At 39.1% G+C, this 57671-nt stretch carries 50 protein-coding genes, 1 CRISPR repeat array and 1 riboswitch (1 of these 52 running past the window's edge); of the genes, 36 read left to right on the top strand and 14 right to left on the bottom strand.

The annotated features are described in order from the left end of the window. The 9 genes from EXE10_RS11500 to EXE10_RS11465 form a co-directional block, all read left to right on the top strand. On the top strand, positions 1–99 hold the 3' end of the coding sequence (locus tag EXE10_RS11500; RefSeq protein ID WP_130113460.1) for a 2,3-butanediol dehydrogenase. The gene continues 960 nt to the left of window position 1, outside the view; 99 of the gene's 1059 nt are visible here — the last part of the coding sequence; the start codon falls outside the window, past its left edge; its stop codon occupies positions 97–99. A gap of 254 nt (positions 100–353) precedes the next feature. Continuing rightward, a riboswitch (guanidine-I (ykkC/yxkD leader) is annotated at positions 354–458 on the top strand. A gap of 28 nt (positions 459–486) precedes the next feature. Next, positions 487–1236 carry an urea amidolyase associated protein UAAP1 gene (locus tag EXE10_RS11495; RefSeq protein ID WP_130113459.1) on the top strand — a complete coding sequence of 250 codons (750 nt, stop codon included), beginning with the start codon at positions 487–489 and terminating at the stop codon, positions 1234–1236. Between the two features lie 18 nt (positions 1237–1254). After that, entirely contained in the window at positions 1255–1908 is a 654-nt protein-coding gene (locus tag EXE10_RS11490; protein WP_130113458.1) for an urea amidolyase associated protein UAAP2, read from the top strand. 2 nt (positions 1909–1910) lie between these two features. Beyond that, the gene (gene uca / locus EXE10_RS11485) at positions 1911–5516 is read left to right on the top strand and encodes an urea carboxylase (protein ID WP_130113457.1); all 3606 of its coding nucleotides are present in this window, start codon (positions 1911–1913) and stop codon (positions 5514–5516) included. 76 nt (positions 5517–5592) lie between these two features. After that, complete coding sequence (locus tag EXE10_RS11480; protein ID WP_130113456.1) at positions 5593–6687, top strand: HNH endonuclease; 1095 nt, start codon at positions 5593–5595, stop codon at positions 6685–6687. A gap of 376 nt (positions 6688–7063) precedes the next feature. Continuing rightward, positions 7064–7189, top strand: a complete 126-nt coding sequence (locus EXE10_RS22060) for a hypothetical protein (RefSeq protein WP_265937139.1) — start codon at positions 7064–7066, stop codon at positions 7187–7189. A 3-nt stretch (positions 7190–7192) separates the two neighbouring features. Then, a complete protein-coding gene (locus EXE10_RS11475) occupies positions 7193–7627 on the top strand; it encodes a CopG family ribbon-helix-helix protein (RefSeq protein WP_130113455.1) in 435 nt (144 codons plus the stop codon). Continuing rightward, positions 7620–9455 (top strand): allophanate hydrolase, encoded by a 1836-nt coding sequence (gene atzF, locus EXE10_RS11470; protein ID WP_130113454.1) that lies wholly within the window; start codon positions 7620–7622, stop codon positions 9453–9455. The genes EXE10_RS11475 and atzF overlap by 8 nt, the downstream gene beginning before the upstream one ends. Continuing rightward, the gene (locus EXE10_RS11465) at positions 9452–10474 is read left to right on the top strand and encodes an ABC transporter substrate-binding protein (protein WP_130113453.1); all 1023 of its coding nucleotides are present in this window, start codon (positions 9452–9454) and stop codon (positions 10472–10474) included. Before atzF ends, EXE10_RS11465 begins: the two co-directional genes overlap by 4 nt. 696 nt (positions 10475–11170) lie before the next feature. On the opposite strand, the gene EXE10_RS11460 is transcribed toward EXE10_RS11465, so the two are convergent. The 7 genes from EXE10_RS11460 to paaZ all read right to left on the bottom strand — a co-directional run bounded on the left by EXE10_RS11460 (position 11171) and on the right by paaZ (position 20427). Next, positions 11171–12049, bottom strand: coding sequence for an ABC transporter ATP-binding protein (locus EXE10_RS11460; protein ID WP_130113452.1), 879 nt, complete (start codon positions 12047–12049; stop codon positions 11171–11173). Then, positions 12049–12993 carry an ABC transporter permease gene (locus EXE10_RS11455; RefSeq protein ID WP_130113451.1) on the bottom strand — a complete coding sequence of 315 codons (945 nt, stop codon included), beginning with the start codon at positions 12991–12993 and terminating at the stop codon, positions 12049–12051. The genes EXE10_RS11460 and EXE10_RS11455 overlap by 1 nt, the downstream gene beginning before the upstream one ends. A 225-nt stretch (positions 12994–13218) precedes the next feature. Continuing rightward, on the bottom strand, positions 13219–14460 hold the full coding sequence (locus EXE10_RS11450; protein ID WP_130113450.1) for an OprD family outer membrane porin: 1242 nt from the start codon (positions 14458–14460) through the stop codon (positions 13219–13221). Positions 14461–14480: 20 nt separating this feature from the next. Further along, a complete protein-coding gene (locus EXE10_RS11445; RefSeq protein WP_130113449.1) occupies positions 14481–15851 on the bottom strand; it encodes an MFS transporter in 1371 nt (456 codons plus the stop codon). 681 nt (positions 15852–16532) lie between these two features. Continuing rightward, positions 16533–17186 (bottom strand): 3-oxoacid CoA-transferase subunit B, encoded by a 654-nt coding sequence (locus EXE10_RS11440; RefSeq protein ID WP_068975402.1) that lies wholly within the window; start codon positions 17184–17186, stop codon positions 16533–16535. 11 nt (positions 17187–17197) lie between these two features. Then, on the bottom strand, positions 17198–17899 hold the full coding sequence (locus EXE10_RS11435) for a CoA transferase subunit A (RefSeq protein WP_130113448.1): 702 nt from the start codon (positions 17897–17899) through the stop codon (positions 17198–17200). A 413-nt stretch (positions 17900–18312) separates the two neighbouring features. Further along, positions 18313–20427: a phenylacetic acid degradation bifunctional protein PaaZ gene (paaZ, locus tag EXE10_RS11430; RefSeq protein ID WP_130113447.1), complete on the bottom strand. Its 2115-nt coding sequence runs from the start codon at positions 20425–20427 to the stop codon at positions 18313–18315. Positions 20428–20687: 260 nt separating this feature from the next. On the opposite strand from paaZ, the gene paaA reads away from it, so the two are divergent. The 17 genes from paaA (at position 20688) to cas6f (ending at position 38449) form a co-directional block, all read left to right on the top strand. Further along, positions 20688–21629: a 1,2-phenylacetyl-CoA epoxidase subunit PaaA gene (paaA, locus tag EXE10_RS11425; protein WP_068975399.1), complete on the top strand. Its 942-nt coding sequence runs from the start codon at positions 20688–20690 to the stop codon at positions 21627–21629. A 67-nt stretch (positions 21630–21696) separates the two neighbouring features. Then, a complete protein-coding gene (gene paaB, locus EXE10_RS11420; protein ID WP_068975398.1) occupies positions 21697–21987 on the top strand; it encodes a 1,2-phenylacetyl-CoA epoxidase subunit PaaB in 291 nt (96 codons plus the stop codon). Positions 21988–21998: 11 nt separating this feature from the next. Then, the gene (paaC, locus tag EXE10_RS11415) at positions 21999–22754 is read left to right on the top strand and encodes a 1,2-phenylacetyl-CoA epoxidase subunit PaaC (protein WP_130113446.1); all 756 of its coding nucleotides are present in this window, start codon (positions 21999–22001) and stop codon (positions 22752–22754) included. A 26-nt stretch (positions 22755–22780) separates the two neighbouring features. Then, positions 22781–23281 (top strand): 1,2-phenylacetyl-CoA epoxidase subunit PaaD, encoded by a 501-nt coding sequence (gene paaD, locus EXE10_RS11410; protein WP_087552542.1) that lies wholly within the window; start codon positions 22781–22783, stop codon positions 23279–23281. A gap of 40 nt (positions 23282–23321) precedes the next feature. Beyond that, a complete protein-coding gene (paaE, locus tag EXE10_RS11405; protein ID WP_130113445.1) occupies positions 23322–24380 on the top strand; it encodes a 1,2-phenylacetyl-CoA epoxidase subunit PaaE in 1059 nt (352 codons plus the stop codon). A gap of 162 nt (positions 24381–24542) precedes the next feature. Continuing rightward, entirely contained in the window at positions 24543–25313 is a 771-nt protein-coding gene (locus EXE10_RS11400) for an enoyl-CoA hydratase-related protein (protein ID WP_130113444.1), read from the top strand. Beyond that, positions 25313–26104, top strand: coding sequence for a 2-(1,2-epoxy-1,2-dihydrophenyl)acetyl-CoA isomerase PaaG (gene paaG, locus EXE10_RS11395; protein WP_130113443.1), 792 nt, complete (start codon positions 25313–25315; stop codon positions 26102–26104). The genes EXE10_RS11400 and paaG overlap by 1 nt, the downstream gene beginning before the upstream one ends. 2 nt (positions 26105–26106) lie before the next feature. Then, entirely contained in the window at positions 26107–27672 is a 1566-nt protein-coding gene (locus EXE10_RS11390; protein ID WP_130113442.1) for a 3-hydroxyacyl-CoA dehydrogenase, read from the top strand. A gap of 12 nt (positions 27673–27684) precedes the next feature. After that, positions 27685–28896: a 3-oxoadipyl-CoA thiolase gene (pcaF, locus tag EXE10_RS11385; RefSeq protein WP_130113441.1), complete on the top strand. Its 1212-nt coding sequence runs from the start codon at positions 27685–27687 to the stop codon at positions 28894–28896. Between the two features lie 79 nt (positions 28897–28975). Beyond that, a complete protein-coding gene (gene paaK / locus EXE10_RS11380; RefSeq protein ID WP_087552547.1) occupies positions 28976–30286 on the top strand; it encodes a phenylacetate--CoA ligase PaaK in 1311 nt (436 codons plus the stop codon). 58 nt (positions 30287–30344) lie between these two features. Next, the gene (locus EXE10_RS11375; RefSeq protein WP_087552548.1) at positions 30345–31286 is read left to right on the top strand and encodes a PaaX family transcriptional regulator C-terminal domain-containing protein; all 942 of its coding nucleotides are present in this window, start codon (positions 30345–30347) and stop codon (positions 31284–31286) included. A 349-nt stretch (positions 31287–31635) separates the two neighbouring features. Then, positions 31636–32232: a DapH/DapD/GlmU-related protein gene (locus EXE10_RS11370; protein ID WP_130113440.1), complete on the top strand. Its 597-nt coding sequence runs from the start codon at positions 31636–31638 to the stop codon at positions 32230–32232. Between the two features lie 199 nt (positions 32233–32431). After that, positions 32432–33400, top strand: coding sequence for a type I-F CRISPR-associated endonuclease Cas1f (cas1f, locus tag EXE10_RS11365; protein WP_130113439.1), 969 nt, complete (start codon positions 32432–32434; stop codon positions 33398–33400). Then, positions 33397–35835 carry a CRISPR-associated endonuclease Cas3'' gene (locus tag EXE10_RS11360; RefSeq protein ID WP_130113438.1) on the top strand — a complete coding sequence of 813 codons (2439 nt, stop codon included), beginning with the start codon at positions 33397–33399 and terminating at the stop codon, positions 35833–35835. The genes cas1f and EXE10_RS11360 overlap by 4 nt, the downstream gene beginning before the upstream one ends. 1 nt (position 35836) lies before the next feature. Continuing rightward, the gene (gene cas7fv / locus EXE10_RS11355; protein ID WP_130113437.1) at positions 35837–36826 is read left to right on the top strand and encodes a type I-Fv CRISPR-associated protein Cas7fv; all 990 of its coding nucleotides are present in this window, start codon (positions 35837–35839) and stop codon (positions 36824–36826) included. 11 nt (positions 36827–36837) lie between these two features. Then, positions 36838–37848 carry a type I-Fv CRISPR-associated protein Cas5fv gene (gene cas5fv / locus EXE10_RS11350; RefSeq protein ID WP_130113436.1) on the top strand — a complete coding sequence of 337 codons (1011 nt, stop codon included), beginning with the start codon at positions 36838–36840 and terminating at the stop codon, positions 37846–37848. A gap of 10 nt (positions 37849–37858) precedes the next feature. Next, the gene (gene cas6f / locus EXE10_RS11345; protein WP_130113435.1) at positions 37859–38449 is read left to right on the top strand and encodes a type I-F CRISPR-associated endoribonuclease Cas6/Csy4; all 591 of its coding nucleotides are present in this window, start codon (positions 37859–37861) and stop codon (positions 38447–38449) included. 131 nt (positions 38450–38580) lie between these two features. Then, positions 38581–40050: direct repeats of the CRISPR family, unit length 28 nt; unit sequence GTTCACTGCCATGTAGGCAGCTTAGAAA. A 5-nt stretch (positions 40051–40055) separates the two neighbouring features. Here cas6f and EXE10_RS11340 read toward each other — a convergent pair. Then, entirely contained in the window at positions 40056–41315 is a 1260-nt protein-coding gene (locus tag EXE10_RS11340; protein ID WP_130113434.1) for an MgtC/SapB family protein, read from the bottom strand. Positions 41316–41487: 172 nt separating this feature from the next. On the opposite strand from EXE10_RS11340, the gene EXE10_RS11335 reads away from it, so the two are divergent. From EXE10_RS11335 to EXE10_RS11320, 4 genes are all read left to right on the top strand, one after another. After that, positions 41488–43245: a GspE/PulE family protein gene (locus tag EXE10_RS11335; RefSeq protein WP_130113433.1), complete on the top strand. Its 1758-nt coding sequence runs from the start codon at positions 41488–41490 to the stop codon at positions 43243–43245. A 147-nt stretch (positions 43246–43392) separates the two neighbouring features. Then, positions 43393–43752 carry a NirD/YgiW/YdeI family stress tolerance protein gene (locus tag EXE10_RS11330; protein WP_087552557.1) on the top strand — a complete coding sequence of 120 codons (360 nt, stop codon included), beginning with the start codon at positions 43393–43395 and terminating at the stop codon, positions 43750–43752. Positions 43753–43955: 203 nt separating this feature from the next. Beyond that, complete coding sequence (locus tag EXE10_RS11325; RefSeq protein WP_130113432.1) at positions 43956–44627, top strand: response regulator transcription factor; 672 nt, start codon at positions 43956–43958, stop codon at positions 44625–44627. Between the two features lie 64 nt (positions 44628–44691). Continuing rightward, positions 44692–46050 carry a sensor histidine kinase gene (locus EXE10_RS11320; protein WP_130113431.1) on the top strand — a complete coding sequence of 453 codons (1359 nt, stop codon included), beginning with the start codon at positions 44692–44694 and terminating at the stop codon, positions 46048–46050. Between the two features lie 173 nt (positions 46051–46223). Here EXE10_RS11320 and hemP read toward each other — a convergent pair whose 3' ends face one another. Further along, a complete protein-coding gene (hemP, locus tag EXE10_RS11315) occupies positions 46224–46394 on the bottom strand; it encodes a hemin uptake protein HemP (protein WP_004721884.1) in 171 nt (56 codons plus the stop codon). Between the two features lie 140 nt (positions 46395–46534). On the opposite strand from hemP, the gene EXE10_RS11310 reads away from it, so the two are divergent. Next, positions 46535–47446 carry an NUDIX domain-containing protein gene (locus tag EXE10_RS11310; protein ID WP_130113430.1) on the top strand — a complete coding sequence of 304 codons (912 nt, stop codon included), beginning with the start codon at positions 46535–46537 and terminating at the stop codon, positions 47444–47446. Between the two features lie 39 nt (positions 47447–47485). On the opposite strand, the gene EXE10_RS11305 is transcribed toward EXE10_RS11310, so the two are convergent. Together EXE10_RS11305 and mrcB are read right to left on the bottom strand one after the other, a co-directional pair. Continuing rightward, positions 47486–48055 carry a tetratricopeptide repeat protein gene (locus tag EXE10_RS11305; RefSeq protein WP_130113468.1) on the bottom strand — a complete coding sequence of 190 codons (570 nt, stop codon included), beginning with the start codon at positions 48053–48055 and terminating at the stop codon, positions 47486–47488. Between the two features lie 92 nt (positions 48056–48147). Continuing rightward, positions 48148–50541 (bottom strand): penicillin-binding protein 1B, encoded by a 2394-nt coding sequence (gene mrcB, locus EXE10_RS11300; protein WP_068975375.1) that lies wholly within the window; start codon positions 50539–50541, stop codon positions 48148–48150. A 157-nt stretch (positions 50542–50698) separates the two neighbouring features. Here mrcB and EXE10_RS11295 point away from each other — a divergent pair, with 157 nt between their 5' ends. Together EXE10_RS11295 and EXE10_RS11290 are read left to right on the top strand one after the other, a co-directional pair. Further along, positions 50699–51637: an NAD(+) kinase gene (locus EXE10_RS11295; RefSeq protein ID WP_068975374.1), complete on the top strand. Its 939-nt coding sequence runs from the start codon at positions 50699–50701 to the stop codon at positions 51635–51637. 2 nt (positions 51638–51639) lie between these two features. Further along, positions 51640–51906, top strand: coding sequence for a YeaC family protein (locus tag EXE10_RS11290; protein ID WP_068975373.1), 267 nt, complete (start codon positions 51640–51642; stop codon positions 51904–51906). Between the two features lie 96 nt (positions 51907–52002). Here the strand turns inward: EXE10_RS11290 and EXE10_RS11285 are convergent, their stop codons facing one another. The 3 genes from EXE10_RS11285 to EXE10_RS11275 all read right to left on the bottom strand — a co-directional run bounded on the left by EXE10_RS11285 (position 52003) and on the right by EXE10_RS11275 (position 54076). After that, positions 52003–52353: a hypothetical protein gene (locus EXE10_RS11285; RefSeq protein WP_130113429.1), complete on the bottom strand. Its 351-nt coding sequence runs from the start codon at positions 52351–52353 to the stop codon at positions 52003–52005. Between the two features lie 240 nt (positions 52354–52593). After that, positions 52594–53289 carry a hypothetical protein gene (locus EXE10_RS11280; RefSeq protein WP_130113428.1) on the bottom strand — a complete coding sequence of 232 codons (696 nt, stop codon included), beginning with the start codon at positions 53287–53289 and terminating at the stop codon, positions 52594–52596. Positions 53290–53374: 85 nt separating this feature from the next. Then, positions 53375–54076 (bottom strand): DUF3820 family protein, encoded by a 702-nt coding sequence (locus EXE10_RS11275; RefSeq protein WP_087552564.1) that lies wholly within the window; start codon positions 54074–54076, stop codon positions 53375–53377. Between the two features lie 355 nt (positions 54077–54431). Here EXE10_RS11275 and EXE10_RS11270 point away from each other — a divergent pair, with 355 nt between their 5' ends. The 3 genes from EXE10_RS11270 to rnk all read left to right on the top strand — a co-directional run. Beyond that, a complete protein-coding gene (locus EXE10_RS11270; RefSeq protein WP_130113427.1) occupies positions 54432–55670 on the top strand; it encodes an alpha/beta hydrolase in 1239 nt (412 codons plus the stop codon). A 187-nt stretch (positions 55671–55857) separates the two neighbouring features. After that, positions 55858–57111 carry a serine hydroxymethyltransferase gene (gene glyA, locus EXE10_RS11265; protein WP_130113426.1) on the top strand — a complete coding sequence of 418 codons (1254 nt, stop codon included), beginning with the start codon at positions 55858–55860 and terminating at the stop codon, positions 57109–57111. A gap of 162 nt (positions 57112–57273) precedes the next feature. Next, a partial coding sequence (gene rnk / locus EXE10_RS11260) for a nucleoside diphosphate kinase regulator (protein WP_130113425.1) occupies positions 57274–57671 on the top strand: 398 nt, incomplete at its 3' end.

Raw genomic sequence — 57671 nt, 5'->3', positions numbered from 1 at the left:
ATTACTCAGCGGATTGCTTTGGATGATTTGGTTGCAAAAGGCTTTGAAACTTTGATTCACAATAACGAGTCAGCAGTTAAAATTATTGTTCATCCTTGAGTCACGTCACAATTCTGATGTTTGATTTTTGAAATTATTTCATTTTGAAAATAACTAGTGTGTAAATTTCAAAATGGTGTGCTGAAATGACAAGGCACATCATTTTGAACAATTTAACTCAATTTTAATGACCCAAAAGTTGGCACATCAACTTTATTAAAATTTAAATCCTGCACCTGAATAGCTCAAAAAATACGACTAAAACAAAAAAACGTAATACTGAAATGGCACGCTATTTGCTAATTACTCATCATCATAAAGTGAACTAGGGTTCCGGCAGCGCAATGAAGATTGGCTGTGCTGTGACCGAGAGTTTACGGCTCAATTGAGCTACACGGAGGGATAAAAGCCCGGGAGGTTGGATTAACCTTAAATGAGGTAGAGCAAATGGGCGAACATGCAAATCAATATCGCGATAACAAAATCTTGTGGAGTGAAGTTTTACCAGGGGGGCATCATTGGTCGGGGCGAATTCAAAAAGGGACAGTACTCCAATTTAAATCATTAGGCGCAAATGCCAACGTATCATTCTTCTGTGTGAATGCAGCAGATCAATTAGAACGATACAACATGCCCGATAGCCTCAAAGGACAACATACGGCTTTTTTATCGACAGGTCATGCATTGTATTCAGATTTAGGGCGTGTTATGGCTTCGATCATCCATGATGATCAGGGTTGGAATGATGCTTTTTGTGGTGCGAGTCGTCCTGAATATATTAAAAAGCAGTTCGGAAGTTGTACCTTTCAAGATGCTCGAAATGAGATGTACCAAAGTGGCTTGGATGGCTTATTGGTCGAAATGGCGAAATTCTCACTCGCTCAAAAAGATTTGAGCGCCACTGTTAATTTATTTTCAAAAGTTACTCCCAATGATTGTGGTGAGTTGTCATATATCCATGCTGATCGTACCAATCAAGTGATTGAACTGCGTTTTGAGATGGATTGTTTGGTATTTCTGTCCGCTGCACCGCATGCCTTAGACAATAGTGATCGTTATCAACCTGCTGATGTGAGTATGCAATTATTTAAAGCTTTGCCTTTGAATGAGCATGATATTTGTCGTGATTCATGTTCGCAAAATCAACGTGCCTATGCAAATAACGCACGTTATTACGCACTTGAAAGTAATGTTTAAGCCAGCAGGAGAATAACCATGACAATTTTACAATCTTTTGAAAAAACAGTGCTTAGTGAAGTGTGTCCAGCCGGTGAAGCATGGATGTGTGAAGTTAAAAAAGGGCAATTTTTCCGTATTGTTGATCTTGAGGGAAATCAGGCTGTAGATACGCTCTTTATCAGTGCTGAAAATCCAGATGAACGTTATAGCGCAACAGATACATTGGCGATGAATCAACAAATTTATTTAGAAAAAGGCACAACTTTATATAGTAATTTCGGTCGTCCAATCGCTGTGATTCATGATGATAATTGTGGTCGTCATGACACATTGGGTGGTGCATGTTCATGCGAAAGTAATACGGTGCGTTATTCACATGATAAATATCCGATGCACAGTTGCCGAAATAACTTCATGTACGCTTTGGCAAAGCATCCAATTGCACTAAAACATGCGTTAAATGTGAGACATATCGGACCGAACATTAACTTTTTTATGAATGTCCCTGTGACTGAAGATGGTGCATTGAAGTTTGATGATGGAATTTCTGCACCAGGAAAATACGTTGAAATTCAGGCTGAAATGGATTTAATCGTACTGATTTCAAATTGTCCTCAGCTGAATAATCCATGTAATGCCTATAACCCAACTCAAATTCAATTGATTATCCGTGAAGCAGAAGGAGCATAAAAATGTTTAATAAAGTCCTGATCGCAAATCGTGGTGCAATTGCATGCCGAGTGATTCGTACACTTAAAAAGTTGGGTATTCAATCTGTAGTGGTTTATTCAGAAGCTGATCGTGATTCATTACATGTCACTTTAGCGGATGAAGCTATATTTATTGGTAATTCTCCTGCAAGTCAAAGTTATCTAAATGTCGATAAGATTTTAGATGTTGCAAAGCAAACAGGTGCAGAAGCGATTCATCCTGGTTATGGCTTTCTTTCTGAAAATGCAGAGTTTTGTGATTTGTGTGAAGCGCAAGGCATTGTATTTTTAGGGCCAAATTCAGCGCAAATGAAGTCATTTGGCTTAAAACATACGGCACGCGAATTGGCGATTCAAGCCAATGTACCCTTATTGCCTGGTAGTCAATTACTCGTAGATGAAATAGAAGCACTGAGTGAAGCCGAGCGTATTGGCTATCCCGTCATGCTCAAAAGTACCGCAGGTGGTGGTGGGATTGGTATGCGCTTGGTGTGGAATGCCGAAGAACTTAAAGAAGCATACGCAACTGTTTCGTATTTAGCCCAAGCCAATTTTAAAGATGCAGGATTATATTTAGAAAAATTTGTGCAAAATGCACGTCATATCGAAGTGCAAATTTTTGGTGATGGTGAGGGAAAAATCCTGGCTTTGGGTGAACGCGATTGTTCGGTGCAACGACGTAACCAAAAAGTGATTGAGGAAACCCCTGCACCACATTTGAATGATCAACAACGTGCTTATATCCAAGATGTTGCGATTCAACTCATGCAATCCGTGAATTATCGTTCTGCAGGTACGGTTGAATTTGTCATGGATACGGACACGCAAGAATTCTATTTCTTGGAAGTGAATACTCGCTTACAAGTAGAACACGGTGTGACGGAGCAAGTTTTTGGCATTGATTTAGTTGAATGGATGATCACTTTAGGCAGTGGCGATTGGATTGCTCCAATTGACAAATTAAGTTCAAAAGGTCATTCCATCCAAGTACGTTTATATGCTGAAGACCCGATCAAAAATTTCCAACCGAGTGCAGGCTTATTGACGCATGTGCAATTTGATGACCATGCACGTAATGAAACATGGGTTGAAACAGGTTCAAATGTCTCGTCTTTTTATGATCCGATGATTGCTAAAATTATCGTGACAAGTGACAGTCGTGAATCTGCAATTCAAGCTATGATTGACACTTTGGCAAAAACGAAAGTCGCAGGCATTGAAACCAATCTTGAATATTTACAAAATATTGTTGATGGTGAAGTGTTTAAAGCGGGGACACAAACCACACGTTTTTTAAATAACTTTGAATGGAAAACCCAAAAAATTGAAGTGTTACAATCAGGGATTCAAACTTCAATCCAAGATGTAGATGGACGTTTGGGCTATTGGGATGTCGGTGTACCACCATCAGGTGCAATTGATCCATTGAGTTTAAGCGTTGCCAATCAGTTATTAGGCAATGCAAAAAATACCGCAGGACTTGAATGTACCTTGCAGGGGCCAAGTTTAAAGTTCCATTGTGATAGCCAAATTGTAATTACAGGTGGTGAAATGCCATCAAAACTTGATGGTGTCAATGTGCCGACGTGGCAGACTATCAATGTCAAAAAAGGTCAGGTCTTAAAATGCGGTACGATCATGACAGGCTGTCGAAGTTATATCGGGATTAAAGGCGGTTTTGATGTACCTGAATATTTAGGTTCACAAGCAACATTTACATTGGGGCAATTTGGCGGTCATGCAGGACGTAATTTATTGATCGGAGATATGTTGCCGATCACAGCATATTCCTCAGCAGAGTCAACGCAGTTAGACGCTCAAAATATCCCAAGTTTTACTCATACTTGGGAAATCGCGGTGATGTATGGTCCACATGGCGCACCAGATTTCTTTACCAAAAAAGATATAGATACTTTTTTTGCCAATGAATTTGAAATTCACTATAACTCCAGCCGTACAGGGATTCGTTTGGTGGGTCCAAAACCTGAATGGGCACGTGAGGATGGTGGCGAAGCAGGCTTGCATCCTTCCAATATTCATGACAATGCCTATGCGATTGGCGCAATTGATTTTACAGGGGATATGCCAATTATTCTCGGGCCGGATGGTCCCAGTTTAGGTGGTTTTGTATGCCCTGCGGTGGTGATCCATTCTGAGCTTTGGAAAATAGGTCAGCTGAAAGCAGGCGATAAGGTAAAATTCATTCCTGTGAGTTATGCGCAAGCCAAAGCCCTGGATCAAAAATATCATCAAAGTATTAGCGCATCTGACACAGCAATGATTGATTTTAATCCGTCATTACAAGCTGAAATGGAGACATTAAATGATGCTGTTTTGGCAACATTGGATGGACAAGATGATTTACCAAGTGTGACTTATCGTCCCGCAGGAAATAGTTATTTACTTGTTGAATATGGTGAATTAGTCCTTGATTTAAATCTTCGTTTCCGTATTCATGCCTTGATGCAATGGGTAAAAGAACAGAATATTCAAGGTATTATTGACCTCACACCTGGGATTCGATCACTACAAATTCATTTTGATTCAATCAAAATTGATCAACTTGAATTGTTGGCGCAGCTTCAAAAAGCAGAAGCTGAATTGCCAAATATTGACAATATGCAAGTTCCTTCAAGAACAGTATATCTGCCTTTGGCTTGGGAAGATTCACAAACGCAATTGGCAACTGAGCGTTATACCCAAATTGTGCGTCCAGATGCGCCGTGGTGTCCTGATAATGTGGAATTTATTCGCCGTATCAATGGCTTGGCATCCAAGCAAGCGGTTAAAGATGTGGTGTATAGTGCCAACTATTTGGTTATGGGTTTAGGTGATGTATACCTCGGTGCGCCCGTTGCCACACCACTTGACCCACGTCAGCGTTTAGTGACCACTAAATACAATCCTGCACGGACTTGGACGCCTGAAAATGCTGTGGGTATTGGTGGGGCGTATATGTGTGTTTATGGCATGGAAGGGCCTGGCGGGTATCAGTTTGTTGGGCGTACTACACAAATGTGGAGTCGTTATCGTAAAAATCCTGATTTCGAACAAGGTATGCCGTGGTTATTGCGTTTCTTTGACCAAGTGAAGTTTTATGAAGTGTCTGAAGCTGAACTTTTGCAAATGCGTGAGGATTTTAAAGCAGGGCGTTTAAAACTTCGTATTGAAGAGGGTGTGTTAAACCTGAAAGAATACAATGAGTTTTTAGAAGCCAATCAAGACAGTATTCATGCATTTAAAGCTTTGCAACAAGCCAATTTTGAGGCTGAACGTCGTCGTTGGCATGAAGCAGGCTTGCAGGAATATGTTTCTGAAAGTTTAGATGCTGTGGATGATGGTGAAGCTGTTTTGATTCCTGAGGGTGGTTGTGCGGTTGAATCGCACATGCCTGGGTCGATCTGGAAAATTGAATGTGCTTCGGGCGATATTGTGGAAGAAGGTGCAACGCTTGCTGTGATTGAAGCGATGAAGATTGAGATTCCCATCATTGCACCTGAGCGGATGAAAGTTGAAGCGATTACCATTGAAAAGGGTCAAACGGTGAAAACGGGGCAAGTGTTGTTTACTTTGGCACCTGTGGCTTGATGAGATAGAAATAAAAAGACCGTCCGTAAGGGCGGTTTTTTATATATAATTTTTTAAAAATAATGGCTTATTCGATATGACTAAACAAAGTATTAATAAATATGGGTTAAGTAGAACTATTCCTTCAGATATAAAAAATCAAATTAGACGTGCTGATGGTTATGGTTGTGTGAAATGTGGGAATTTATTCATTGAATATGAGCATATTGAGCCACTTTATTGTGATGCTAAAGTTCACGATCCTGAGAAAATGACATTATTATGTAAAGGATGTCATGGGGATAGTACAGGAAGAAGATTACCTAAAGAACTAATTAAAAAATTTAAAGCTAATCCCCATTGTAAAAATAAAGGTATTGTAAAAGGTCAATTTTACCCTGATCCAACTAAAATGGAGGTATACTGCGGATCATCAGTCTTTAGAGATACACAAATTATTTTGGAAATTAATGGAAAACCATTAATTTGGGTTAGTCGTGATGACTATAATGAGTTTAGCCCTTTATTTTATAATGCAATTTTTTATGATTCTGATGGAAATAAAATAGGTTATTTAAATAAAAATCATTTTGTAGGTTTAGTGAAAACAGCTGATATTAAAAGTATTGCTAGTAGAGTAGAGGTTAGATCTAGACCTAAAGAAATTACATTAGATATTGATCTAGAAGGTTATAAATCAATTCGTATAAATAGAATTAATATGAAGTATCTCAACACGCACGTAGTTATAGAAAAAAATGGGGACATCGTTCTTGATCCTAGAGGTGCTAATAACCGTTTAAGTTCTATTGGCACATCCCACTGTAGGGTAGGTATAGCTATAAATAGAATACCTCGTATACCAACTAAAATAAATACATTGGTATTTTACGCTAGAGAAGGTCTTAATAATATTATTGATATTTTCGGACAAATAAAAGGGCATTTTATCGATGGCAAAATTTATGATAAAAATAAAAATTTAGTCGGTTATTATAAGGATAATAAAGTATACAATTTAGCACCTGAATTTATTGGGAATATTTTAAAAAATAGTTTAGGTGCAATGATAGTTATGGATAAAGACGAGTATGATGACCAAGAACCAATATGGTTTAGTAATGAAAATGCTATTTACAACAAGTTTTTAAATAAACCTATTTATGACACCTCTTATAGATTATTTAATTAAATTTATAGCGATCTTTTATTAAATAAAGATTAACTGATTTTATCAGAAGACCAATAAAAAAATTTTTAAAAGTTCTTTAAATTGCTTGCATTTGTCTATTGTTTACATGTTTAGGACATTGCCAAGAAGAACCAAGCATTCAAGATTTGAAAAGAACCCAATGGAAATCTTCAATATTGGCTTTGATGAAGTAATCATTATTAGTACAAAAAATGCAAATTTGGTGCAATTTGCATAATGATGATTTTTTAGCACATTAATTGGGCGTTCTAAAGCTTCTTTGTGAGTCTGAGATAATTAAAAATTGGCACGCTTTCTGCATTTCCTGACAAGTAATACTAAAAATTAATTTGGTAATACTTAAAGGAGTTGCGATATGAACCATCCCCATCCTCAAGCCAAAAAAGCACATCCACTTAAAGTATTTCTTGTCGAGCTTTTTACTGCTCGTGCAGGTGTTCATGTCAAACAACACAGCTCAGTGATCATTAAAAAAGGATAAACCGTGCCTAAAACAAAATTGGCACGGATCAGTGTCACTGTGCCTGAAACCACACTCAATGCACTTGACCAAAAAATTGTCGATCAACACTACGAAAGCCGATCACAAGCAATCGTGGATATGATCAATCGGCATTTGATTGCAGCGCAAGAACACACAAATGCAGTGATGGTCGGAACATTGATACTGCTTTATGAGGTTGAACACATACAACTTCGCAATCAACTGATTGATTTACAACAGCAGTTTTTAGCACAAGTGATTAGTTCACTACATATACAACTGGATCAACAGAAAATATTACAAGTCATGCTGATGCAAGGGGCAAGTTCTGAACTTCGGCATATCAGCCAACAATTTATCGCATTAAAAGGCGTGATCAAAGGGCATCTTGAACTGATGGATGCCGTGATGCCGCCCATTCCACAAAATGATTGAACGAATAAGGAGTAAGCGTGTGAAACAGCTATGGACGATCCAAGATTGGGAAAATGCTTATGAAAATAAGCAAATCAAACTGGAGGATTTATTTGATTATGTAAAATCTATTAGCAATGAGGATCATGCCTGGATTGAGATTGCATCTACAGCACAGCTTCAAACACAAATAGATCAATTAAAAAATCAAGATAGTGCAGATTTACCACTCTACGGTGTGCCATTTGCAGTCAAAGACAATATAGATGTTGCAGGATTTCATACGACTGCTGCATGTAAAGAGGCAGAATATTTAGCAACTACGGATGCAACAGTTGTCGCCAAACTCAAAAAAGCAGGGGCGATTGTCATCGGCAAAACCAACCTTGACCAATTTGCGACAGGATTGGTTGGTGTGCGCTCACCTTATGGTGCAGTGAAAAATAGTTTCAATCCTGAATATATCAGTGGCGGATCAAGTTCAGGTTCATCGGTTACGGTTGCCAAAGGTGTTGTTCCATTCAGTTTAGGCACAGACACCGCAGGTTCAGGGCGTGTACCCGCAGGACATAACAATATCGTGGGATTAAAGCCAACAAAGGGCTGGTTTTCTACGACTGGATTAATTCCTGCATGCCGAACTATTGATGTGATATCAATATTTGCCCTAACAGCAGACGATGCGTGGACAGTGGCAGACATCATGCAAGGATATGATGATGCAGATGAATATTCACGGACGCATCCAGCCAATGTACCGACACAATTTTCCAAAGGCAAAATAGCTGTCCCGAAACAACTTGAGTTTTATGGCGATGTTGAAACTGAAAAAGCATTTTCAATTGCGATTGAGCGTGTAAAAACACTGGGTTATCAGGTTGAAGAAATTGATTTTACAGATTTTAATCAACTTGCTCAGGCGCTCTACAATGATGCTTGGGTTGCTGAACGGACAGTTGCTGTAGAGAAATTAATTACACGTGATCAAGCACATCCTGTGATTGCACAGATCATTGCACAAGCAGATAAATTTAAAGCAACCGATGCGCTACAAGCTGAATATCATCGTGCGGAATTGGCTCGAAAAATCAATTTAGCCCTAACGCCGTATGATGCATTGATGGTACCAACTGCACCAACAATTTATAAAATTGTGGATGTTGAAGCTGATCCTATTGTGAAAAATTCACACATGGGGGCATATACCAATTTCGTCAATTTTGCCGATTTATCAGCAATCGCCTTGCCCAATGTCATTCGAGCTGACGGATTGCCAAGTGGCGTAACCTTTATTGCACCTGCTTGGCACGATCAAGCTTTGGCAAATTTTGCGCAAAAATGGCAAGCAGAAACAGCATTAACACTTGGAACATCAGAGCAAAACTATCAAAAAACACGCGAAATTCAATCCAATAATTCAGTGAAATTGGCTGTAGTCGGTGCTCATTTAACGGGTATGCCTTTAAATTTTCAATTGACCACACGTTTAGCGACTTTGCTAAAGAAAACCAAGAGTGCGGCAAACTATAAACTTTATGCGCTAAAAAATACCACACCACAGAAACCTGGACTGCAATGTGATGCGCAGGGTCAAAGTATCGAACTTGAAGTATGGGATGTTCCACTTGCTAATTTTGGTGCAATTGTCGCTGAAGTCCCTGCACCGCTTGGGATCGGCAATGTACAGCTCGAAGATGGCTCATGGGTAAAAGGCTTCATTTGTGAGAATTATGCCATCAATGAAGCAATCGATATCAGTCATTTTGGTGGTTGGCGCAGTTATATTCAGTCATTAAAGCAAAATAATGCAACATCAAATTCAACAAAAAGTGGGGGAGTTACATCATGATTAAAAAGGCACTCTTATCTGCATCGATTGTTTCTACAATCTTGTTCAGTGGTTGCGATAACACGGCAAAAATTCCTGAAGCGAAGGACGGTAGCAAAGCATCAGTAGAGCGCAAACCGATCACGATTGGCTATAGTGACTGGCCTGGATGGGTGGCTTGGCAGGTCGCAATCGAGAAAGGTTGGCTAAAAGAAGCAGGACTAAATGTCGATTTTAAATGGTTTGATTATTCAGCTTCACTCTCCGCATTTTCCGCAAACCAATTGGATGCTGTATTTGTAACTAATGGCGATAATCTTGTGACTGCTTCTGGTGGTACACAAGGCATGATGATTTTGGCAACGGACTATTCCGCAGGCAATGATGTGATTATTGCCAAAGCAGGGATTAATTCAATCCAAGACTTAAAAGGGAAATCAGTCGGGGTTGAAAAAGGTTTGGTCGATCATTTGTTATTGGCAACCACATTGTCAGATCAAAAAATTTCCGCAACGGATGTTAAATTGGTCAACTCTACAACCAATCAATTACCCCAAGTATTTTCAAGTCCTGATGTCTCTGCGATTGCAGTTTGGCAACCTGTGGCAAGTCAAGCACTGAAGGCAGTTTCAGGAGCTAAAATTATTTACTCCTCAAAAGATAAACCTGGGTTAATTTATGACACATTAACTGTGAACATGAGTCATTTAACCGCACATCAAGAGGAATGGAAAAAGTTACTTCAAGTTTGGGACAAAACCGTTAAATACATCAATGACCCTGCAACCCGTGGTGATGCTATAAAAATTATGGCTGCACGTTCTGGGGTTGATCCAAAACAGTATGAGTCTATGGTGGATGGTACACATTTACTGGATCTTGAAGCCAACCAAAAAGTCTTTTCCAAAGGTACTGGTTTTGATTCAATCTACGGTTCGTCCTACCATGTCAATAAATTCAATGTTGAAAATGGCATCTATAAAGCGGAACAGAACGTAGATGGCTTGATTTATCCAACATTGATTCAAGCGTTAAAATGATCTCCATAAAACCGTCTTGATGACATAATATAAAAGCCTGAAATCTTTCAAGATTCAGGCTTTTTGCTTGTTAAGAATTGAAATCGATAAAAACTAAACAGAAGCTAACCTTTAAAAGAAAGAACTAAAACAATTTAAAAATACTGTATTTATATTTCGTAGTTTTCGTGGCAAAACTAATGCTTAGAATATGAATGATGATAAATTTTAGTCTTGATTGATGAAAATGTATCACTTAATTGAATAGAGCTTTTCATTGCTAAGATGCTATTTTATTTGAAAATAGACCTCTTGCGAAAGTGATTTCCAAAGTGAATGAGCTAAAAATGGAGGTTCCCTCTCTTGGCAGGATGAGAAACATAGTTTCGCAAGAGGGAGAGGTTTTCTTTAAAAAAATCCCCTCATCCTTTTGCGGAGTTACTTCCTCATCCCTGAGCCATATATGGCGCAAGAGAAGGAACTCCTGATACTTTTTAGATTAATATTTGGATTTAATGTTTGCTTATTATTTGATTAACGCAAGAGGTCTAATATAGATCAACCGAAAACGAACAATATTCGTGGTTCTCATTCTTATTTAAATATTGAGTTTTTAGGGCTTAGATAGGGCTTATTCATCATGGATGATTGAATAAGCCTTTATAAAATTGGTAAGAAATTGATTTATCGAAAAATTATATTGGTTTGAATAGAATCTTAATCTTCATTGACTGAAGTCATCAGCGGAATTTTCGGTAAATCTTCCAATGCAGGATCAACCTCATCATCTTGTGCATGAACTAAGTCATCCACACGTTCACGCAATTTTTTAAACTCAGGTGTCTGCATTAATTCAGGAGTTCGAGGGCGAGGTAAATGCACTTCGATGATTTCTTTGATTTCACCAGGATTGGCTTTTAACGCAACAATTCGATCAGCAAGTAAAATGGCTTCATCCATATCGTGAGTAACGAAAATAATTGTAATATCAATATTTTGCCAAAGATCCATTAAGTGCTTTTGCATTTTCTGACGGGTATGTGGATCAAGCGCACCAAAAGGTTCATCCATCAATAATATTTTAGGTTCATTGACCAATGCCCGTGCAATAGCGACACGTTGTTTCATTCCTCCTGACAGTTGATGCGGATATTGATTTTCGTATTTTTCCAAACCAATGAGATTGATCCATTCTCGTGCAGCTGCTTCTGCGGAAGGGTTACTCGCACCTTTCATGAGTGGACCAAACATGACATTTTCTTTGACTGTTTTCCACGGAAAAAGGGTATAGCCTTGGAATACCATACCCCGTTCAGGACTGGGACCTTTGATTAACTCGCCATCCACAATCAGTTCACCATGACTATAGGGATCTAATCCTGCAACGATACGACTAAGTGTGGATTTTCCACAGCCCGATGGGCCAATCACACAAATAAATTCACGTTTATGAATTTTCAAATCAAGCTGATTTAAAATAGTGCGTTCAGTTTTGCCATGTTTAAACACTTGGCTGAGTTTTTTGGCTTCTAAAAGAACAGGACGTGCATAGATTTTTTGAAAGTATTCATGTGCATTAAATGTTGAATTATTCATTATTTTACTCCTGCTTTCCATGCGAACACGCGCTCGCCGAATTTCATTAAAATCAAATCACACACAAGACCAATCACACCAATAATCAGGATGGCTGCATAGACATTGTCAAAGTTTTGGTAACGTGCTTGTTGGGTGATAAACCATGTAATCCCCGATGTTGTCCCGATCAATTCTGAGACAATCAAATATGTCCACGCCCAACCAAGTAGAACACGCAAATCACGATAAATATCAGGCAGGGCAGCAGGAATAACGACATTAAATAAACTCTTCAATTTATTGGTTCCCAAGGTATAACCCGCTTCGATCAAACTTTTATCAACCATTCGGGTGGTGTTGGCGATGATTAAAATTTGTTGAAATAAAGTCCCAATAACAATGATGGCGATTTTCGGTGCGTCATTGATACCTAAAATTGCCACAGCGAGCGCACCAAATGCAGGTGCAGGTAAGTAACGGAAAAACTCAACAAAGGGTTCGGTGAGTAGGGATATTTTTTGAGAAAAACCGCAGAGGATACCAAGTGGAATGCCGATGATTGATGAAATAAAAAATGCTAGGAATACAATTTTGATACTATGCCATAGACTTTGATGAAACCAAGGCGTGTCAGGTTGTTCGGGTGGTGTGATAAATGCCGTCACCAAAGCTTTTGCGACCTCATGCGGTGCAGGTAAATATATTGGGTTGACAAGGATACCTTGAGGTGGAGCTGCATGCTGATCTACGGCATTTTGTGCTTCGCTGTAGTACACATTTTTATCAACCTGACTGCCAACTTGTAAATATGCGACACTGCCGGAGTTGGTGATTTGTACTTGAGGATGCCAAATAAAAGGTAAATAACTGACAGCACACCAAATTAGAATCGGAATGAGAAAAGAACAAAAGCTAAGTAAAAGCTTGTGCCTTTTTCTAACATCCATTGTGATTTTGCCCATTTTTGCCCCCTATTTCGCTTGAATATTACGAATCTTTAAAAACGTAATATTTGTTAAGCAAAATGAGTGCCATAAGGCTACAGAGTGAGATTGATGATGCGTTTGCTGATGAATGAATTATTTATGTTCTAAAGTGAAAATTTTCATAACTGATGAAAGTTGAGTTTTTATGAGCAACTGATTTACAACATCTTGTTGATGCAGTTGCTCATATTTTACATCGACTTAAAACTTACGTTGATAATTGATAAAGAAACGATTTTCCACAAAGTCATTGCCATGATCTTGATCATATTTGGCAAATAAATGTTGTATTGAAAAACCTTTGAGCATCGGTTGTTGGAAGGTATAACTTGTAAATAAGTTAAACTCAGATTCCTTATTTTTCTGCCCATTTGCCATTTTAATATCATCGCCCATGGCATATTTGGCAGTACTCGTCAGACCAGGTACATAGTCTTTAAAATCATAACCATAGATGAAATGCCAAGATTTCTCATTTTTCTTGAAAAAGCCAGTGACATTCCAATTGATAAAATATAACTCAGGTAAAAAACCATCCGGTAAAGGGTAGGCATCGCCCACGATCTGCTGATAGCCCACGCCAATACTATGATTTTTTACTTTTATCGTTTCCAATAAGCCGATGTTTTGACTGTCGATGTCTAATGCACTGCTATTGTCCTGTGAATTAAAATAGCGCAACTTGGAATGTAGTGCGATATTTTCGGCAATCGGATATTTATGTTCAACACCTAAATAATGCTTGTCATATAAATTATCCAAATGCCCATAGTAGTAATTCACATTTAAATCTTTATTTACATCATAGACAAAGTTGATGTAGTCCAAGCCATCTGAATAGTGTTTTACACCATTTTGCGTATAAGAAAATTTATAGAAATCTTCTTTATTCCGTGGTGAATTACGAGTGACATGTCCAAGTTCAACTTTTAATTTATCCATCACAGGAAATTTTAAATTTACCCCTTGATAGGTGGTGAGTAGCTGACGACTTGTGTCGACGGTGGTCATCGGTAAATTCAGCCACAATTCCCCAACACGCAGTTCTGCCTGATCATATTTCAGTTTCAGTGTGCCACCGTATTTTAAATAATCATCGGCTTGTTCTTTTTTGATTGGGTCAAAAGGCAACACCGTATCATCCACATGCTTATCGTTGCTAAGGCGGACTGCATATTGCACCGAACCATCGACACCGATTTGGATCGGCTGATCTAAAATTTGTAGCGGTGTGTCATGAAATTTTGAAGTGTAAAATAATGACGCACCTTGCGACCAACTGCCTGTATCTTTGACATTTGACTGATCAAAATTACGATCGATATAGGCATTTTTTAGGGTGAATTTCCATTCATCTTCCGCATGGAGTTGTTGCATCATGGCACAGCCATTGATCAGCATCAGTGCGGAAAAAAGTGTTGAAAATGAGCGTTTTTTTAACATAAGGCATCCTTGACTTAAGTTTATTTCCAAATGAAAGGAGATTGTTTTTGAACGTCTTCCGCATCAGGTTCGAGTGCGATGCCTGTACGATCTTTGAAAATACAAATCGCAAGGAATGCAATCACCGACATCACAGTCAAATAAGCACTGACCAAATAAATTCCATTTACTTTGCCAATGAGTGCTGCTGCAATGAGTGGGGCAAATGCACCACCGATGATCGAACCAATCGCATAGGTAATTGAAATACCTGAGAAACGAATCGAAGCAGGGAACAGTTCTGAGTAGAAAACTGCTTGTACGCCGTAGGTGATACCGATACCCATGGATAAAAGTGCCAAGCCCAACATGATCAAGCCGTAGTTACCTGTACTGATCAGTGGAAATAGAGCAAGTGCAGTAATGACTTGGATGATTGAACCCACGATATAAATCGGTTTACGTCCAAATTTGTCAGACAGTACCGCTGATAACCACGTGAAGAATGTCCAAATTACCGCTGAAATACTGACTAAACCAAGAATAGTAGGGCGGTCGAGGTTTAAACCTTTTGGATTGGTGGTAAAGCTTTGGATGAAACCACCCGCAGTCATATAGCCTAGTGCAGTTGTTCCTGCGATCAACAATGCTGAACTGAAAATAACTTTTTTGTATTGACCAAATAATTCACGGATTGGTTTTTGAGTCGTACCTTTTTGCTTTAATTCTTCAAAAATCGGGCTTTCTTCGACTGAACGACGAATCCAATAACCCAAAGCGAACAGTAAAATACTCAATAGGAATGGAATACGCCAACCCCATGCCATAAATTCTTCACCCGGTGATACATAGCCTGTCATGATCACGAGTACCAAAGACGCAAGCAATAAACCAAGTGGAACGCCAAGTTGAGGGAACGAGCTGAATAGACCACGTTTTTCAGTCGGTGCATGTTCAACTGCCATCAACACAGCGCCGCCCCATTCACCACCTGCGGAGATGCCTTGTAAGATTCGCAGTAAAATCAAAATGATCGGTGCAGCAATGCCGATGCTGTCATAGGTCGGTAATAGACCAATCAAAGTTGTGGTACCGCCCATCATGATCAAGGTGATGGCAAGTACGGTTTTACGTCCAAATTTATCGCCGAAATAGCCTGCGATGAATGCACCAAAAGGACGGAAAATGAAACTGATTCCCACCGATGCAAAAACCAATAGGGTTGCAAAGACAGGTCCTGCAGGTTTAAAGAACAGTTGATTGAAGACTAAGCCTGCAACTGCGGCATAGATAAAGTAGTCGTACCATTCGATGGTAGTGCCCACGATGGTTGCCATTGCGATTTTACGGGTACGTGACGCATGGGGTAATGCAAGCGTCGGGCTGTGCAGTTCTACTTGAGAATTTTCCATAGCATTTCCTTTTTTGTCTTGTGCGAGCGGCTTCAATCTATTTTTTAGTTTTTGATTGGAACCATATCCTTGTCGCCATGATTCGTCATGAATCAATTCATTTAATTATGCTTAATAATTTTTAAAAAGATACACCTTAAATAATATTTATTTAAAATTGTATCTTTTAAATAAATTTATGAACTTTGTTTTATTGAATTTTATTTCTAAATAAAAAATATATATCAATAATTTACAATTTTAAATTTATTGAAAAGTGTTGTTTATTCAAAATAATATAATGTAAAAATAATTTTTAATATTTAAAAGTGTATCATGTTTTATTGTTTTAATCGCAAAAAAGCCTAGATAAAAGGTCTTTTATCTAGGGGAGGAAATGGATGTGGTTTTAATACATCGCATTGGTGTGTACGTCAATCATAGTTCAATAATGAGTAATGAAGTTCATTCTCCCTTTAGGAGCTAACTCCGCAAGAGGATAAGATTACTGAATCTCCCTCATCCTAACCTTCTCCCAAAGGGAGAAGGGACTTCCATTATTAAGAGTTCTATCTCCTGAGCAAGTTTTAAAGCACTGCTTTAAAATGAGGCGTAAGTGAGGGCTAGGGAGAGGTTGTATTTTGAATACCCTTATTCCACCTTTTATTTTTAATTTTAGCGATAATTAGTAACATCAAGAAACTAAGCAGCATCTAACGTAGTTTCGTCATAAATTAAAGTTGTACCTGTGGCTTGAATGACTTCTTCAAGACTGATGTCAGGCGCAAGTTCAACAATACGTACTGTATTGTCAATAATATCAAATACACCATAATTGCTGATGATTCGGCTGACCACGCCTTGTCCTGTTAAGGGGAGTGTGCATTGATCTAAAATTTTGGCTTCACCATTTTTATTGCAATGCTGCATCATCACCACAATTTTTTTAGCGCCTGCGACCAAGTCCATTGCGCCACCCATGCCTTTGACTTTATGTCCCGGAATCATCCAATTGGCAATATCGCCTGTTTTAGACACTTGCATCGCACCCAAAATTGCCACATCGACATGACCACCTCGGATCATGGCAAATGAGTCTGAGCTTGAGAAAAATGATGCGCCTGATTTAGTAGTGACGGTTTGTTTGCCTGCATTGATCAAATCTGCATCGACTTGTTCTTCAAGCGGAAATTCGCCAATGCCCAATAAACCATTTTCAGATTGCAGCCAAATATGCAGTTCAGGGTCGATATAATTCGCCACCAATGTCGGTAAACCGATGCCTAAATTGACATAATCGCCATCGTGTAACTCTTGTGCAGCACGTTGTGCCATTTGTTCTTGTGTCCAAGCCATGAGCGTATTCCTTATGCAGCACTTTTGACGGTTCGAATTTCAATGTGTTTGTTTGGATTTGGATTGACCACAATACGATCGACATAAATACCGGGGAGGTGAATGTCATCAGGATCTAATTCTCCAATTTCGACCAATTCTTCTACTTCTACGATGGTGAGTTTGGCAGCCATCGCACAGTCGGGATTGATATTGCGGGCAGTTTTGCGGAACACTAAGTTGCCTGCTTTATCCGCTTTGTAGGCTTTTACCAAAGCAAGATCAGCATTTAATGCTTCTTCAAGTAGGTAGTTTTGCCCTTTAAAGTTACGGACTTCTTTGCCTTCTTGTACCGCTGTTCCTACACCTGTTTTGGTATAAAAAGCGGGGATACCTGCGCCTGCGGCACGTAATTTTTCAGCCAATGTACCTTGTGGAGTGAGTTCGACTTCGAGTTCACCTGCGAGGTATTGGCGTTCAAATTCTTTGTTTCCGCCAATGTATGATGAAATCATTTTTTTCACTTGGCGTGATTCAAGGAGTAGGCTTAAACCGATGCCGTCGATGCCTGCATTATTACTAATACAGGTCAGTTGTTGGGCATTGGAGTCACGTAAGGTTTGAATAAGTAACTCAGGAATGCCACATAAACCGAAACCACCGACAGCAATCAGCATATTGTCCTGAACAATATCAAACAGTGCTGCCTGACTATTTGGATAGACTTTATTCATTTTGAAATCCTTCAATGATGCTCCAAAATCCATATTTGGAAAGGTGTCTTTTATCAATGGTGCTGTGAATTGAAATTTCTTTACCTTTAAAAGGATGGAAAATTTAATTAAATAAGCATATTTATTGATGCTCCGAAGTTAAAAAAATGCGCTTTTTTAACAGCTTTAAGGCTATTTGAAGGTGTCTTACATCAATAGTTTTAATTTCAGGATTAACCTTCGGTTCGACCTACTTTTCTTTCGGGAAAAGTAGGCAAAACCATTGTCATCCGCAAAACTCGCCAACTACCACCATTTGATTGATAGTTCGCAGAAACATTAACTTGTCTATGTAGTCCTGCCTCAAACAGTTGCGGATGACGTTAGCGCGTATCCATATCGGTCATAATAAAACTTATTAATGAACAAAAAACCTAGTCACGATTTACGAGGGTTAAAATGTCGTAAGTTGCGACCAATTCATTGCGTTGGTTTTTGACTTTAATGTCCCAAACCACTACGCCATGCGGTTTTTGTTCAGGATCGCGCAATGGTTTCGGTGTTTTTTGCTTACAAGTCAGTTCAACTTGAATGGTGTCACCAATTTTCACAGGTTCGACAAAACGTAAATTGTCCATACCATAGTTGGCAATTACAGGTCCCGGTGCAGCATCGACAAATAAACCTGCCGCTGCCGAAACGATAAAGTAACCATGCGCAACACGATCACCGAACAGGGAATCTGCCGCAGCGATTTTGTCCATATGTGCATAGAAATGGTCGCCACTTAAACAGGCAAAATTCACAATATCTGCTTCAGTCACCGTACGACGAGCTGTCAATAAACGCTCACCTACACGCAGTTCATCAAAGGATTTTTTGAACGGATGAACACGATCTTCAAACACTTGCGAACCAATCGTCCAACTGTGTCCGATTTGGGTCATCGCATTTGGTGAGCCTTGAATCGCAGTACGTTGCATATAATGTTTTACTGCACGTAAACCGCCCAATTCTTCACCGCCACCTGCACGTCCCGGACCGCCATGCACAAGCAATGGAAGTGGTGAACCATGACCTGTACTTTCTTTGGCATTTTCAGCATCAAGGACATGTACACGACCATGCCATGGTGCGATTTTGGCAATGATTTGTTCAACATTTTCATCCGCATTGCGAACTACAGATGCAACTAAACTACCTTCACCTTTTGCCACTAACTGAGCCAATTCGGCAAGATTGTGATAAGGCATCAAGGTGACGACAGGACCAAATGCTTCAACTTGGTGAATGGCTTGCGCTTCATTAGGTGATTTACACACTAAAACTGTTGGCGGATAGAACGCACCATTTTCAGGGTGTTCTGCAACAATGTTAAAGTCTTGACGTAAATGGCTACCGAAAACAATTTCAGCATCTTGGCTGAGTTGTTCAACTCTTTCAGCCACATCGTGTTTTTGTTTAACACTTGCCAATGCACCCATGGTGACATTTTCAAGTTCAGGATTACCGACCACGACTTTCTGTAGCTTCACAACCAAACGGCTTTGTACCGTATCCAATAAATTTGCAGGAACAAAAGCACGGCGGATCGCAGTACATTTTTGACCTGATTTGGTGGTCATTTCACGGAAAACTTCACGTACAAATAGGTCGATAGTTTCGTCATTGGCTTGTTCAGTCAAGATCGCACTATTCACCGAATCCGCTTCCATGCTGAATGGAATTGAATATTGATTTAAATGCGGATGCGCACGTAATTTCTGACCTGTAGAGGCTGAACCTGTAAAGGTTACCGTATCTTGTGCATTTAAATGTTCAAATAAATCATAAGTCTGACCACAGATCAGCTGTAAAGCACCTTCAGGTAAGAAGCCACTTGCCAAAATATCAGCAACTACAGCATGGGTCATTTCTGCGCCTTCAGTCGCAGGTTTAACGATACAAGGTACACCTGCCAAAAGTGTCGGTGCGATTTTTTCTAACATTCCCCAAATTGGGAAGTTAAAAGCGTCAATGTGTACTGCAACACCTGCTTTCGGGCTAAGGATATGTTTTGCGCCAAAGGTGCCATTTTTTGACAATGGAATCCATGCATCTTCAACCAATGCAGTTTCATCGCTCAGTTCACGGCGGACTAAACTTGAGTAGGCAAATAAAGTACCGATTCCGCCTTCGACATCAATCCAAGCATCTTTACGGGTACAGCCTGTTGCTTTGGCAAGTTCATAATAATTTTCTTTGCGTTCAAGTAGATATTGCGCCACTTGTTTTAAAGCATTGGCACGTTCATGGAACGTCAGATTAGCAATCGCTGAACCTTTGCTTTTTGCAAACTCAACAATAGCTTTGGTGTCGATGCCTTGGCTGCTGACTTGATAAATCGCATCACCTGTAATGGCATGGTAAACAGTACGGAACTCATTTTGTGCAATAAAGTTCTGTCCATAAACCAAAGAACTTAATTTTTTCACGTCAGATGCTTGTGTGGAAGCATCGTGATCTGCATTGTGCTCGGTTGGATTTGATCCTGCATCTAGCTCAAGCATGGCTAACTCCTTTTATGATACGTTTTACATAAATTTTTAATTTTGATGATTCATAATTTGTTCCTTTATTTTTAAATTGTCAAATATTTTTCCATTAAAATGCTGTAACAACAAATATTTAAAAATTAATATTATTGAAATACAGTAGGTTAATGAATTTTGCTGAAAATTTTAATATGATACATATAAAATAGTATTGATTTTTTATTCGTATCGTTTTACTTTGAATCTCATAAACACTTGGGATAAGTGAGGACACAATGAAAAATCATCAACAAGATTTTGATCAAGCGCTTGAAAAGGACATTTCAATCGAACCAAAAGATTGGATGCCTGATGCATACCGTAAAACTTTAATTCGCCAAATCGGACAACATGCACACTCAGAAGTAGTTGGCATGTTACCTGAGGGCAATTGGATTACACGTGCGCCAAGTTTGAAACGTAAAGCAGTATTGTTGGCAAAAGTGCAAGATGAAGCAGGGCATGCTTTGTATTTATATAGTGCGGCTGAAACTTTGGGTGCAGATCGTGACGACATGATGGATAAACTCATCGCAGGTCGTATGAAATATTCTTCAATTTTCAACTATCCAACGCTGTCTTGGGCAGATGTTGCCGCAATCGGTTGGTTGGTCGATGGTGCTGCGATCGTGAATCAGGTGGCATTGTGTCGTACCTCTTATGGTCCTTATGCACGTGCCATGGTTCGTGTCTGTAAAGAAGAAAGTTTCCATCAACGTCAGGGTTTTGAGGCGATGATGCAACTTGCAAATGGGACACCTGAGCAAAAACAAATGGCGCAAGATGCGGTCAATCGTTTTTGGTGGCCTGTGCAAATGATGTTTGGTCCAAGTGATGACAATTCTCCAAACAGTGCGCAAAGCATGCAGTGGAAAATCAAATTATTCAGCAATGATGCATTACGCCAAAAATTTGTTGATAACACTGTGCCACAAGTACACATGTTGGGTTTGACTGTACCTGATCCTGATCTTCGTTTTAATGAAGAAACAGGGCATTACGAGTCAGGTCCAATCAATTGGGATGAGTTCAATGACATCCTTGCAGGTAAAGGTCCTTGCAACCATGAGCGTATCGAAGCACGTCGCAAAGCGTGGGAAGGCGGAAAATGGGTGCGTGATTCAGCAGCAGTGTATGCACAAAAGCAACAAGCTGATGAAACTGCAAAAGTCGCTTAATTCACAGCACTCTTAATCCACAGCACATTGGTTCATTATCGTTTTAAATTTCAGGAAGGCTTCTCTCATGAACAATAAAAACAATTGGTCGTTATTCGAAGTATTTGTACGTAGTAAACAAGGTTTAAGTCATCGTCATGTGGGTAGCTTACGTGCGCCTGATGCTGAAATTGCCTTGCAAAATGCCCGTGATGTCTATACCCGTCGTAATGAAGGGATCAGCATTTGGGTGGTGAAATCTGAGCTGATCACTTGCTCACAACCTGAGGAAAAAGAAGAATTTTTCGATCCTGCTTTGGATAAGGTTTATCGTCATCCGACTTTTTACCATATCCCTGATGGCATTGAGCACATGTAAGGAGTAGGCAAATGAATCATTCAGTATTTTCTCAATATCTTTTGCATTTGGCAGACAGCCAACTGATTTTATCGCACCGTTTGGCGGAGTGGTGTGGTCATGCGCCTGAATTGGAGCTTGATATTGCACTTGCCAATATTGGTTTGGATTTACTTGGTCAAGCTCGTACTGTGCTGAGCCTTGCAGGTGAAGTCGAGGGTCTAGGTCGTGATGAAGATCAATTGGCTTTTTTCCGCACTGAACGTGAATATCGCAATTTATTGCTTTGTGAACAACCAAACGGCGACTTTGCGCAAACCATCGTCCGTCAATGGTTAATGGATCATTATCACCATTTACTCTTCGCCGCTTTAAGTAATAGCAACCATGCGGAATTACGTGCCTTTGCTATCAAGTCTTTGCGTGAAGTGAAATATCACTTACGTTTTTCAACCGCTTGGATGGAGCGTTTAAGTCTCGGTACAGCAGAAGCGCATGAAAGAACCCAAAATGGTTTAAATGAATTGTGGCGTTTTACCGAAGAGCTTTTTGATCTCAGCGCAGATGAACAGCAATTGGTACAAGATGGTGTGATTCCAAATATCACGCTGTTAAAAGCACAGTGGCTAGACGTTGTAAATGCAGAAGCTGCGCATTATGGCTTGAACATTCCTGAATTGGGTGCGTATCGCCGTGGTGCAAAACAAGGTTTGCATACTGAACATTTGGGCTATGTTTTGGCTGAAATGCAATCTATGCAACGTAGTTATCCAAATATGAATTGGTAATTCTGTCAGAACAAGGAGCAAGTTCCATGAATTTAATTCGACAATGTACTGATCAATGTTGGGATGTTTTGGCACAAATTTCTGATCCTGAAATCCCTGTTTTGTCTGTGGTGGATTTGGGCATGATTCGTGGTGTGGAATTCAATCAGGACAATGAACTTGTGGTTCGACTGACACCAACTTATAGCGGATGCCCTGCAACAGATGTATTAAAAGCTGAAATTGAACAAGCATTTACACAGCATCAACTTACCCCTGTCAATGTGGTGGTGGATTTATCCGAAGCGTGGACAACTGATTGGATGAGCCAAAACGGCAAAGACAAATTGAAAAAATATGGCATCGCACCGCCAAAGGGCGAAGCGCATAGCTGTGGTACTCATGTGGCATTGACCGATGGCATTGAATGCCCTCATTGCCACAGCGTACACACCAAATTATTAAGTGAATTTAGTTCGACTGCATGCAAAGCCTTATATCAATGCAAAGACTGCTTAGAACCATTTGACTATTTTAAATGTATTTAACAGCGTATTTTCATAGTCAAACAGAAAGAGGGATTTTCAAATGAGTCAATTTATACCATTAACCATTAAATCAATTACGCCTCAAACTGAGCAGGCAATTTGTATTGCATTTGATGTCAGCCCTGAATTACAAGCTGATTTTCAATATCAAGCAGGGCAACATCTCACCATTCGTCATTTAACTGATGCAGGTGAAATTCGCCGTTGTTACTCGATTTGCAGTGATCACAATGAAGACATGAGCATTGCCATTAAAAAAATTGATCAAGGTCAATTTTCAAATTGGGCAAATGACAATTTAAAAGCAGGCGATCAGCTTGAAGTCATGCCACCACAAGGCGTGTTCTTCCAAAAAGCTGCCAAAGTCGGTGGTAAAAATTATCTTGGCTTTGCCGCAGGCAGTGGTATTACTCCGATTTTATCCATTGTCAAAACTGTGTTATTGCAACAGGAAGATGCCAATTTTACTTTGATTTATGGCAACCGTACTTGGAAACAAACCATGTTTGCTGAGCAAATTATGGATTTGAAAGATCGTTTTAAAAATCGTTTTCAGTTGGTGAATGTTTTTTCTCGTGAAATGAATGACAGTGCTTTATTTAATGGTCGTATTGATGCTGAAAAATTACAGTCATTATTCAAGGCGGATTTGATCAATGCAGATTTTGATCACTGTTTTGCCTGTGGTCCTGATGAAATGATGGATGCGATTGAAACCGTATTGCCTGAACTTGGTATTGCGCGCAGCAAAATTCACACTGAACGTTTTAATACAGGGACAGCGAAAAAAGCCACTGCGGAACAGATCGAAAGCCGTAATGAAGAAAAAGTGAATATCGTACTTGATGGACGTGAGTTGATCATTGAAGTATCGAAAGAAGATGACAGTATTTTAGATGCAGCGCTTCGTGCAGGTGCAGATTTGCCATACGCATGTAAAGGTGGTGTGTGCGCAACCTGTAAATGTAAAGTTTTGGAAGGTCAGGTCGACATGGCGATCAACTACAGCTTAGAGCCCGAAGAAGTTGAACGTGGTTATGTACTCAGTTGTCAGGCACGTCCTGTAACGCCAAATGTGCGCATTAGCTTTGATGATTAAAATAGGTTCTAAAATTCAATCACGAGATTGAAATTTAGAACTTAAAACAGCGTGTAAAAACAGAACATTGATGAATACAGTTTTGATGAATCAGGATTTGATATTTTAGAAATTGAAAAACTCTAATAAAAATCAAATCAAAACATCAAGTGGAGCAATAAGATGGAATTCTTAAAAAGCCAACAGGTGAAATCAGGCGTGATGCTGATCGAACTGAATCGCCCTGAAAAGCGCAACGCTTTGAATAATGACACATTACAAGAACTTGTGACTTTACTGAAAAGTGTGGATGCAGATTCAAACATTAAAACCGTGGTGATTACCGGCAATGAAAGCTGTTTCGCTGCGGGTGCAGATTTAAATGAACTTGCAGCCTTGGATGTGGTGTCAATTCAACAAGATCAACGTCCATTGTTATGGAAACAGATTGATGAGTTTTCCAAACCGATCATTGTTGCAGTCAATGGCTTTGCCTTTGGCGCAGGCTTTGAGTTGGCTTTACATGGTGACATCGTACTGACAGGTGAAAATGCACAATTTGCTTTACCTGAAATTGGTTTGGGGATGTTGCCGGGGGCAGGTGGCACACAGCGTTTAGCACGTTCGGTGGGGCAACAACTGACCATGCGTTGGGCGATGACAGGTGAGCGAATTTCAGCGCAAACCGCATTGCAACATGGCATCACAAGTCAAATTTGCCCGACCCAATTAACCGTGCAATATGCGATTGAACTTGCAGAAAAAATTGCCAAGCAAGCACCACTTGCGATCCGTGTCATTAAACAATCTTTGAAATCTATTCATGAAGTGACTTTAAGCCAAGGCTTGAAGCAAGAACGTCAGCATTTTGTTTGGCTTGCAGCGACCCAAGATCGCCAAGAAGGCATCAATGCATTTTTAGAAAAAAGACAACCAAATTTTAGAGGTGTGTGATGGATTACCAAACAATTATTGCAGAAGAAAAGAAAGCAGTCGGTTATTTAACGTTTAACCGTCCAAAACAGCTCAATAGCTTTAATGAAACCATGCATCAGGAAGTGTCACAAACGCTGAAAGCATGGGCTAAAGATTCAAACATTCGTGCGGTGGTGATCTCTGCGGAAGGTCGTGGTTTTTGTGCAGGGCAAGATTTGGGTGACCGTGTGGTTGATCCAAATGCGGATGCACCTGACTTGGGTCTTTCGATTGAAAAATATTATAACCCATTGATTAAATTGATTACGGAAATGCCAAAACCCGTGATTTGTGCGGTAAATGGTGTGGCAGCAGGTGCAGGCGCAAATATTGCTTTAGCGTGTGATGTGGTGATTGCAGCGCAATCGGCTTCATTTATCCAAGCATTTTGTCGCTTAGGTTTAGTGCCCGACTCAGGTGGTACATGGTTCTTGCCACGTTTGGTTGGTCGTGCTCAAGCGATGGGACTTGCGATGTTGGGCGATAAAATCCCTGCTGAAAAAGCGGTGCAATTGGGCATGATTTGGCAATGTGTTGCAGATGAAGAATTGAAAACTGAAGCTGCAAAAATGGCGGAACATTTGGCAACCCAACCGACTTATGGATTGTCACTGATCAAAAAAGCCATCAATGCCGCAGCAGACAATAATTTGGATGAACAACTGATTTTAGAACGTGATTTACAACGTTTGGCAGGGCGTTCAAGTGACTATAAAGAAGGCGTACAAGCATTTATGCAAAAACGTACTCCTGAATTTAGAGGATGCTGATCATGCAAAACCTCAATTTACAGCAAGCAAAAGTCGCTGTGATTGGTGCAGGGACAATGGGAATGGGCATTGCCCAACTCGCAGCCATGCACGGTCATACAACTTATGTATTTGATTTGGATGTTGAAAAAGCCAATGCTGCATTTGCACAATTAAAAGTACAACTTGAAAAACGTGTGCAATTGGGAAAAATGACCCAAGCCGTGGTTGATTCTACACTTGGCAATATTCAAATCGTTGCAGAGCTTCAACAGCTTTCGGTTGCAGATTTGATCGTTGAAGCTGTGGTGGAAAAGAAAGAAGTTAAACAAAGTTTATTCAAACAGCTTGCTGAGATATGTTCAGAACAGACTATTTTCGCTTCAAATACATCTTCGATTTCAATCACTGCAATTGCTTCGGTGATTCCACATCCTGAACGTGTGGTGGGTTTGCACTTCTTTAACCCTGCACCTGTGATGAAATTGGTGGAAATTATCCGTGGTTTAAAAACCTCAGAACAGATTGCACAGTCATTATTCAGCTTGATGCAAGCATGGAAAAAAGTTCCTGTGACAGCAAAATCGACACCGGGATTCATCGTGAACCGTGTTGCACGTCCATATTATGCGGAAGCGTTTCGTGCATTGCAGGAAAATGTCACAACGCCTGAACAGCTTGATTATATTTTGCGTGAATGTGGTCATTTTGCCATGGGGCCATGTGAATTGACGGATTTAATTGGGCAAGATGTGAATTTTTCAGTGACGCAAAGTGTCTATCAAGAATTTTTCTATGAGCCACGCTATCGTCCATCGTTGATCCAAAAAGAATTGGTTGATGCAGGTTGCTATGGTCGTAAAAGCCAACAAGGTTTTTATGATTATCATCAGGCAGAACGTACACCAAGCTATCATTTAGCTGACCTTTCTGCTGTTCAATCTGCAACATTCAATCTACAGGTTGTTGGTGAGTGGGCGCATGACACAGGTCTAATTCAACGCCTGAAAAATGCGGATAATATTCATATTTCCAATGCAATTGCAGATCATGAACTGCTTCGTTTGGATGACATTACCATCCAACTCAGTCAAGGGCAGTCTGTAGACATTGATCATACCCATGAAAAAGTGGTGTTGATGGATTGGCAAGCTGATTGGGCAATGGCTAAGGCTGTGGTTTTAACCGCTTCGCCATTATGCACAACGACTGATCGTGAAAAAGTCAGCCAACTTTTTGCAACATTGGGCGTGACAAGTATTTGGGTGAAAGATCATCCTGCTTTATTTGTGATGCGTAGCATTGCAATGTTGGTGAATGAAGGCTGTGAAGCGGTTTTACATGATATTGCCACAGAACAAGATATTGATTCGGCAATGAAATATGGTGTGAATTACCCGAAAGGCCCATTCCAATGGGCGACTCAAATCGGTTATACACAAATTCTAAATACGCTTGAAAATTTATACCGGATCTATGGCGAGGAACGTTATCGTCCAAGCTTATATTTACGTAAAAAAGTCGCACTGCAATCTATTCATCACACAGATGAAGAAGCGGAAGCTCAAACACTAAAACAAGCAGGCTAAGGGAGAAGAATAATGGAACAGGTATTTATTTGTGATGCAATTCGTACCCCGATCGGTCGCTATGCAGGTGCGTTGAGCAGCATTCGTGCTGATGATTTGGCAGCGTTGCCAATTGAATATTTAAAACAGCAACACCCTGATTTACCTTGGGAACAGTTGGATGAAGTGATTTTAGGCTGTGCCAATCAAGCAGGCGAAGATAACCGTAATGTGGCACGTATGGCTGCATTATTGGCGGGCTTACCTGATGCTGTTCCTGCAATTACCGTAAATCGTCTATGTGCTTCGGGCTTGGATGCTGTTGGTTTGGCAGCCCGTGCGATTAAATCAGGTGAGGCGCAATTTGTCTTGGCAGGTGGTGTGGAGTCGATGAGCCGTGCGCCATTTGTACAGTCGAAACCTGAAGCTGCATTTAGCCGTACCCCAAGTATTTATGACACCACCATCGGTTGGCGTTTTATCAATCCAAAATTCAAAGCCAATTTTGGTGTGGATAGCATGCCTGAAACGGCTGAAAATGTGGCTGAAAAATATCAAATCAGTCGTGCAGATCAAGATTTATTTGCATTAAACAGCCAACAAAAAACCGCAAAAGCGCAGCAAAGTGGTATTTTTAAAGCAGAAATCTTGCCTGTAAATATTATGGATCGTAAGAAAAATACGGTTCAAGTGACTGAGGATGAACATCCACGTGCAGATACCACACTTGAAGCATTGGCAAAGTTAAAAGCGCCATTTCGTAAAGAAGGCGGTTCGGTGACTGCGGGCAATGCATCGGGTGTCAATGATGGTGCAGCATGTGTGCTTTTGACGAGTGAGAATTTTGCCAAAGACAATGGCTTAGAACCGCTTGCCAAAGTGATTGCGATTGCAAGTGCGGGTGTAGAAGCCAAATATATGGGCATCGGTCCTGTACCTGCGGTGCAAAAAGTCTTGAAACTTTCAGGTTTAAGTTTGGATCAAATGGATGTGATTGAGTTGAATGAAGCTTTTGCAGCACAGTCTTTGGCAGTAATGCGTGAGTTAGGTTTAAAAGACGATGATGCACGGGTCAATCCAAACGGCGGTGCAATTGCACTAGGACACCCGCTTGGTATGAGTGGAACACGTTTGGTCATCACTGCCATGCATGAACTCAAACGTCGTCAAGGGAAATACGCACTTTGCACCATGTGTGTCGGTGTTGGGCAAGGTGTAGCGCTGATTTTGGAAAATGTCGCTTAAGCTTTTTTATGGATTAAAAGTTAAGACACAACAGGATTGTAAATGACAGCCAAAGGATGGCTGTTCAAGGAGAAATAAGATGAATAATAATGCTTTGGAACAAATCGAAACGGCATCTATTGATGAATTACGCAGTGTGCAATTACAACGTCTGAAAAAGACTTTGCAACATGCTTATGACAACAGTAGCGTGTATAAAAAGAAATTTGATGATGCAGGTGTGCATCCTGATGATTTAAAAAGCTTAGAAGATTTAGCCAAATTTCCATTTACCACAAAAAAAGATTTACGTGATAACTATCCTTTTGGCATGTTTGCTGTGCCACAAGAGCAGATTGTCCGTGTCCATGCTTCCTCGGGTACCACAGGTCAGCCAACAGTGGTGGGTTATACGCAAAATGATATTAACATTTGGGCAGATGTGGTCGCACGTTCACTCCGTGCCGCAGGATTAAGCAATAAAGATACCATTCAAGTGTCTTATGGTTATGGCTTATTTACAGGTGGTTTAGGTGCGCATTATGGTGTTGAGCGTTTAGGCGCAACTGTGATTCCAATGTCAGGTGGGCAAACTGACAAACAAGCGCAATTAATCAATGATTTTAAACCAACTGCTTTGATGGTCACGCCATCCTACTGTCTAAATATCATTGAAGCCTTAGAGAAAAAATTTGGTACGGCAAAATGCTCAATCAAAACAGGCGTATTTGGTGCTGAGCCATGGACCAATGAAATGCGTAAAGAGATTGAAGATCGCTTTGGTATCAATGCATTGGACATTTACGGTTTATCGGAAGTGATGGGACCGGGTGTGGCGATGGAATGTCTTGAAAGTAAAGATGGTCCAACCATTTGGGAAGATCATTTTTATCCTGAAATCATCAACCCTGAAACAGGTGAAGTATTGGCAGATGGTGAGTTAGGCGAATTAGTATTCACCACCATTACCAAAGAAGGGATGCCTGTGATTCGTTATCGTACCCGTGACTTAACCCGACTATTGGCAGGAACTGCTCGTCCAATGCGCCGCATGGATAAAATTGTCGGTCGCAGTGATGATATGATGATTATCCGTGGGGTAAATGTGTTCCCAACGCAGATCGAAGAACAAATTTTACATATTCCGCAACTTTTGCCGAATTATGAAATTCAAATTTGTAAGCAAGGTCATTTAGATACATTGCATATTCGTACTGAAATGCGTCAAGATATTCATCCTGATTTAACCCAACAATTGGCGACACAACTGAAAAGTCAGATCAAGACCATGGTGGGAATTTCAGTCAGTGTTGAAATTCTACAGGAAGGCACATTGCCACGTTCAGAAGGCAAAGCACAACGTGTATTTGACATTCGACATGTTGTTCAGGAACACTGTAAGTCTGCTTAGTGGATACGCTGATGCTGCATAGAATGGGTTGAAAAATATAAGGTAATAGTGAAACGATATGAATCCAAAACTCAAACAGGCAATTGATGATTTTATTGGCAAAGAAGCGCTGAGTGGCACGTCTTTGATCATGACGGTATTTGGTGATTGCGTTTATCATCATGGTGGGATTATCAGTCTTGCAAGTCTGATTCAATTGATGGATGTGTTTGGATTCAATGAACGTTCGGTGCGGACTGCGGTGTTTCGTTTGGTGCAAAATGGTTGGTTGGTGTCCGAGAAAATCGGGCGCACCAGCTACTATCGAGTGACTGAAACGAGTCGACAACGTTTTGTACAAGCGGATGCTAAAATTTATAATTTCAACCATATCGAATGGGATCAAAAATGGGACTTGGTACTGCTCAGTTCAGTTGATCTTGAAAATAAATTGGTGTTAAAGAAAGAGTTGGAATGGTTAGGATTTGCCAATATCGCAAGTAATGTGATGGCATATCCGGGCTGTGATCATTTAAAACTGCAAAATTTATTGCTCAATCTGAAAATGACCGATCAAGTGGTGATTTTCAAAGCTGAAACTTTACAACTTTGGCAAGAATCTTATCCAACAGTTAAACGGATGGTGGAAACCAATTGGTCGGTGGCGGAGTTACATGCCCGTTATGACAAATTTATCAAAGACTTCCGTGAGTTTATGAATATTGTTGAAAATGCCGATGATTTAGATGCAGTTCAGGCGTTTCAAATTCGGATTTTATTGATTCATCAATATCGCCGTATTTTGCTCAAAGATCCTGATTTGCCATCGGAATTATTACCTTCCAATTGGTTGTCGTTAAATGCCCGTAATTTGAGCAGTAATTTGTATCAATTGGTGGTGTCGAGCGGTGAAGAATTCTTTATGGAGTTTGCACGAACTTCTGAAGGGGCAATGCCACCATTGCATCCGCAATTTTATAAACGTTTTGGTGGTTTAAAGCAGGAAGAGTTAGCTGTTTGATTAGAAATAATGTATCTAACTGCGATTAGGGACTAAATTTAAATTAGATCTACATTGTATTCACAAATTACACGGCGGTGTCTTACATCAAAAAAATTAATTTTAAGATTAGCCTTCGGCTCGGCCTACTTTTTTTTCGGAAAAAGTAGGCAAAACCATTGTCATCCGCAAAACTCGTCGACTACCGAATATTGATTAATTGCATTGCAAAAACAATACTTAACAAAAGTAGTCCTGCCTCAAACAGTTGCGGATGACGTTATCGCGTATCGATATTAAAAATATGTTTTTGATGTTGTAGAGAAACAACTGCACTTAAAAATATAATACTAATGCAAAGGACTAAAATATGACCTGTTATGCAATTGATGGTGTGATTCCTGTCGTCAGCCCCAAAGCTTATGTACACCCCACAGCAGTCTTAATTGGTGATGTGATCATCGAAGAAGGCGTATATATCGGACCTTTTGCATCCTTACGTGCTGATTTTGGTGGCATTCACATCAAGAAAAATGCAAATGTACAAGATAACTGCGTGATTCATGGATTCCCCAATAGCGTGACCGTTGTGGAAGAATATGGACATATCGGACATGCTGCGATTTTACATGGCTGTCAAATTGGCAAAAATGTTTTAGTAGGAATGAACAGCGTGATTTTGGATTATGCTGAAATTGGTGAAAATACTATTATTGGGGCAAATAGTACCGTCAAAGCCAAAGCGATCATTCCTGCCAATGTTTTAGCTTTGGGTAGTCCTGCAAAAGTGATTCGTGATTTGGAAGCCAAAGAAATTGCGTGGAAAAGCAAAGGGACTGAGGAATATATCCATTTGGCACAGCGTTGTTTAAATACTTTGCAAGAAGTTGAACCGCATACAGAAGTACAAGCAGGGCGTTTAACGCATGAAGTTTTTGGTGGGCAGCATCAGACAAAAAATAACTGAATTAAAAATTATCTGTACAGTTCATCGCCATTATTCAAGTTGAGGAAGACTTGATCTCATACTGCTGAGCAAATCTAAAATCATCAATAAAATGGTTTGATTTTTAAGCGACGTATATTGTCGTATCATTCGTTGGTATAACTATAACTTCCTATTATTATGATTATACTGAGGTTAACTCATTATAATCTTTATAAAAATGGAACAGCTCAATCCTTCTGATTTAAAAGCAATATTACATTCAAAACGTGCCAATATTTACTATCTTGAACACGCTCGTGTCATGCAAAAAGATGGTCGGGTGCTGTATCTGACCGAAGCTAAAAATGAAAACCAATACTGGAATATTCCCATTGCCAATACCACAGTGGTGATGCTTGGCACAGGTACGTCCATCACTCAGGCAGCCATGCGTATGCTTGCGAGTGCAGGCGTGTTGGTCGGTTTTTGTGGCGGTGGCGGAACGCCGTTATTTATGGGTTGTGAAATAGAATGGATGACGCCACAGAGTGAGTATCGCCCAACGGAATACATGCAGGGATGGATGCAGTTCTGGTTTGATGATCAAAAGCGTTTAGAAGTTGCTAAGCAATTTCAGCTTTCACGGATTGAATTTATCCGAAAAATTTGGGACAAAGATCGGGATTTAAAAGCCGAAGGTTTTTATTTAGATGATCTTGATATTCAAAATGCATTAAATGGTTTTGAAAAGAAAATTCCAAATTTAAATAAAGTCGGTGACTTATTGCTTGCTGAAGCTGCGACCACCAAACAGCTTTATAAAATCTCTGCGACACGTACAGGCTCGAAAGATTTTAGCCGTAATCTTGAACAGGGTGATTTAGCCAATGATTTTCTTAATCATGGGAATTATTTAGCCTATGGTTTAGCAGCAACGACACTTTGGGTATTAGGCATTCCACATGGCTTTGCAGTCATGCATGGTAAAACCCGCCGTGGGGCTTTGGTCTTTGATGTGGCAGATTTGATCAAGGATGCTGTGGTTCTGCCTTATGCTTTTATCTGTGCCAAAGAAAAAATGACAGAGCAGGAGTTCCGTCAGCAGGTATTGCAGAAATTTACCGAGCATCGCTGTCTTGATTTCATGTTTGATCAAGTCAAATTGCAAGCTTGCAAAAATCATGATGTGGATGGAGATACATTATGATCGTGACATTCATTTCTCAATGTGAAAAGAAAGCGATTCCACGTACTCGCCGTGTACTAGATGCTTTTGCAGATCGGATCGGGGATAACACGTGGCAAACCGTAATCACGGAAGATGGTTTGATTGCTGTAAAAAAGTTACTTCGTAAAACCGTGACCAAAAGTACTGCGGTGAGTTGTCATTGGATACGTGGGCGACGTAGAAGTGAATTGCTGTGGGTGGTGGGGAATCGGAATAAGTTTAATTCAGAGGGGATTGTTCCTGTGAATAGTACCCAAAAAGAAGTATTTATGGATGTGATGACAATGAAAGCAAAGAAAGACGAATTTTACGCAAATACACACTTACAGCCTTTGGCTGAGCATTCATTTGCAATTGGTTATTTAGCACAGCAATTGTTTAAAAAAGTGGTGGATAATGAAGAATATGAAAACCTCTCTAAAGTGGCATTTCTAGCAGGTTGCTTACATGATTTAGGAAAGTTAGACCCTCATTTTCAGGATTGGGTGAAAAAAGCGAAACAGCCTGATGATATTGAGGACGGACAACATATCGAAAAAGGTAAATTCAGTTTTGATAAACATCCACGTCATAATGAAATTTCATTGTTGATATTTAATCTTTTAGAGCAACAATGTAAAAATTTAAATAATCGTCAGAAAGAAAGTATTCAACATGTTTTGTATTGGCATCACGCGAAGCCATATCGTCAAAATGATGATTTTACAGGCAGTTATAAGGCGTATGAATATTTAATGAAGAATATCGGTGCAGAACAATTTGCAGTTTTGATTAAAAATAGTACCTATGTTATTAAGCGCATGAATGGAATTGCTAAACACTTCAATTCAGTAGAGTTAATAGAACAGCATTTACCTTGGAGTGATGAGGACTGCACAGGATTGATTGAAAATTTTGAATATATGTTCAAAAGTCGAAGCTTTCCCGATTTTAAATCTTATGCAAGTACAGATTCAACGGATGTATTGACAGGTAAAATTCAAACTAATGCACAGCATAATTTATTACGTGCTTGTGTGATCAGTGCTGATCGAATTGTATCTAAGCAAACAGCGCAAGATTTGGTGGATTTTATTGCTGAAAAACGTTTGGATGAATTGTTGGAAGATCAGGAAATTTTATCTGATTTAGCAGAACATTTGAAAAATGTAGCAACGAAATTCCCTGATAGTGAAAGAACACAAAAGCAGAATCAAGTTGCGCAAGAGCTTGCAGATTTACGTGATATTGCAGTGCTTGCAGGTCCTGCAGGTTGTGGTAAAACCAAAATTGCTTTGGAATGGGCACGACTGAAAGATGCCAAGAAAATTATTTGGGTATGTCCTCGTGTACAAGTCTGCCAAGGGATTTTTGAGGAATTAACACAGGATTATTTACCTGATGCAAAAGTTGAAATTTTGACAGGTGAATTTAAATATATTCATGAAAACGGTAAGACGCTCAACGAACCAAAACCATTTTCGGGTGATGTCGTTGTTACCACAATCGACCAAATTTTAGGTCCGATTGTTCAGGCTTCGCTTAATATTACGAGTCAACATATGTTGAGTGAAATGACTTCACCTGAAAATATGCTACAGCGTATGGGGCGTTTAGATCGTTTTGGTGAAAATGATGCAGTGAATATTTTACAGGTTGCGATTACTGAAAATGTTAAAAATGGTAGTTGCAAAGGTTCATTGGCTTACTTTTTAAATCAATTGAATAGTTTACAAACCACAAAAGCATGGTATGACTTCTTGCAAGATCGTTTAAATGGGAAAGTCTTTAAGATCGCTGAGTTATATACGCTGTATCGTGAATTTTACGCACATCAAGTGCAGTTGAATGATAAGTCTGCTGTTATTCAGGATATGGATAAGGCTTTAAAGAAAAGCATTGATTTATTAAATAAAAAAGTCACTGAACCGACTAAAGTCATGAAGCCTAAAACGGCAGAGAAAAAGTCTAAGATCAGTAAAAACTCATTACGTGGTGACAGCCGTTTTGTACAATTGGCAGTTTTAAATTTAAATGATTTTAGACAGCCAATTTTTGAAAATGAATATGCTTATACACCACCTTTGGATGATAAAACTGAATATGACAATCTGGCAGAATCTTTAAATATTATCAGAGATTTAGGATTGATTACTTTTATTGCGCAGAAGCATGGTAATGTCGATTCGACACATCCAGTCAAAGGGATTCCTGAGAAAAAACAACAAGCTCGTTGTGCTGTATTGGAGAATTATGCACGAGATGCAGATTATCCACTGTATTTAAGTTATATCGAAGATGATCTCAATAAAGTGGGTGGAACAGGTGTTCGACATCCTGAGGCAATCTATTACGCAGTCACAGATCAACAGCCAATCGGCTCAATATCATTAGATAAATTAAAGTTTTTAACAACAACACAAGAGGGGAAATAACATGGCTAAAGTAACAGGCGTGAAAAGCGTAGACTTTAAAATCACAGCGTATGGTTATGGGGTTGTGAATTGGAATGGTCCGACATCATTGACAGGAAATGATGGTAAGACGGTTGATAACCATACTTTACCTAAGTTACGTGGATTCAGTAATTTATCGGGTAAAATTAAAGAAGAAACAGGTTATAAATATCGTAAAGAAGCATCAGATATTAATTTTGATGAAACACCGTTATACATCAGCCAAAACTGTATTCGTCATCATTTATTCCGTGAACAGTCATTTGACTTACATTATGCCAAAGATAAAAACTTGATTGATGTTGTTGCTTCGATTACAGGCTTAATTCGTGGTTATGTTGTGCCATCAAGTCAATGTAAACGTACAAGTCCTTTATTAATTACGGATTTTATTGATCAATTGGGTAATGGTAATTTCGAACAGCTTTCAAATGCGAGTTCAAGTGAGGAAATTACGCAAGCCGATGGTACAAAAACATATAAGCGTGGTGAGAACTCAATTTTCTCTAAAACCACATTTGGTGATACTGAATACGAAGCTTATGGTTCAATCAGTATTGAGCAACTGCAATTTATTTCACTCGATAAAAAATTTGACCGAGCATCTATGCTGATTAAAGAAGGTGAAGGTGAAAAGATTGCTGAAACCGTACAAAACTTTATTAAAAGTTTAGATCCAACTAAAGAGCCGAAAGCAATTTTCCATAAAAATTATGTACGCAAAGGTACGATTTTTAATGAGGGTGAAGTTGGGATTTTATTGGATAACACGGCGATTGATATTCTAGTAAATGAAACGCTTAATATGCTTCAAGAATTAGTGATCAAACAAGCCAAAGGTTATATGTGTGTTGATACTTTGGAAGTTGATTATAATGATAGCCATAAAATGATGCGTATTAAACGTCATCCTGATCAAGCAAACACTGAACCTCAAACAGATTATGCGGTTTATTTTGAAGCGCAATAATGAGGTGAGTGATGCAGATTATTATTGAATATGAATCCTCATGGCGTAACTCTTTTTTAGATGGTTCAAATAATGAACCATTACCGAAAGGAGGGCGTAATTTCATCGCATCAATGACAACATTGAAACAAGCGGGAAATTATAAAAAGCGTGATGTGTCTAAAGACACAGTGATGGGGATTTTAAACCGATTAATTGGTGAGCAACGAAAGCTTTATCAAGCGCGTCAAGATAAAGAATATTACTTTTCAGAGATTGAAAAAATCCTGAAAGATGAGGATATTATCGATAAATCCACGATCAGTAATGAAATGGTATATATCCGAAATATCTCTGGAAGCACTGATCAGAACTCTTTCACAGGAATGATTAAAGCAAATGATCCTGCATTTAAGTCAGAATATTCTTCTGAATTATGGGGCATTCTTTGGTTGGATGTAGATGAAGTTGCTCAGTTTATTTGTGATGAAAAATATCAGGTTCAAACTGATATTGAGCTTGATCCAATTTCAGTATGTGGTCAGATTGAATTACTGAGTGCTGAAAAAGCAATTGATGCTGTTGATTCAGTCAAAGATGCTTTGGATATTTTACAAAGTAAGTTTGATGATGTGAATTATCTCAATGCCAAAGAACAGTTACCTTTAATTAGCTTATATGCTTCGGCTTTATATTTGCAAATTGAACGATTGTCTAAAAAGTATGATCTTTCCAATGCCTTAACAAAAAGTGGCGGTCTTAGTGGTATTTCAAAGCGTGGATTTACTAAAAAAGACTTTATGGATCGTTACACGACAGGCAGTAAAAAGTTAATTTGGGGTAACCCATTTTTACTGAAAGAGAAGAAAAAAGGCGAGGGGGAAGTGGTTTCGATTTTGAGTAAGGCGAGTGGTCAACTCATTATCAATCTAAATATTTCTAAAGAGCAAGCACGGGATTTAGAAGAAAAGATTGAAGATGCAGGTGTATCCTCTTTTTACTTGGGTAAAAAAGGGCTTGCCTATGTTACAGATATTCGATGAGGTCATTTGAATGAAATATTATATTGAAGTGACTTTGATGAAAAATGATGATTTTTCACCTTATGAATTATGGTCACGTATCTATACGCAGTTGCATATTGCATTTGCCGAAATCAAAGATGCGGATAACAAAGTCAATATTGGATTATCTTTTCCTCAGTATCGTTTTAATGCTGAAAAAGGCATCGGCTTTTTAGGTGAAAAAATCCGTCTTTTTGCTGAAACTCAGGCAGATCTAGAGAAATTAAACATTTCCAAATGGTTGGAGCGTTTAACTGATTATTTGCATATCACATCTATTCGTGATGTGCCTGAAGCTAAAATTTCAGGTTATGCAACCTATAGTCGTAAACAGGTCAAAACTAATGCTGAGCGGTTGGCACGTCATCGTGTGAAACGTGGCGATATTGGTTTCGATGAAGCATTGGCGCGTTATAGCAATGTGGTCACGACTACAGACTTGCCTTATATCCAGATGAAAAGTTTAACATCTGAAAAAAGTTTTAAACTGTTTATCGAAAAGAAATCTGTGCCAAAATCTGAAACTCAGGTTTTTAGCACTTATGGTTTAAGTTCAGTATCGTCTGTACCTGAATTTTAACCCAATATTTTTTCACTCTTTAACAGTTTAATATAATCAATAGGTTATAAACGTGGGCTAAAACTTGGGCCTTTTATAGGTTTTAAGGTTTAACTCACTGTTATAACTTTATTTTTTGCTATAAAATTACTGTTCACTGCCATGTAGGCAGTTTAGAAAATGCATCACGTGGAGCTAAAACTTCATCACGCGTTCACTGCCATGTAGGCAGCTTAGAAAAATACTGAGTAGAACAGGGCGCTCACCGACATGTTCACTGCCATGTAGGCAGCTTAGAAATAAAGCATAATTTCCCAGTTCTTTGCCCGTTCTGTTCACTGCCATGTAGGCAGCTTAGAAAACTCACTATCCAGCACAACATTGAACTTCTTTGTTCACTGCCATGTAGGCAGCTTAGAAAAATATCAATTGAGTTATCTTCGGCAGCATGTGGTTCACTGCCATGTAGGCAGCTTAGAAATGTTGACTAACCTTGTGTAGAAGTCAACGTATGTTCACTGCCATGTAGGCAGCTTAGAAAAATCAGTTTACGAACAATCAATAACTTACATAGTTCACTGCCATGTAGGCAGCTTAGAAAGAAGTTTCAGACCCGAGGCGGTTTTTGTGGGTGTTCACTGCCATGTAGGCAGCTTAGAAATTCTGAGTTTTTATCAAGCCAGTCTAATAACGGTTCACTGCCATGTAGGCAGCTTAGAAAACCATCGTCATTCCATCCAGCAACATAACCTTGTTCACTGCCATGTAGGCAGCTTAGAAAAGCGTGACATACAATCGTCAAATCATCTTCAATGTTCACTGCCATGTAGGCAGCTTAGAAAATTTTCTACACCCCATAAAAAAGCCCCGATCAGTTCACTGCCATGTAGGCAGCTTAGAAATTTTGAACCTGCCGACTTCTCAGAATAGTTTGGTTCACTGCCATGTAGGCAGCTTAGAAATTGTACTCTTCAAAATCACAATTTTCAGGATCGTTCACTGCCATGTAGGCAGCTTAGAAATAAATGCTTTTTGGCTTCGATCATCCAAGCAAGTTCACTGCCATGTAGGCAGCTTAGAAAATGTCAAGACCCTCAATTTTTAATTTCGCTCAGTTCACTGCCATGTAGGCAGCTTAGAAAATCGAAAAAAATTACTTTTCTATTCAACGATGGTTCACTGCCATGTAGGCAGCTTAGAAAAAAAGCAATAGAGCGAACTTCATTTGATCCAAGTTCACTGCCATGTAGGCAGCTTAGAAAATATGACTTGGTGATGGTTGAGCAACAACTTAGTTCACTGCCATGTAGGCAGCTTAGAAAATTGTAACAACTTCGACAGGGTCATTACGGTGGTTCACTGCCATGTAGGCAGCTTAGAAAATTGCTTCCATCGAAATATGAATTAAACGAACGTTCACTGCCATGTAGGCAGCTTAGAAAAGATTCAGACACAAGCGGTGTGACATTATCAGGTTCACTGCCATGTAGGCAGCTTAGAAATTGGATTTTTTCAGTAAGCACTGTGATGAAATGTTCACTGCCATGTAGGCAGCTTAGAAAACAGAACGGGCAAAGAACTGGGAAATTATGCTGTTCACTGCCATGTAGGCAGCTTAGAAAAACCACTACAAATTAAGCATCCAGAAAAAAATCAGGACAAAAATCGTCATATGCAAAATTTGAATCGGAGCAAAAACTAAAGCAAAACGTGTTCCACCTGTAAGGAGAGCATTGACCGATTTTGCAATTGCGTGTGCGCCCAAACCAAGTCCAAATGCCCAAGCTAAAACTGAATTACTAGGCTCGCCTTGAATCACAATTGTTGAAAGCGCGCCATGAATTTCAAACAAAGATGCCAAAAGCGTTCCCGCAATTAGCCCAGCATCACCAAGAACAACATTTAGCCCATAGACACCCGCTTGAATCACTGTTAACGAAACAACAATAATCGCAGCCTCTTTTAAACTAAACATCCGACTGTCTGACTGTTGAATACTTTCTAAAGTTTGAGAACTACGCATGAACCATACCGAGAAAATGATCAAAATCAACATGGCAATAAGGCTTGGAAGAAGAATGACTTTAAACCACGACAAACTTATCCCAATGACAATAATTAAAAGTTGTAAAAGTGTCGCCACACAAGACATCAATGCCGCACCAGCATTGGCTTTCGCATCAGCACGACCATTACGAACCTCTAAACCTAAACTTGCAATCGTTGCAGTACTGGAAACAAAGCCAGAAGCCAAAGAGGAAAGCATCATGGCATTTTTTGAGGACAATAAACGCTTGGCAATATGTGCAAGAGCTTGAACAGTCAAAATTAAAGTGAGTAATTTTAAAATGACATAAGGATTGAGCACTGAACCCCAAAACGGTTTATTTGGAGTTAAAGGTAACGCAATTAAAAGCAAAGCCAGTAAAAAAATACCATCCCTAAATTCTGCCTCAGTAATCCATTTCCCCGCAATCCCATGCATAGAATGTTTGGTCATGAGCAAAATCGTTAAAATAACGGATAAACCTGCTGCATAGGAAATATTCCACAGACACATTGCCCCGATAAAATAAGTCAAAACAAACGCAATTTCAGTGGTAACCCCAGGATCATCAATCTGATTTTTCAGTGAATATATTGCAATACCTGTCACAGCGAGTGCGCCAATAATGCCGAAATAGGGACCAAAAATAAAACAAACCGCGCCCAATAGCGCACAAATTGCAAAAGAACGTAAACCTGCAAAACTATGCTGATTCTCACGTTGTTTACTGCGTTCACGCTCTAAACCAATCAAAAGTCCGCAACCCAAAGCCGCAGCAATGATCGTCAAAAAATCGGTATAAGAATTAAGAGATAACGGATTTAAAGATATAAAATTCATAGCTCTCCCCAAATAAAACCATGAATTAATTAAGTCTTTTAAATGTATAACAAAGTTAAAAAAAACATAAGCTATTTTTGAGTTTATTCAAAAGATGAAAGGAACAATAAAAATTCAAGTGATATAAAAGCTAATTTTGCTATAGTAGTTCTAGTTTTGGGGATATATAACAATGCAATTTAATTTTGAAATCGATACAGCTTGGTGTTTAGAACAATTATTAAAAGATGAGCGTATTACCGAACGTGAAAAGTTATTGATTCAAACTACACATCGTCAACGTGAACAGTTGAAATGGCATCCATTACAATGGATTGCGCATTTCAAATTGCCTGATGCCAAAGATCCAATCAAACGATTAACACTCACAGCATTGAGCGAATGGTTAGCAGAAAAAGCCCAGATCAATTTATTTACTATTGATCCATTAAAAGCAGATGTGACTTCATTAACCAGTGTGATGTCACAAGAATTTGCATTGAGAAATAAAATTCTCGCCGTGGAGGTGAGTGCGGATAAGATTCTGATTGGTACAGCACAACCATTTACCACCGATTGGATACATAACTTAGAACGGAGTTTAAGCCCGAAGAAAATTGAAAAAGTTTTACTCAATCCTGAACAGTTACAGCGTTATTTGGTTGAATATTATCAAGTCAGCCGTGCGGTGAATAATTCACAAAAGTCAGGAGCTTATGATAAGGAAAATAAAGGCGTAGAAGCGCTTTTACAATTGGGCGATACGCAAAATCCAGATGCCAATGATCAGCATATTGTAAAACTCGTCGATTGGGTTCTACAGTTCGCTTTTGAACAGGGTGCAAGTGATATTCACCTCGAACCACGTAAAGAAAAAGGTAAAATCCGTTTTCGTATCGATGGGGTGTTGCATACGATTTATAACATGCCTGCCAATACACTGACTGCGGTGATTTCACGAATTAAAATTTTAGGTCGGATGAATGTTGCTGAAAAACGTAAACCGCAAGATGGTCGTTTAAAAACGCGTACACCAAAAGGGCAAGAAACAGAACTGCGTTTATCGACATTGCCGACAGCCTTTGGTGAAAAGTTGGTGATGCGTATTTTTGACCCAGAAGTGTTGGTACGTAGTTTCCAACAATTAGGTTTTGATGAACATCTATTATCGCAGTGGCAGGCACTGACACAACATAGTCATGGCATTATCCTCGTTACAGGCCCTACAGGTTCAGGTAAAACCACAACACTGTATTCATCGCTCAAGCAATTAGCCACTGAAGAAGTCAATGTCTGTACCATTGAAGACCCGATTGAAATGTTAGAGCCGAGTTTTAACCAAATGCAGGTCAATCAAGGCATTGATCTCGGTTTTGCAGATGGTATTCGTGCGCTGATGCGTCAAGACCCCGACATTATCATGGTCGGAGAGATTCGTGATCAAGATACGGCAAATATGGCGATTCAAGCGGCACTAACAGGTCATTTGGTTCTATCTACTTTACATACCAATGATGCGCCATCAAGTTTGACGCGTTTACATGATTTGGGTGTTCAGCCATTTTTAACAGCTGCAACCATTCTAGGCGTTTTGGCGCAGCGTCTTGTTCGTAGACTGTGCCCAAGTTGTAAACAAGAAACTTTTATTAATGAACAAGAGTGGAAACATCTGACTTTTGGTTATCAGACCAAAATGCCTAATTTTGTCTATAAAGCTGTAGGCTGTGAAGAATGTCGTCATACGGGTTATAAAGGACGTGTTGGGATTTATGAATTTATGCCAATCAGCCTTGAAGCCAAACAAAAGATCAGTGCTAATGCCAATTTGGATGATTTAAGGCAGCAAGCGAAGCAAGAAGGGATTGAACCGTTACGAATTTCAGGCGCACGTAAAGTTTTAGAAGGTGTGACGACTTTAGAAGAAGTGTTAAGAGTTGTACCTTTGAATTAGTTTTTAAATGAGTTTCTAAGATTTACTTTTAAAAGCGGAAATTAAAATTTGCATTTAAAATTGAAAATGAAGAATTCCTAAGATTCACCTCATGTTGATTTGTTTAAATAGCTTTATCGAAATAACAAACAGCAATGAGGTAAGAAGATGAACTCAATTTCTAAAACAATTTTAGCAGCAGGTTTAATTGGTACAGCGACATTTGCAGTTGCAAATACAGCAGTCAACCAATCAGCGTTGACACCAAGTTTAACCACTGTAAAACAAGCTTTGACGTTCAAAGATGATACCAAGGTACAACTGCGCGGTCATGTAGTAAAAGCAACTGGTGATGAAAAATATCAATTCCGTGACAGTACGGGTACGATCACTGTCGATATTGATGATGAATTATGGCAAGGTAAACCGATTGCTCCGAATACAACAGTCACGTTGATTGGTGAAGTAGATATCGACTACAAACCAACCAAACGTGTTGAAATAGATGTGGATGCTGTTCAGTTTTAATTCATTCACAGCCGATTGATTCAGTCGCAGAATTTATTTAACAAGATTGATTTAAAGCGTCTGTAAACTAAAACCACATGTAGATACATGTGGTTTTTTCGCTTTAGCCAAAGCATTCAACAAGTTCCTACAGATTTATTTTGTAATTTATTTTATAAAAGACAGAGATTCCCTGATTCATTAACCCATTAAATAGGTGCTTTATGCGTATCTTGCTTGCAGAAGACGATAGCTCACAGGCTGAAAGCATTAAATCTTGGTTGGAAATGGATGGTTATAATGTTGATTGGGTTGAACGTGGTGATCACGCTATTTTAGCTATCGAACAGCATCAGTATGATTGTGTGCTTTTAGATCGTGGTCTGCCTAAAGCGACTGGCGATGAAATTCTACAGCGACTTAAAAAGCTTTATCCAGATACACCTGTGATTTTTCTCACAGCAAGAGATACCATTCAAGATCGTGTCCAAGGTTTGGATTTGGGTGCAAATGATTATTTGGTCAAGCCCTTTAGCCTTGAAGAATTATCAGCCCGTGTCCGCGCTCAACTGAGACAGTCGCAGTCGAGTAATGTCAATGAAATCAAATATGCCAATTTGGTACTAGATCCCCAAGCAAAAACTGTTTTCCAAGATCAGCAAGCGGTGGCTTTGACCGCTAAAGAATTTCAAATTCTGTATAAATTGATGCAAAAACCTGAACATGTGGTGACGCGTGAACAGTTAGAAGAATCTTTATATGCTTGGGGCGATGAAATAGAAAGTAATGCCATAGAAGTGTATATCTATCAATTACGGAAAAAAATCGGGAGCCATTTGATTAAGACCTTACGTGGTTTAGGTTATCGAATGAATCAGAATAAGACACAAGATTGAATCTGATCAGCACCTTGAACCATAAATTCATCCACAACTCATTTTGGTATTTAAAAAGGCAACAATGACCCAAGCAATTTCGCTCCGAAAAAAACTGATAAAAACATCTATGCTCAGTTCGATTGTGGCAGGGTTGATTGCGTTATTGCTTTTGGTGGGGATTTCGATTTATCACACCATGAAAGTCCAAGATCAAATCATGGATGAAGTTGCAGATATGCTGTTGAAGTCTGATCTTAGTCAAAACTCAGGTTCACAACTGGATGAATTGAGTGATGAGTTTGATATCCAATATCAACTGGTGAATGGACAACAGTTACTAACAGATTCAACTGAGTCTGCCGCAGATGAAATTGATACAGAAAAAAAGCATGTAGCACAGAAACGAATGATCACAGACTTACAAAATGGCTATGACATTGTATGGATCGATCAACGCTTGCAACGAAGTTACCAAGCGACAGATGATGACTCAAAATTAACGGTGAACATGCTACAACCACTCAGTGTACGGTTTAAAGATCTCACTCAGAGTTTCTTCACTTATCTTGCAGTATTGTTGGGGTTATGGGCTGTGCAATGGGGCGTTTTGCATTTTTCAGTTAAGAAACAATTCAAGTCGATTCAGCAACTTTCCAATGAAATTGCAGGAAAAAATGCCCAAGATTTATCGATCATTCAGCAACCACAACCAGAGTTTCAAGAGCTGCAACCAATGGTCAATCAGCTCAATCAGATGTTAACGCGTTTAGATCAAGCACTCAGCAATGAGCAACGATTTACTGCGGATGCTTCGCATGAATTACGTTCACCACTCTCTGCAATTCAAATGCGCTTGCAAGTGCTGAAACGTAAATATCAAGATTTACCTGAGTTACAACCGTATTTAGACAATATCCAACAAGATATTCATCGTGGTACACAAGTACTCGAAAATTTATTACTTTTGGCACGTTTAGATCCAAGTGATGACAGTGAATTAGTCAAAACGTGGTTGGATTTGGAAGCAATCACGCAAGAGGTGTTACAGACTTTAGCGTCGCAATTACGTGAAAAACAGATTCAGCTTCACATTGAAAATGAAGAATTAAAAGTATATGGCAATGAGGAACTGCTTTTTATTTGTATCCGAAATTTAATCGACAATGCGATTCGTTATACGCCTCCAGAGGGAAATATTTACATCCATCTTGGATATTTAAACAATTGGGAATTATTCGAAATTGAAAATGATGGTGAAGGCATTTCTCCAGAAGTTTTAAAGCATTTGGGTGAACGTTTTTATCGAGCTTTGGGTACGAAAACGCAAGGTTCAGGTTTGGGGTTGTCCATTTGTAAAAAGGTTGCTGAGTTGCACCGTGGACAGATGCATATTGAAGCTTCGGAGCATGGAGGTTTAAAAGTGAGTCTTTATCTTCATTAGTTTTTAATGTTTTTATTCGATTTATCCAACGGTTAGTGTTTTTTGATCAGTATTTTAAAAAATGGCGAGTCTTGGAGGAGAATATTTGAAATGTATTAATACTTAAAAAAGCAGCATGCGCTGATTCATACTGCTTGTTCCCACGTTTTTTGTTTTAATTAAAATTCTTATAATTATTTGGTCAATATCAGACGATTGTTACGTGTTAAACGTAAACGATATTCTTCTCCTGCATGCATGATGCGAATTTCACGACCAAGTGCGAATAAATTGTTTGAATGTAACATCGGTAATGATTGGTGAGCTTCAGTATTACGAGTGAATAGGCTAAAAGGTGCGTTCATTATTGTGACTCCATGTGGGGTGCTGTCTAAGTGATTTAAATGATAATCATTATCGAATAGCTCTGTCAACGATAATTTTTATCATTTATAAATTTTCTATAATTGCTTACAATTCTATAAAATTTCAGGGATTCGTTTAGATGTCTAAACCCAGTGTTCATGTGGCAATTGCCTTATTATTTCACCGTGGAAAAGTTTTGGTTGGATGGCGCAATGCAGATCAGCATCAGGGAAATAAATATGAATTCCCAGGTGGTAAAGTTGAAGCTGGGGAAACACCAGTTGAAGCATGTCGTCGTGAGATTTTTGAGGAAGTAGGAATCGGCATCCAACAGTGGCATGTGTTTGATGTGATTCGTCATGAATATGAAGATATAGAAGTATATTTACACTTGTTTCATGCACAAGTTCCTGAGAAATATCTCAATGATATTCAAACGCCTTGGACGTGGTATCGCCGTGATCAATTATTAGAACTGAATTTTCCTAAAGCCAATCAAGCGATTGTTCAGCGTTTAGTTTGGGCGCAACAGATTAAGATTTCAGCTGAGATTGATACACTTGTTGAAACTACTGGTGCTGATTTGAATCATAAACTTTTTTATTTCCGAACTGAGGCAGATCAGACTGCAATTGATCAAATTCAACAATTAGATGATATTGCTTTGTCTAAATTGATTGTCAATGTGGATTTGTGGGAACAATTATCTGAACAGATTCAGAAAAAGGTTTCAGCAATTCATTTCAAACATGATCAATTGATGGCGCAAATGGCAGGGCAATTACCCACAGGGATTCGATGTATCGCAGCGTGTCATGATTTAGTTTCTTTACAAAAAGCACAGGTGCTCGGCTACGATGCTGTGATTTTAAGCCCTGTTTTAGCTACTGAATCGCACCCTGAAGCACATGGTCTGGGATGGGATACATTTGCAAGCTATGTAGAAAGTATAGATATTCCTGTTTTTGCATTAGGCGGTTTGAAGCCGAATGATTTAGAGATCGCACAGCAACACGGTGCTTATGGTGTTGCAGGGATTCGTAATTTTTAATCGTGTTATGGAAGCATGAGGAATATTGAAAAATTGATATTACAAACTTTGTAAATGTCTTAATGCTTCTGCAATGATTTGTTGATTTTTCTGCTGTTGTGCGGATTGTAAAATGACATTCCAAAACACTTTCTTTTGCGTGGTGCTTTGTGCATAACTGAGTCCACGACGTGCTAAAGATTCAGCATTGGTATATTGCTTCTTTTGATTGGCGATACGCGCCAAATAAGCAAATACATCGGCTGATTGGGGGGCAAGACGTTGTGCATTGAGTGCGAAGCGTTCAGCTTCATCCCATTGACCTTTCTGAAATGCCGATTGAGTTTGCTGTAAAAGTTGTTGAACAGCAGGAATATTTTTCCCATCATCAAATGTTTGATTTTGAACTTTTTGTTGCGGAATAATCACTGGAGCTTGTTCACGTTTTATTTCAGGACGTTCATAAGGGGTGATTTTCACACCATCAGGTGTCGGAACACCTTGTTTGTGAGGTGTGGTTTGTTGTTTCTCTATCGGCTTTTTAGGATGGTTGCTTTGTTCGGGAACAGTTTGGCAGCCAGTCACCACGAATATCGTCAATAACGTGGTGACATAACCAATCTTAGGCATACGAGCGGTATAACTTTTCATATCAACAACCATCCAAAAATCAATTTAGGTGTCCAATTTCAAATATTAGTTTCTAATCTCAATTTCTAATATCAATGACTATAACTGCCACTTGAAATCACACGTCCACGTGAATCTTGATCCATGCTGTCTTCACTTTCACGGATATAGTTGTCCATACTATCGCTTGATTGCGCTTGAGAGCTGTTTTGTTGTGTATCAGGTATGTACTGTGGTTCAACTTGGTAATGTGAAGCACCGCAGGCATCAGCACGATTCGGTACAGTATGTCTAAGCAATGGAATATACATTGCACCTGCACAGCCTTGCGCAGAAAGTTCACCTGTTCCAGAATTAATCCATTGCCATGAAATATCATCAGTTTGACGCAAATTCACAGGTTTTTGACGCAATTGTTTCATGACATTGGTCCAAACAGGTAATGCTCCTGATGAACCCGTTAAGCCAGTTATTTTGTTATTGTCTAAGCCTAACCACACCACCGCCAAGTGATTACCTGAATAGCCTGCAAACCATGAATCGCGGGTATCATTGGTCGTGCCAGATTTACCTGCAAGTTTCAATTCAGCAGGAAGGCTCGCATACGCCGCGCGACCAGTACCTGAAGACATCACTTGCTGTAAGCCAAAATTCAGTAAATAGGCTGTAGATGGGTCAATGGTTTGCTGTACATTTAATGCAAAACGTTCAAGTAAGCGACCATTTGAGTCAACCACGGTTCTGATGGCTTTGGTTGGATATTTAAATCCACCTGTTGCAAAGTTACCGTAAATACTGGTCATTTCCATTGGTGACATATCTACAGCACCGAGGAAAATCGAAGGGTAGTTTGGAATTTTTGAAGTTACGCCAAATTTAGTCAAATTATTGCTAAATGTTGAAATACCAAATTCATTCCCCAAGCGTACAGCAGATAAGTTGTAGGAGTTTGCCAAAGCTTGTGACATTGGGACAAAACCATAGCCACTACCACTGTAGTTTTTCGGTGTCCAAGACTTATTCCCATCGGTTGGAATACTGATTGGCGAGTCTTCAATTTGCGATGCCCAGTTATATCGACCAGACTCCAAAGCACTTAAATAAATTACTGGCTTGAGTAATGAACCAACTTGACGTTTCGCATCTACAGTTCGGTTAAAACCAGTGAAATCTTGTGTTGAGCCAACAGCTGCAATCAATTCACCATTTTCAGGACGAGTAATGAGTACTGCACCTTGTAGGTCTTTCAAACGAGCAGGATTTGAACTGACTAAACGTTTTACTGTTTCTCTAAAACTATTTTGAACACGTGTTTGTGCAATCGGGTCTAAAGTTGTAAAAATTCTCAAACCTTGATTGGTCAAATCCGTTTCTTGATATTCAGTTTTAAGTTGACGGCGAACAATATCTAAAAAGTCAGGGAAACTTGCATTGCCAAGTGAAGGTTTACTCACAACATTGAGTGGGCGAGCAATTTCTTTTTCATATTGCGCTTGGTCTAAATAACCCATGACCAACATATTGTTCAGCACAATATTACGACGCTTTTTCGCACCCTCAGGATTTTTCCAAGGGTTAAATAAAGTTGGGCCTTGTACTAAGCCAACCAAATAAGCTTGTTGGGAAATATTGAGTTCGCTTAAAGGTAAACCAAAATAGAACTGTGATGCCAAACCATAACCATTGACCGAATAGTTACCACTTTGACCTAGATTCACTTCATTTAAATAAGCTTCTAAAAGTTCATCCTTACTATAGTGAAGTTCAAGTAGCAATGACATCAGCGCTTCATTGACTTTACGTTTTAGCGTTTTTTCAGGGGTTAAGAAAAAGTTTTTCACTAACTGTTGGGTTAATGTTGAACCACCTTGACGCTTACCACCTGTCACGTTACTCACTAAAGCACGTGCTGTACCACGGAACGAAATACCATGATGTTTATAAAAATTACGGTCTTCAGTGGCAATTAACGCTTCAATCAAAGGCTTTGGAACCTTATTCAGCTTAATCAAGACACGGTCTTCATTATGTTGCGGGTAAATACCACCAATCAACATCGGCTCTAAACGTGCAATGCCAGTATTGGTCGGTTTAGTTGCTTTGACATCTGCAACCGTATCACCAGTAAATGAAACTTGAAGCACTTGTTCAGGATCTACGCTGTCGCCAAAATCGAAACCACGAGTATGGACATAAACAGTGTTGGGTTGGGTAACATAAGTCCCTGATTTGGTATAACTATCACTGCCTTTGTAGCCGAGTAGTTTTAATTCTTGTTCAAAGTCAGACTGAGCGATAGGCGCAGTTGCATAGATTTCTAAAGGACGAGCAAATACTTTCGCAGGAATATCCCAACGGTTTCCTTCAAATTTATCTCGAATCACATTGTCGAGACGAATTAAGTAGACGCTAAATGCGAGAAATACAGCAATAACCAATACACAAAAAATCAGTGCAATTAAGCCTATACCACGTTCGGTCTTCATATATAGATGATAATACCCAATTTATTTTCGCTAATCATGCGAAGCTTTTCTTAAATTTGCAATAATAAATCTGTGAAATAAACAAATTTAAAGGCATTTTAAAGTTTCTATTTGTTTTCATTTATGAATGATTTTATAAAAATATTCTGAAAGTGTTATTATATCTCAGATATTAAGTGGAGCTACCGCACCTGTGCAAATTTCACCAAAAACGTTTCGTAATATCGGTTTGATTGGCAGACCTGATAAATCATCAGTGATTGATACTTTGTGTTTAATCCATGATCATTTATTGAGTTTAGGCTTACATCCAGTTTTTGATACAGCTACTGCTGCTTTGGTTCCATATCCCAATACGCAAACGGTCAGTAAAAATCTCCTTGGCGAAGTGGTGGATTTGGTTATTGTGGTGGGTGGTGATGGCTCTTTACTGCATGCTGCAAGAGCTTTAGTTAAATACAATACACCAGTACTTGGTGTTAACCGTGGTCGTTTAGGTTTTTTAACCGATATTACCCCGACTGAAGTTCTATTTAAACTCGATCAAGTCTTAAAAGGTGACTTCCAGTTAGATCGCCGTTTTCTATTAGAAATGGAAATTCGCTCTAAAAATGAAAGCATTTATGATGCAATTGCTTTGAATGATGTGGTGCTTCATTCAGGTAAATCTGTACACATGATCGATTTTGAACTGAATATTGATGGTCAGTACGTCTATCGTCAGCACAGTGATGGTTTAATTGTTTCTACCCCAACGGGTTCAACAGCTTATGCGCTTTCAGGTGGTGGTCCAATTCTACATCCAAGTATGGATGCTATCGCTTTAGTGCCTATGCATCCTCATACATTATCATCTCGTCCTATCGTCGTCGGTGGACAAAGTGAAATTAAAATATTGATTCGTGAAAACCGTGTTTTGCCAATGGTCAGTGCCGATGGGCAACATAGTGTTTCACTCAATATTGGAGATAGTTTGCATATTCGCAAACATCCATTCAAACTTATACTATTACATCCACCAGGCTATGACTTCTATATGGCTTGTCGTACGAAACTTGGTTGGAATCAAGATTTTGATTCATTTCAGCAGGATTGACCATGAATATTGAACAAATGCTATCTATTTTAGATGCTGATATTGTTGAGCGTTTAAAAACAGCCGTTGAAATCGGTAAATGGCCAAATGGTGTTGTGTTAACCGCAGAGCAACGTCAAATTTGTATGCAAGCTGTGATTGCTTGGGAACATCAAAATGTTCCTGAAAAAGAGCGTTCAGGTTATATCGACAAAGGTCATAAGGAAGAAGGAGAGGAGTGTGATTCTCATGTGCCTGAACCTGAGTTTAAACCGATTCGTTTTGTATAATTTATTTGCTTATTGGACAATAAAGAAAAATCACATGGTCAGATTGCCATGTGATTTTTTTTTCGGATGAATAAATTTTTAGTAACTCCCCAATAGTCAATCGTTATAAAGAGCTTCAACATCATAGCGTTCAAACTCAGACAATAATTGTTGAATCAACTGTTGAGCTTGTCGAGAGTCTAAGTTCAGTTTGGATGTTTGATTTAAAGTGCTATCAAAACATTCAATGGATTGAATCGACCAATTTTGAGCCATTTCCATATTTTCTATCACAAATCGACGAGGTTGTAGTGTCTCTTGAATTTGGCATGGGATGACATTGGTGATCGCAAGTTGTGTTTTATTTGAATGTTGATCAGTCAAAAATGTAATCACCCAGTTTCCAATTTTACTGAGCTGAGTTGGATCGTCCGCAGGATGAAATTGGATATACGGTGCATGCGTCATTTGTAAATTTCCCCAAAACAACTTTTATACGTTCAAAATACGATGTCGTTGATTCAGCAAAAGTCTAAAGTATTTGATTCAATTGTTTTAATTTTATGGTGAAATTTCACAAGTTATTGATAAGTTTATTTTAAAATTTAAAAAATTAGACAAAAAAAGACTGAGAAGCACTTTAAAAGCGCTAAGTTGATCTTCTGATTTATCTAAATCAAGATTGTAAAATTGGCAAATCTACTTTATTTAAGATGATTGTAAATGTTGTAATGAATAATTGATTTGCTGCATGGTTTGATTCAGTAGGATCGGTGAAATTCTTGATTCCTGTAAAGCGGTAATCCATTGCATTTGGCAAAGTTTTAATTCACGTACTGATGTCGCCTGTTGTATTTTGACGATGAGTTGCTTTGCCATGAGTCCGCAATGGGTTTGCAATAAATTAGACATTGTTTGTTGAATTTCATTAAAAGAAAGACTTATACGTTCGGATTGAATAGATTCTACGGTTTTAACAACATTTTCGAGTATTGGTTTGGCTTGGACATTTTCAATTAACTTTTCACTGACTTGAATGTTGGATGTTGATGATTCTTTAGAGTCTTGCTGTGAAGTAATCTCAGTAGGGTATTCTTTGTTCTTTGATTCGAGTTTTTGATTTGAATTTTTTGTGTCTATAATTTGAACAGGGGATTGTTGGCGCTGAGTAGATTCAATTGTGATGGGATTTGCTTGATGAGTTTGATTTTGAAAAATGAGCCCCAAATCTTCGAGTTGTTGAATCAGTTCAGGTGTGGCTAGGCGTTGTTTTAATCCACTATTCAATATTTTAAAGTCATCTGTTCCGATCAAAAGTAAGAGCTGTCTTTGGCGGGCATTAAGTTGAAAAGAGCGCTGTTGTAATGCCTGAATGCCTAAATCAGTTTTAATATAATGTTCCATGAGTCAATTTATTCCCCAATAAAATGACTCTAGGATAAAGAATGAAAATTACACTAATATGACTTTATTATTACAAATCATAAGCTTAAAGTGTGATTAAATTCGCATTTTCGAGTGCTTTACGCAGATATGGGTCTAAGTCTTCCTGACGAAGCAACCATTGCACATAATCGTTAGGCAATTCTGCAATCGCAGTACCACGATGCTTCCCAAAATTGATACTACGTGGGATTCTGGCATCTTCTGATGCCTCATAAAGCTCTTCAATTGTTTGAATTTTCAAATGATAAATAATATGCATTAAGATATTGGCAGTCAAAATAATGTCTGCATCTGCACGATGCGCACCTTTTAACATTTCGCGTGCTTTTTCACTGCCTTTACTGATCATATAAATCAGTGCGGAAATATTATGCGCTTCGGCATCTGGCCAAACTAAACGCGCAAGGGCAAGGGTACAAATGGCTTTGATCTGAGATGTATCTACGCCACATTGTTGAATTGCACGAATATCATAATCAATATTATGTCCAATGATATAGGTCGTGTCTGAGGGTAATGTAAAACTGGAAAAATTCGGTTGTCCGATCAAATCTGATTCTAAAATATGATGCACAGCCATTGAACCGAAAGCGATTTTTTCATCGCCAATGCTATAGAGCTGATCAAACATTTTTTCGCGGTCTAGACTGAGTTTGCCAGCTTGAATTTGGATCGGTGCATAAGCAATTTCAATGGGTAAACCATTCAGCGTATGAGTTTCAGTATCTAAAATAATTGCCTGCATGCCTTTTATTCCCAAGCCAGTAAAACGGAAAACTTTATTACACTAGCGTTTTTGAGAAATGAATACAATTTAAAGCGTGATATTTTTATTTTAACGACAACTTTATTATCAATATCCGATGTCCATAATTTTTGAATGACCAAAATGTGATGGCGAGATTAAAAAAATTCTCAATAAGTTGGCTGTTATTCTTAAATTTTAATCTACTTATAGAGCTTATTTGATTTATAGAATGATTGTTAAAAATTCGCTATAAAAATGCTTGCCTAACATATTTTTTTGACGTATTGATGAATTAACGTGCGAAATGTAGTTTGCATACAAAATTTTAAAATTGTGTTTAAGGATAAGTCACATGAAAAGAAATCTGTTAACGGTGCTCATTTTAAGTTCTGGTTTAATCCTAAGTGCTTGTAATGATAGTGATGATAATGGTAGTTCAATCATTGGGAGTACTGATCCGAATGCCAATAATATTACCAATCCAGTTGTGGGAATCCCAACGGCTTATTCTAAAGATGATATGAGTGCCGTCGCAGCTGAAAGTGTTTTAATGACTTATAAGATGAAAGGGGTGAATGGCACCGAGACTCAAGCAACAGCTTTGGTGTTTACGCCTAAAACTACACCGCCAGCAGCAGGTTGGCCTGTGGTTGCATGGGCGCATGGGACTACAGGTGTAGCGGACAAATGCGCACCAAGTCAGCAAGGTTTAAAAGGGACAGAAGTATTATTGAAGCAATTACTTGCTCAGGGTTATGTGGTTGTTGCGCCAGATTATGAAGGTTTAGGTGAGCCAAGTGGTCGTGAAGCACATCCATTCTTAAATTTAAAAAGTGAAGCTTATTCGATTACAGATGCTGTCGTAGCTGCACGAGATTATATTAAAAAACAAGGTAAGCCTGTCAGTAAGGATTGGTTGGCGATTGGACATTCTCAAGGTGGACAAGCTGCATTAGGTGCTGCTCAATATGCATCAAGAGCACAATTGAACTATAAAGGAACGATTGCTGTTGCACCTGCATCTAATCTGTCTTTAATTTTGCTGGGTGGTGAAGCGCAAGCAAATGAAATGACTGATTTAAGTGCTAAAATTTCAACATTGGCTTCTTTAGATACCTATACGGCATTGATTACAGCGGGCTTACGTAATAAAAATCCACAACTAACTTTTAGTCAGGTTTTTAAATCCCCAACAGATACACTAGCACAATCTGCTGAAACATTATGTTCAGGGGATGTCGGGCTGACGTTGGGAGGCGGGATGATGAAATATGCGTCTGAAAATAATTATTCACTAGAAGGTTATCCAAGAACACAGAGTAATTTTCTTGAATTATCTGCTGTGAGCACATTCCTTATTTCAGAGTCTCAACCGTTACAAGTTAAACTTAATCAGCCTGTGATTATTTATCAGGGTGGTGCGGATGCAACAGTACCGAAAAAAGTGACAGACTTTTTACTCACAGGAGATGGTGCGAAACAAAGTAACATAACGTATCGTACTGAAGCGGAGTGGGATCATACCACCGCGTACACGGCAAATTTAGCGAATATTGTGAATGATGTGAAAAGCATGATGCCTGCTCAATAAATTCATGATTATGTACATCATGATGGATATTAAAATCATCATATTTTAATCAAATGGTTCGTGTTTTAAGCATGAACCATTTTTATTTAAAACAGAGCAAACTTCATTCTGTATAAGCGATTATTTCATGTTACAATGCGCGCAATCTTAGCACGGCTTAAAAGCCCTAATTCATAGGACCTCGCTAATGTTCGCCAATATCTCTATTTCTGAATTTGATCCAGAAATCGCTCAAGCAATTGCTCAAGAAGATGCTCGTCAAGAAGCTCATATTGAGTTGATCGCATCTGAAAACTATTGCTCACCAGCAGTAATGGAAGCTCAAGGATCAAAACTCACTAACAAATATGCGGAAGGTTATCCAGGCAAACGCTACTACGGCGGTTGTGAATATGTAGATGTGATCGAGCAATTGGCGATTGATCGTGCTAAAGAATTATTCGGTGCTGATTATGCTAACGTTCAACCACATGCGGGTTCACAAGCAAACTCAGCAGTTTATTTAGCACTTCTTAATCCTGGTGATACAGTATTAGGTATGAGCCTTGCTCACGGTGGTCACTTGACTCACGGTGCTAAAGTTAGCTTCTCTGGTAAAACGTATAATGCAATTCAATACGGTTTAAACCCAGAAACTGGTGAAATCGATTACGAAGAAGTTGAGCGTTTAGCTGTAGAACACAAACCACGTATGATCGTGGCAGGTTTCTCTGCTTATAGCCAAATCGTTGATTGGCAACGTTTCCGTGACATCGCGGACAAAGTTGGCGCATATTTATTCGTAGATATGGCACACGTTGCAGGTTTAGTTGCTGCGGGTGTTTACCCAAGCCCAGTTCAAATTGCTGACGTAACAACAACGACTACACATAAAACTTTACGTGGTCCACGTTCAGGTTTAATCCTTGCAAAAGCAAATGAAGAAATCGAGAAAAAACTTCAATCTGCTGTATTCCCAGGTAACCAAGGTGGTCCTTTAGTTCACGCTGTAGCGGCTAAAGCAATCTGCTTTAAAGAAGCGATGGCACCTGAATACAAAACATATCAACAACAAGTGGTTAAAAATGCTCAAGCGATGGCTGAAGTATTGATCGCTCGTGGTTATGATGTGGTTTCTGGTGGTACTGAAAACCATTTATTCTTGTTGTCTTTAATTAAGCAAGATGTTACTGGTAAAGATGCTGATGCATGGTTAGGTGCTGCTCACATTACTGTGAACAAAAACTCTGTACCAAATGATCCACGCTCTCCATTTGTTACATCTGGTATCCGTATTGGTACGCCTGCTGTAACTACACGTGGTTTCGGTGAAGCTGAAGTTCGTGACTTGGCTGGTTGGATTGCAGATATCCTTGATGCGAAAGGTGATGAAGCTGTGATCAATACTGTGAAAGCGAAAGTTGAAGCGGTATGTGCTAAATTCCCAGTTTATGTAAAATAAGCATTGACTTGAGAAAGCCCCCTCAAGGGGGCTTTTTTTATGCTGAAGTAAAAAGTGGAATAGTTCCACTTACGATATAAATATCTGTTATAAAAGAAATAGAATTTATTAAAATGATCACTGCTATAGCAAATGATGTGAAAGGTCAAAGGAATTAAGCACATGGCAAAACCGAATATTATTATTTCTGAACAAGATTTAAACCGACTTGAAACGATGTTAGAGCATCAGGCGAAATTGACGCCAACAATGCAACATTTAGAAGAAGAATTGGCGCGAGCTGATGTTGTTGCACCACAAGATGTTCCAACCAATGTTGTGACAATGAATGCAAAAGTGTTGATTACTATTGCACCTGCTACAGAGTCGACAGAAATCACTTTGGTTTATCCGCATGATTTTCACGGTGATAAAGGTCAAGTGAACATCGTTGCTCCTGTGGGTGCTGCAATTCTTGGTTTAGCTGAAGGTCAAGAAATTGAATGGCCACAACCAGATGGTCATACCATGAAGATTAAAATTGAAAAAGTGCTTTTTCAGCCTGAAAGAGAAGGTGATTT

This window comes from Acinetobacter sp. WCHAc060033 (genome assembly GCF_004209125.1).
In the GTDB taxonomy this organism is placed as follows: Bacteria; Pseudomonadota; Gammaproteobacteria; order Pseudomonadales; family Moraxellaceae; genus Acinetobacter; species Acinetobacter wuhouensis.
Note: the sequence above shows the minus strand (reverse complement) of the source record. Positions and strands in the feature narration are given on the sequence as shown.

What these genes read in the sequence shown, in the direction of transcription:
- EXE10_RS11495 (WP_130113459.1), top strand. Translation starts at nt 487, where the DNA reads ATGGGCGAACATGCAAATCAATATCGCGATAACAAAATCTTGTGGAGT.
- EXE10_RS11490 (WP_130113458.1), top strand. Translation starts at nt 1,255, where the DNA reads ATGACAATTTTACAATCTTTTGAAAAAACAGTGCTTAGTGAAGTGTGT.
- uca (WP_130113457.1), top strand. Translation starts at nt 1,911, where the DNA reads ATGTTTAATAAAGTCCTGATCGCAAATCGTGGTGCAATTGCATGCCGA.
- EXE10_RS11480 (WP_130113456.1), top strand. Translation starts at nt 5,593, where the DNA reads ATGACTAAACAAAGTATTAATAAATATGGGTTAAGTAGAACTATTCCT.
- EXE10_RS22060 (WP_265937139.1), top strand. Translation starts at nt 7,064, where the DNA reads ATGAACCATCCCCATCCTCAAGCCAAAAAAGCACATCCACTTAAAGTA.
- atzF (WP_130113454.1), top strand. Translation starts at nt 7,620, where the DNA reads ATGATTGAACGAATAAGGAGTAAGCGTGTGAAACAGCTATGGACGATC.
- EXE10_RS11465 (WP_130113453.1), top strand. Translation starts at nt 9,452, where the DNA reads ATGATTAAAAAGGCACTCTTATCTGCATCGATTGTTTCTACAATCTTG.
- EXE10_RS11460 (WP_130113452.1), bottom strand. Translation starts at nt 12,049, where the DNA reads ATGAATAATTCAACATTTAATGCACATGAATACTTTCAAAAAATCTAT.
- EXE10_RS11455 (WP_130113451.1), bottom strand. Translation starts at nt 12,993, where the DNA reads ATGGGCAAAATCACAATGGATGTTAGAAAAAGGCACAAGCTTTTACTT.
- EXE10_RS11450 (WP_130113450.1), bottom strand. Translation starts at nt 14,460, where the DNA reads ATGTTAAAAAAACGCTCATTTTCAACACTTTTTTCCGCACTGATGCTG.
- EXE10_RS11445 (WP_130113449.1), bottom strand. Translation starts at nt 15,851, where the DNA reads ATGGAAAATTCTCAAGTAGAACTGCACAGCCCGACGCTTGCATTACCC.
- EXE10_RS11440 (WP_068975402.1), bottom strand. Translation starts at nt 17,186, where the DNA reads ATGGCTTGGACACAAGAACAAATGGCACAACGTGCTGCACAAGAGTTA.
- EXE10_RS11435 (WP_130113448.1), bottom strand. Translation starts at nt 17,899, where the DNA reads ATGAATAAAGTCTATCCAAATAGTCAGGCAGCACTGTTTGATATTGTT.
- paaZ (WP_130113447.1), bottom strand. Translation starts at nt 20,427, where the DNA reads ATGCTTGAGCTAGATGCAGGATCAAATCCAACCGAGCACAATGCAGAT.
- paaA (WP_068975399.1), top strand. Translation starts at nt 20,688, where the DNA reads ATGAAAAATCATCAACAAGATTTTGATCAAGCGCTTGAAAAGGACATT.
- paaB (WP_068975398.1), top strand. Translation starts at nt 21,697, where the DNA reads ATGAACAATAAAAACAATTGGTCGTTATTCGAAGTATTTGTACGTAGT.
- paaC (WP_130113446.1), top strand. Translation starts at nt 21,999, where the DNA reads ATGAATCATTCAGTATTTTCTCAATATCTTTTGCATTTGGCAGACAGC.
- paaD (WP_087552542.1), top strand. Translation starts at nt 22,781, where the DNA reads ATGAATTTAATTCGACAATGTACTGATCAATGTTGGGATGTTTTGGCA.
- paaE (WP_130113445.1), top strand. Translation starts at nt 23,322, where the DNA reads ATGAGTCAATTTATACCATTAACCATTAAATCAATTACGCCTCAAACT.
- EXE10_RS11400 (WP_130113444.1), top strand. Translation starts at nt 24,543, where the DNA reads ATGGAATTCTTAAAAAGCCAACAGGTGAAATCAGGCGTGATGCTGATC.
- paaG (WP_130113443.1), top strand. Translation starts at nt 25,313, where the DNA reads ATGGATTACCAAACAATTATTGCAGAAGAAAAGAAAGCAGTCGGTTAT.
- EXE10_RS11390 (WP_130113442.1), top strand. Translation starts at nt 26,107, where the DNA reads ATGCAAAACCTCAATTTACAGCAAGCAAAAGTCGCTGTGATTGGTGCA.
- pcaF (WP_130113441.1), top strand. Translation starts at nt 27,685, where the DNA reads ATGGAACAGGTATTTATTTGTGATGCAATTCGTACCCCGATCGGTCGC.
- paaK (WP_087552547.1), top strand. Translation starts at nt 28,976, where the DNA reads ATGAATAATAATGCTTTGGAACAAATCGAAACGGCATCTATTGATGAA.
- EXE10_RS11375 (WP_087552548.1), top strand. Translation starts at nt 30,345, where the DNA reads ATGAATCCAAAACTCAAACAGGCAATTGATGATTTTATTGGCAAAGAA.
- EXE10_RS11370 (WP_130113440.1), top strand. Translation starts at nt 31,636, where the DNA reads ATGACCTGTTATGCAATTGATGGTGTGATTCCTGTCGTCAGCCCCAAA.
- cas1f (WP_130113439.1), top strand. Translation starts at nt 32,432, where the DNA reads ATGGAACAGCTCAATCCTTCTGATTTAAAAGCAATATTACATTCAAAA.
- EXE10_RS11360 (WP_130113438.1), top strand. Translation starts at nt 33,397, where the DNA reads ATGATCGTGACATTCATTTCTCAATGTGAAAAGAAAGCGATTCCACGT.
- cas7fv (WP_130113437.1), top strand. Translation starts at nt 35,837, where the DNA reads ATGGCTAAAGTAACAGGCGTGAAAAGCGTAGACTTTAAAATCACAGCG.
- cas5fv (WP_130113436.1), top strand. Translation starts at nt 36,838, where the DNA reads ATGCAGATTATTATTGAATATGAATCCTCATGGCGTAACTCTTTTTTA.
- cas6f (WP_130113435.1), top strand. Translation starts at nt 37,859, where the DNA reads ATGAAATATTATATTGAAGTGACTTTGATGAAAAATGATGATTTTTCA.
- EXE10_RS11340 (WP_130113434.1), bottom strand. Translation starts at nt 41,315, where the DNA reads ATGAATTTTATATCTTTAAATCCGTTATCTCTTAATTCTTATACCGAT.
- EXE10_RS11335 (WP_130113433.1), top strand. Translation starts at nt 41,488, where the DNA reads ATGCAATTTAATTTTGAAATCGATACAGCTTGGTGTTTAGAACAATTA.
- EXE10_RS11330 (WP_087552557.1), top strand. Translation starts at nt 43,393, where the DNA reads ATGAACTCAATTTCTAAAACAATTTTAGCAGCAGGTTTAATTGGTACA.
- EXE10_RS11325 (WP_130113432.1), top strand. Translation starts at nt 43,956, where the DNA reads ATGCGTATCTTGCTTGCAGAAGACGATAGCTCACAGGCTGAAAGCATT.
- EXE10_RS11320 (WP_130113431.1), top strand. Translation starts at nt 44,692, where the DNA reads ATGACCCAAGCAATTTCGCTCCGAAAAAAACTGATAAAAACATCTATG.
- hemP (WP_004721884.1), bottom strand. Translation starts at nt 46,394, where the DNA reads ATGAACGCACCTTTTAGCCTATTCACTCGTAATACTGAAGCTCACCAA.
- EXE10_RS11310 (WP_130113430.1), top strand. Translation starts at nt 46,535, where the DNA reads ATGTCTAAACCCAGTGTTCATGTGGCAATTGCCTTATTATTTCACCGT.
- EXE10_RS11305 (WP_130113468.1), bottom strand. Translation starts at nt 48,055, where the DNA reads ATGCCTAAGATTGGTTATGTCACCACGTTATTGACGATATTCGTGGTG.
- mrcB (WP_068975375.1), bottom strand. Translation starts at nt 50,541, where the DNA reads ATGAAGACCGAACGTGGTATAGGCTTAATTGCACTGATTTTTTGTGTA.
- EXE10_RS11290 (WP_068975373.1), top strand. Translation starts at nt 51,640, where the DNA reads ATGAATATTGAACAAATGCTATCTATTTTAGATGCTGATATTGTTGAG.
- EXE10_RS11285 (WP_130113429.1), bottom strand. Translation starts at nt 52,353, where the DNA reads ATGACGCATGCACCGTATATCCAATTTCATCCTGCGGACGATCCAACT.
- EXE10_RS11280 (WP_130113428.1), bottom strand. Translation starts at nt 53,289, where the DNA reads ATGGAACATTATATTAAAACTGATTTAGGCATTCAGGCATTACAACAG.
- EXE10_RS11275 (WP_087552564.1), bottom strand. Translation starts at nt 54,076, where the DNA reads ATGCAGGCAATTATTTTAGATACTGAAACTCATACGCTGAATGGTTTA.
- EXE10_RS11270 (WP_130113427.1), top strand. Translation starts at nt 54,432, where the DNA reads ATGAAAAGAAATCTGTTAACGGTGCTCATTTTAAGTTCTGGTTTAATC.
- glyA (WP_130113426.1), top strand. Translation starts at nt 55,858, where the DNA reads ATGTTCGCCAATATCTCTATTTCTGAATTTGATCCAGAAATCGCTCAA.